Here is a 56,500-nt window from a genome sequence, read left to right as displayed (position 1 = left end):
TTGATCGCGGTCTCGTCGTCGATCGCATACGCCGGGCCGTTGATGTCGGCCGCCCACTTCTCCGCCTCGGCCTGGGTGTTGCCCGGCATGCCTTCGGGATTCACGTGCGGACAGATCGAGAAGTCGACGAACCCGAGCGTCTCGTCGCCCCCGCCAGGGGGCTTCCACCCGACGAAGTCCTCCCCGATCCGAGGGGTCATCACCATGCTTCCGGCGCTGAGCCCGACCCAGACCGTCTTGTCCAGCGCCGGCAGGAGATCCGCCAGGCCCGACTCGCGCATCCAGTGACAGAGGTACAGCGCGTCGCCGCCTGCCGCGAGCAGGACGTCCGCCTCTCGGACCCTGGGGACCCAGTGCTCCTCGTCGATGCTGGGCAGCGCAGTGAGCTCCAGCACGCCCACGGACTTCCACCCCAGGCCGGTCATCGGAAGGTGGGATCGTCCAGCGATGAATCGCCAGGCCCCCGCGCCTGGCCCGAGCTCGGGGTGTCCGTACTGCGCGGTGGGGATGCAGAGGGCGACGGAGTCCTCGATCGGCTTGCCCAGCAGGTCGACCAGCGCGTTCTGGATGCTCGGGTTCTTGACGCCCGCGGACGTGAGAAGAAGCCTCACCATGCCTCCTGCCTCGAGTGCGATGAACTATGCCTACCCGAGGGAGGAGACAATGAGGTCTGCGACGGCGGCCTGTTCGTTGGCGAACGGGTGGAACGCCTGGGCCCGAGTCACGTCCGCATGCTGGCCGTTGACCCATGGGTCGGCCGAGCACACGTCGTGGCCCTGGCTCGCCTGCCAGACGTCGATGTACTCGACGTGCTCCTGCGCGGCCGCCTCGCGCAGCGCCCACGTCAGGCGCTGGTTGACCTGGTTGCCGTAGCGGTAGTCACCGGTGGCCAGCGGCATGAGCGATGGGCACGCGCCCTGGCGCGGCAGAATCTCCGGGTAGCCCACGACGAGGACCCGGGCGTGCGGGGCGCGCTCCTTGATCGCGTCAATGACCCCGTGGATGCGCTGCTTGGTGATGGCGACAGCGGCGAGGAGGCGGTCCTGCCCATCGCTGCGCATGGCGTCCCGGCACGGTGCCCCGGTCGGGTCGCTCGGTGCCAGGGTCGGGCAGAAGCCGACGAGCGTGCCGAAGACCTGGAAGTCGTTGCCACCGATCCCCAGCGTGACCAGGTCGGTGTCGGGGGTGACCGCGTCGAGCTGTGCCGCGACGCCGGCCATCTGCGAGCCGAACATGTCCTTGGTCTGAGCTCCGCTGCAGCTCACGTCGACGAAGTCCGCGATGCTGAGGGTCCGGGCCACGACGTGGGCGTAGTTGTTCGTGGACCGGAAGCAGCCGTTGGCCGGGATGATGCTCGGCACGAGGGGAGCCGCCGTGTACGAATCACCCAGAGCGACATACCTCGTCACCGCTTGAGGTGCCGCGGTCGCGGACGCGCTCGCGGTCAGTACTGGCAGGAAGGCCGTGGCCAGGACTGCGACGAGCGCCATCCATCGAGGGAACCGGGCGCGACGGAACATTGATCCTCCACCTCGTTGTGGCAGCCCCGAGCAACCGGACCAGTCTGCATCGCGCGCTACCTCCGTGGCTGAATGCTGCCTGCGAAGTTTTCGGTGACGCTCAGCGGCCGCCCTTGGCGATGTAGTCCTGGCCCTCGTAGTGAAGTTCGAGCGTGTCGATCACGCCGTCGCGGTAGGTGAAGAACTCCGCGAAGCGCACGGTCCCGCCGGGCATCGTGGCGTCGTAGAGCACCGCGGAGCCGTGGTCGTCGTGGACCTCACGCACGATGTCGATCTGCTCGACGGTGGCGATGAACCCGGACACTCCGCGAAGGAAGCCGTCCGTCGAGTCGGGGCGATGTCCGGCGAGGGACCCGGTGAAGTCGAGGTGTTCCGAGAGCAACGGACGCAGGTCGTCCCCGTCGCCGTATGCCGTCGGTCCACTCGTGAGGATCTGGTAGTAGTTCTGCAGGACCCGGGGCGCATTTGTGGAGATGCTGCTCGACATGAGTCAGCGTGCCTTTGCGTAGGCCTTCTGTATTTCCTGGCTGATCCGGCCTCGGTCCGAGACGTCGTACCCGTTGTCTCGGGCCCACTTCCTCATCGCCCCGAGATCGGCCTTGTTCGACTTGGGTTTGGCTGCCGCGGCGCCGCTCGACCGCCGACCGCCGACCCTCCGTCCGTGCTGCACATAGACCGAGAGGCTCTGGCGGAGCTTCTTCGCGTTCTTGTCGTTGAGATCGATCTCGTACGACACGCCGTCCACAGCGAAGCGGACCGTCTCGCCACCCTGCCTGATCTCTTTGCCATCGACGTCATCGACGAGCTTGGTAATGATCTGCTGCGCCACCTTTTCTCCCATCGAGTAAACCCTGTCCCAAGAAACAATAGGCGCGCGGACGGCGAAGACGAAGACCCACACGCGATCCACGGACAATCGACCAGGTGGTGATGTGTTGCAGCGTCAGGAACGGTGCAGTCCGGACTGCACGACCCGCCTCGTGGAGGCCGGATGAGCGTCGAGCTGCGCAGCGGGACGAACCGGCCTGCGCTGCAGGTCCCCGCCGCAGTTCGGGCACTGACCACCCAGGCACACCTCGACACACCGCGCGCACCAGGTGCACTCGAAGGTGCAGATCATGGCATCGGTCGATCCGGGTGGCAGGTCGACGTCGCAGCATTCGCAGTTCGGCCGCAGCTCCAACATGCCGCCAGTGTCACAGCCTTCGCCGAGCGCCACCCGCCGATGGGAATCATCGGGGCCGCGCGGCGCGGCGAGACATGGCCCGCGCCCCACGTGCCACGATGACCGCATGACCGCGCAGCTGCATGTCCTGTCCGCTGGGTATGCCGAGGATCGGGTGGCCAGCACCGTGGTCCTGATCCTCGACGAGGGGCAAGCCGTGGTGGTCGATCCCGGGATGGTGTCGCACCGCGGCAAGATCCTCGATCCGCTGGCCACGCTGGCTGTCGACGCGGCTGACGTCGGCGATGTGGTCTTCAGCCACCACCACCCCGACCACACGTTGAACGCGGCGCTGTTCGCACGGGCCCGGTTCCACGACTTCTGGGCGATCTACCAGGACGACAGCTGGACGGACCGGCCGGCCGACGGGTTCCAGCTCTCGCCGTCGGTGCGGCTGATGGCCACACCCGGGCACACCGCCCAGGACATCACCACCCTCGTCGACACCGCAGACGGCCTCGTCGCCTGCACGCACCTGTGGTGGTCCAAGGACGGCCCCGCCGAGGACCCCAGAGCCGAGGACCAGGCCGCACTGGACCGCTCCCGAGCCGCGCTGCTCGAGCTCGGCCCGGCCCTGATCGTGCCCGGTCACGGTGAGCCGTTCCGCCCCGCCGAGCTGGACCGCGGCTGACCCGTCGGCGCGTGCCGCGAGTCAGCGGAAGCCGAAGTGCTCGAGAGCGCCCCACGTCGGCGGTCCGACGGAGTGGCCCGCCGCGCTGACACCCGGCCCCGAAACTCCTGCGCGACGCTGGAACTCGGCGATCACCTTGGCGGTCTGCGGGCCGTAGCGCCTCGGCGCGAGGTCGATGTGCGAGTACGCGGGGAAGTTCTTGTTGAGGAATCGCTGTAGCGCGGCGACCACGGGCCCGGTGTCGCCCTCACGGAGCGTTGGCCGCTCGGGCGGCGGCGCGGGCGCCGCAGCGAGGCTGTCCCGCCAGACCTGAAGGCGCTTCATCGCGTCGGTGGCGTAGGCCTCGGCCGCCGGCCCCGACCCGTTGTAGGCCCGGAAGCCGCTCCGCACCCCCTTGGCCTTGATCAGCCCCGAGAGGATCTCGAAGCCGACGAGGGCGTTGACTCGCCAGTCGTAGCAGCCGCCGCGGACGTCGGCACGGTCCTGGAAGGCCGCAAGGGTCAGCTGGGTCGGGCCCACCCCCTGACTGCCCAGCACGCCGCGGTGCTGCTTGTACTGCAGGTACGAGTCCTTGGTGACCGGGCCGCCCAGCTCGTAGAAACCTCCCGTGTCGACCGGGTCGTGGCCGTAGACGTTGCGGCCGCCGCTCGACTCCTTGTCCAACAACGTGGCCGCGGCAGCGAGCTCCAAGCCCGTGATCGCCGCGAGCTCGATGACCTCCGACGGCCTCTGTATGCCGTGCTGAGTCAGCACCGTGAGCGTTGCCATAGCGGTCATCCCCCTTGCCGCCGGTCCCCCTCGTCCCGGCGGACCGGCCCCGGTGCCGGAGCCGACAACAGCGACCTCGGCGTGTCTCCCCATTGTCGAACCCGGCCGGCCCGCGTGTCAGGGCAATGGCAAGGAGCCGCGCAATGCCTCTTCGCGCAGCCGGTCCACCTCGTCGCACAGCGCAGGCACGTCGCGAGTCATGATCAGCGGCAGCGCCCGATGGGCCCGTTCGGCCGCCGTGACCTGATGCTGGAGCCTGCGCCGGATCAGGGCCGTGTCGACCGCGCTGGCGACGCGGCCGCCGGAGCCCGGGCGAGACAGCAGCTCAGCGTCGTCGCTCATGACGCACCCTCGGAAAGCGCCGGCGGGCGTTCCTCCACGCGGCGGGACGTGCTCCGGGCCGGCTCGGGGCACCGGTGTACCGCCATCGCGGCCTCGACGCTCACCACGGGCCGCCCGCCGGAGTCGGTCGCGATCTTGCGAGCAGTGACCCGCAAGGGGATGCCCTCAGCGCAGTAGGGGCAGCCGACGACGGACACCTGGTCCTCCGCTGCAGGCTCGGGGCTCTGGAACCCAAACACGTCTCTCATGACCCTCCTGACCGATGGCCCGAGCGGGATCGACCCCGCCCGTCGGGCGCGGCCTCGTGGACCCGCCCACTCATGCGACGCAGGACGTGGCCGATCGTGACGGTGAAACCCGGGCCCGTCGCGAGCCGCCCCCGACGCGCCTGCTGTACCAGGCCGCATACGGTGGGGGGATGAGCGTGACCGACCGGGGCCCTCGGCTGACCCAGTTCGCCCATGGCGGTGGGTGTGCCTGCAAGATCCCGCCGGGCGAGCTCGAGCGGATGGTCCGCGGGCTGACCGGTGCGACCGACCCCGCCCTGCTCGTCGGCCTCGACTCCGGCGACGACGCCGCCGCGGTTCGCATCGAGGGTGGCGTGGCCGTCCTCGCGACCGCCGACTTCTTCACGCCCGTCGTCGACGACCCCTACGACTGGGGCCGCATCGCGGCGGCCAACGCGCTGTCCGACATCTACGCCATGGGGGGCCGCCCGGTCGTCGCCGTGAACCTTCTCGGCTGGCCGCGCGACGTGCTCCCGATCGAGCTCGCCGCAGAGGTCCTCCGCGGGGGCCTGGACGTCGGGCGGCTCGCCGGCTGCCCCGTGGCCGGCGGCCACAGCATCGACGACCCGGAGCCGAAGTACGGCATGGCTGTCACCGGCATAGCCGACCCAGATCGCTTGCTGCGCAACGATGCCGGCACCGCAGGTATGCCGCTCACGCTGACCAAGCCGCTCGGGGTCGGCATCCTCAACAACCGCCACAAGGCCACCGGCGAGGTCTTCCCCGAGGCTGTCGAGTCGATGACCCTGCTCAACGCGAGCGCCGGTGCGGCGGCCGTCGAGGCGGGCCTGCGTGCCGCGACGGACGTCACCGGCTTCGGGCTGCTCGGGCACCTCTACAAGCTGGCCCGCGCCTCGGGCGTCGCCGCCATGGTGGACTCGGCGGCCGTGCCGTACCTCGAGGGTGCCCGCGAGTCGCTGGCCGCGGGCTACGTCCCGGGCGGCAGCCGCCGCAACCTCGACTGGGTGCGGCCGCAGCTGCGCTCCGATGTCGACGAGGATGAGCTGGTGCTGCTCGCCGACGCCCAGACCAGCGGCGGCCTGCTCGTCGCCGGCGAGCTGCCCGGTCACCCAGTGATCGGTGAGCTTGTCGTGCACCGCGTCGGGGAGCCGGTCCTCGTCGTCCGCTGACGGCCCCCGTCGTCCGCGCGCCACAGCGGTTCGAGGTATTCGGGTCGAGGTGACAGGTCGCCTCATCCAACGATCCGGCACCTCGAACCGACAGGGCCCGCGGCTACCGCGCCGTCGTGATCGAGTCGTCCACGACACCCTCGGCTCGACGGCGCTCGAGTCGCTGTCGCTGCGGCTCGACGGTGTACTTCGGGTCGATCGCGGAGGCCATGCCCGCCTCGAACACCCCGAACCGCGTGCACACCGAACCGGCCATGAGCGCAAGGCCGCTCAACGTAGCGCCGACCCGGCTGCGACCCAGCGCGACCGCGCCGACGGCACCTGCCGTCGTGAGGATCTTGCTCGCCTTCAGCAGCCGGCCGGCCCGGCCGGTGTGCAACGGCTCGGAGAGGGTCGGGCCAAGACGCTCGGTCATGCTCTCGAACGCGACGAGCTCGGTGACCGCGCTGAGGGCGGCGAGCTTGCGCGCCGGCCCGTTCTGGCTCGTCGGGACGGTGATCATCGCCAGTCCCGCCGCGGAGGCGTTGGCCGAGCTGACGAAGACGAACGGCAGCTCACGGTAGGACTCGTGCCAGGTCGGCGTGGCCGTGTCGGCGAGCAGCACCGCGGTGTATGCCGCGAGCGGCGGCGCGAAGAGCGCCGAGCCGACCGTGGCGGGCGGGCCCGCGAGTGCCAGCGCCTTCCCCAGGCCTGAGCGGCCGTCGGTCAGCGCGGCACCCGCCTCCGACGCGAGCGCGAGACCGGAGAAGCCGCTGAATCCGGCAAGGATCCACGACCCGACCGACATCGGGGAGGTGAGCTTGACGGTGCGCATCATGTTGAGGGCCCGGCTCGGCTTGCCGAGGTCCATGGCCAAGGCGCCCCCACCCGCGGCCGCCGCCAGGACCGCGGCGACGCGCCCGGCCCGCCGCAGCGCCGGGTAGCCGAAGGCCGCGCCGCCCGCTGCAAGCAGCTGCGACCCAGCCGCGATGCCCCCGAGAAACAGGTAGGCCGCGATCTCCTTCTTCCACGGAGCGGGCTTGACGATGTGGCGGCCGTAGTAGCTGTCGAACGTCACGTCGGGCACCATCATCGACTCGTCGCGGCGACGTGCTTTTGGCGCCTCATTACTTGGCGCCTCGCTTCGCTCCGGCGCGTGCCGCGGCGCCCCTTTGGCGTTCCCTTCCTCCGCTCCGCTCGCTCGTTCCTCACTCGCTGCGCTACGTCCAGGCAACGCCGGCGCCGCATCACTTGGCGCCCCGCTTCGCTCCGGCGCGTACCGCGGCGCCCTTTGGGCGTTGCCTTCCTCCGCTCCGCTCGCTCGTTCCTCGCTCGCTCCGCTCGGTCCAGGCAACGCCGGCGCCGCGGCGTCCTGGGTTGATTGCCTTCGCCGACGGGACGGCTCTGGCGGCCGATCCGCGTCGAAGGGGTTGGTCGTCATCGGCGCCTCCTGAGGAACGAGGCCGCAGCCATCGCGAGCATGGCCAAGCCCGCGTAGCCAGCCTTGCGGAACATGTCGGGCAGATCCGCCGTGGTCACTCTGGGGTCAGGTGGCAGGCCGTAGACCTCGGGCTCGTCGAGCAGCAGGAAGACCGAGCCCGTGCCGCCGACGCCGTCGTCGGCGTTGGCGCCGTAGAGGCGGGCCTCGGGGTAGCCGAGCGCGTGCAGCTCGCCCACTCGCCGCTGGGCCTCGGTCCGCAGGTCGTCGAGGTTGCCGAACCTGATCGACGTCGTCGGGCACGCCTGGGCGCAGGCCGGCTGCTGGCCGTCGCCGATGCGGTCGTAGCAGAGCGTGCACTTCTGGGCGATGCCGACGTTCTTCACCTCGCCGTTCGAGGCCGCGTGCGACGCCGGGTTGCTGTGCGAGCCACCACCCGAGCCACCACCCGACCTCCCGGTCGAGCCGCCGATGGAGATGCCGTGCGACTGCGCGCCGCGCTCGTGCCCCTCGTCACCCCGCCGCCGTTCGATGACCCCGAACGGGCAGGCGGCGACGCAGTACCCGCAGCCGTTGCAGATGTCGTCCTGCACGACGACGGTGCCGAACTCGGTCCGGAAGAGCGAGCCGGTCGGGCACACGTCGAGGCAGGCCGCGTGCGTGCAGTGCTTGCACACGTCCGACGACATGAGCCAGCGCACGTCGGGCACGGCAGAGTCCGTCGGCCCCGGCGCGGCAGCGCCCAGCCGTGCGTCCGGCACGCCCGCCTGGCCGTCGGTCCCCGCCTCGGGGAGTGCGGTCCCCGCACCCGAGCGCATGGACGGCATACCCAGGGAGACGAGCCGTCGGCCCGACTCGCGGGCCTGCTCGATACGCTCGCTCGACTGCTCGACGAACGCGACGTGGCGCCACGTGCTCGCGCCCAGCGCGCCGGTGTTGTCATAGGACTGGCCGAGCAGGTCGAGCCCGTCCTCGGGGATGGCGTTCCACTCCTTGCAGGCGACCTCGCAGGCCTTGCAGCCGATGCAGATCGAGGTGTCGGTGAAGAATCCCTTGCGCGGCTCGACGACGTCCCAGGCCGCGTCGCTCGCCGGGTCGGTGGGGCCGGACAGCTGGTTGCGCCAAAAGCTCATGCGAGATCACCCTCTTGTTGGCTGGCGCCTCCGCGTCGCTTCGGCGCCCGATGGGCGTCTGCCTGCCGTTCCATGCGGGCTGTATGCCGAAGCTGTGCCTCCCGGGACGCCGTGACGGCCTGCGCGTCCGCGGTCACGAGCGTGTTGGACGTCTCGATGGTCACACCTGCCCGCGACTGGTACTCAGACACGAACCGCAGCAAGGCCTCGCCGGTGGGCCGGCGGCCCGGGACGATGTCGCACGAGCCTGCCTTGCTCTCCTGGATCTGCACGTTGGGGTCGAGCGCCACGCCGAGCAGGTCGTTGGCCGCATCGCCACTGACCAGGGCGTCCCGGCCGACCCCCCAGTGGTAGGGCAGCCCCACCTGGTGGATCGTGCGGCCGCCGATGAGCAGCGGCTTCAGCCGCTCGGTCACGAGGACCCGCGCCTCGATCGCGGTCCGAGCCGAGACGATCGTCGCCCACCCGCCGTTCTCGAGTCCTCGCTCCGCCGCGAGCTCGGGCGAGACCTCGCAGAAGAACTCGGGCTGAAGCTCGGAAAGGTACGGCAGCCAGCGGCTCATGCCGCCCGCGGTGTGGTGCTCCGTGAGCCGGTACGTCGTGAACACGAAGGGGTAGACGTCCGACCCGGGGTTGTCACCCGACGGGCTCCACAGGTTGTCCTTGCGCGGGAAGACCGTGCGCGCCGGGCTCGACTGCTGTGCGTAGAGCAGGTTGCGCACGGGCGACTCCTGCGGCTCGTAGTGCGTCGGCAAGGGCCCGTCGAGCATCCCCTTCGGCGCGAACAGCCAGCCCTTGCCGTCCGCCTGCATGACGAACGGGTCGTCCCCGGCGAGGCCGTCGGGCCCGCCTGTGTCCTCGTCCGGCCGGAAGGTCGGAGCCTTGTCCGGCACGAAGTCAGGCACGTCGTGGCCCGTCCACTTCCCGTGCTCCTCGTCCCACCACACGTACTTCTTGCGCTCGCTCCAGGGCTTGCCCTCCGGGTCGGCCGAGGCGCGGTTGTACAGGATGCGCCGGTTCGCCGGCCACGCCCAGCCCCACTCGAGGGCGGTCAGGTCCTGCTCGCGCCCGGGCTTGCGACGGGCCGCCTGGTTGACGCCGTCGGCGTAGACGCCGGTGTAGATCCAGCACCCGCCGTCGGTCGACCCGTCTGCCCTCATCTCGGTGTACGCCGAGAGGGGTTGGCCCGCCTTGTCCCCGCTCAGGTGACGGCCGTTGATCTCTGCCAGCACCGCCTCGGCGTCGGGGTCGCCCAGGTGGTCTGCCGGGTAGTCCCACGTGAGGTCCAGCAGGGGACGGTCGCGCTCGTCGGTCGAGCCGGCGAGCAGCTGCCGGACCCGGAGACCAAGCTGGTAGAAGAACTGGAGCTCGCTGCGGGAGTCGCCCTGGGGCTCGACCGCCTGGTGGTGCCACTGGAGCATCCGCTGCGTCTGCGTGAACGAGCCGCTCTTCTCCGTGTGGGCAGCTGCCGGCAGGAAGAACACCTCGGTCTGGACGTCCTCAGTGGCCAGCTCTCCCGTCGCGATCTCGGGGCCGTCCTTCCAGAAGGTCGCCGACTCGATCATCGTGAAGTCGCGGACCACGAGCCACTTGAGGTGCGACATGGCCTGTCGCTGCATGCGACCGTGCGCGGACCCGACGGCCGGGTTCTGGCCGAGCAGGAAGTACCCCTCCACCTCGTCGTCGAGCATCGCCATCGTCGTCTGGTACGTGCCGTGTGCGCCGGAGAGCCTCGGGAGGTAGTCGAAGCACCAGTCGTTCTCGGCGGTCGCGGCCTTGCCCCACCACGCCTTCAGCAGGCTCACGGCATACGCGTCGGCGTTGGCCCAGAAGCCCTTCTGCTGCTTGTTGGCGATCGCTCTGAGGTACTCCTCCCACGTGTCGTGCAGGCCCACGACCGGCATGGCCAGGTAGCCCGGCAGGATGTTGTAGAGGGTGGGGATGTCGGTCGAGCCCTGGATGCTCGCGTGGCCGCGCAGCGCCATGACCCCGCCACCCGGCCGGCCGACGTTGCCGAGCAGCAGCTGGATGATCGCCGATGTCCGGATAAACTGCGCGCCGAGCGTGTGCTGGGTCCAGCCCACGGCATACACGAAGCACGTCGTCCGGTCGCGGCCGCTGTTCTCCGTGACGGCCTTGGCGAGGTAGGCGAAGTCGTCGACGGAGATCCCACACACGTCGGCGACCATCTCCGGCGTGTAGCGGGAGTAGTGCCGCTTGAGGATCTGGAAGACCGTCCGCGGGTGCTGCAGGCTGTCGTCGCGCACGACCTTCGCGTGCTCCAGCGCGGGGCCGCCTGAGCCGTGCTGGTCGCCCGCGGCCCGTTCGGCACCGCTGTGGCCGTGCTCGTGCCCGGCTGCCGGCCCACCGATCGTGCCGAGCGGCGCCTCGGCGTCCTCACCACGGCTCTCGTAGGCCCACGTGTCGGGCTGGTAGCTGCCCTTCTCGGCGTCGTAGCCGGAGAAGAGGCCGTCGAGGTCCTCCGTGTCACGGAAGTCCTCGTTGATGATCGTCGCAGCGTTGGTGTACGCGACGACGTACTCCCTGAAGTAGAGGTCGTTGCTGAGGATGTAGTTGATCAGGGCGCCGAGCAGCACGACGTCGCTGCCGGCCCGGATCGGGATGTGCTTGTCGGCCGTGGCCGAGGTGCGGGTGAACCGCGGGTCGATGTGGATCACCTTGGCGCCCTTGAGGCGTGCCTCGATGACCCACTGGTAGGCGACCGGATGGCACTCGGCCATGTTCGATCCCTGGATGACGATGCAGTCCGAGTTGGACAGGTCCTGCACGTACTGTGTCGCGCCGCCGCGCCCGAACGAGGACCCCAGACTGGGGACCGTGGAGGAGTGTCAAATACGAGCCTGGTTCTCGATCTGGATCGCGCCGGCGGCGGTGAACAGCTTCTTGATGAGGTAGTTCTCCTCGTTGTCGAGCGTCGCCCCGCCCAGCGAGGCGATGCCCATGGTGCGCCGCAGCGGCCGACCGTGCTCGTCGTGGTCCTGCCAGCCGTGCCGGCGCGACTCGACGAACCGGTGGGCGATCATGTCGACGGCCTCGTCGAGGTCGATCGGCTCCCACTCCGTGCCGCCGGGCCGGCGGTACAGCGCCTTGCGCTGTCGACCCGGGTGGTTGACGAGCTGCTCGCTGGCCGAGCCCTTCGGGCAGAGCCGCCCGCGCGACACCGGCGAGTCCGGGTCTCCCTCGATCTGGACGACCTTCTCGTCCTTGACGAAGACACGCTGGCCACAGCCGACCGCGCAGTAGGGGCAGATGCTCTTGACGACCCGGTCCGCGGTGGCGGTGCGGGGCCGCACCGACCGCGTCGTGTCGGAGGTGACCGCCGGGCCGCGGGCGAGGTAGTCGCCCGAGCGGAGCTGCCGCACGACGGGCCACGAGAGGAACGTCTTCTTCGGGTCCATCACCGTCACCTTCCTTCGCGCAGGGCAATGCCGGTATGCCGTAGGCACCCGTCCATGAGTCATCTTTCCCAGGCAGGGGGGTCGCCTAACACCCTAGGCCCGCCCGGCGTGCGGACGCAGGACATGCTCTTGGCGCCGGCGCCGCGTCATGCTTTTGGCGCCTCGCTTCGCTGCGGCCAGCCGGCCGACACGATTCGGCGCGGCCCCGGGCGCGGCGGCATACTCGCCAGGTGACGACGACGAGCCTCGACGGGCGCATCCCGGCTGACCCCGACGCCGATGCGCTCTACGACGCGTTCGCCGAGTGGACAGCGGAGCAGGGGCTCACGCTCTACCCGCACCAGGAGGAGGCCCTTCTCGAGATCCTCTCGGGGAGCAACCTGATCCTGTCCACCCCCACCGGGTCGGGCAAGTCGCTCGTCGCCACCGCCGCCCACTTCACAGCCCTCGCAGAGGACCGCGTCAGCTTCTACACAGCGCCCATCAAGGCTCTGGTCTCCGAGAAGTTCTTCGCGCTGTGCGACCAGTTCGGCGCCGACAACGTCGGCATGATCACCGGCGACGCGTCGGTCAACGCGGATGCGCCGATCATCTGCTGCACGGCCGAGATCCTCGCGAACCTCGCTCTGCGAGAAGGCAGCTCGGCCGACATCGGCCTGGTCATCATGGACGAGTTCCACTTCTACTCCGAGCCGGACCGCGGCTGGGCGTGGCAGGTGCCGATCCTCGAGCTGCCACAGGCGCAGTTCGTCCTCATGTCGGCCACGCTGGGCGACGTGACGATGTTCCGCGACGACCTGACCCGGCGGACGGGTCGCGCGACGGCCGTCATCACGGGCACCGAGCGGCCCGTCCCGCTGGAGTTCTCGTATGCCGTCACGCCCCTGCACGAGACCATCGAGGAGCTGCTCGAGCACGACCGTGCGCCGGTCTACGTCGTGCACTTCACGCAGGCGGCCGCGCTCGAGCGGGCACAGAGCCTCATGGCCGTGCGGATCACGAGCCGCGAGGAGCGCGAGGCGATCGCCGAGCGGATCGGTGGCTTCCGTTTCGGCGCCGGCTTCGGCCGCACCCTCTCGCGCCTCGTCCGGCACGGGATCGGGGTGCACCACGCGGGCATGCTGCCCAAGTACCGCCGGCTCGTGGAGCAGCTCGCGCAGGACGGCCTGCTCAAGGTCATCTGCGGCACCGACACGCTCGGGGTCGGGATCAACGTGCCGATCCGCACGGTCCTGCTCACCGGGCTCACCAAGTTCGACGGGACGAAGCAGCGGCTGCTCAAGGCGCGCGAGTTCCACCAGATCGTCGGGCGGGCCGGCCGGGCGGGCTTCGACGCCCGCGGCTGGGTCGTGGCCCAGGCACCCGAGCACGTCATCGAGAACCTGCGGGCCGTCGAGAAGGCCGGCGACGACCCGAAGAAGCTCAAGCGGGTCCAGCGCAAGAAGGCGCCCGAGGGCTTCGTGGGCTGGTCCCAGGAGACGTTCGAGCGGCTCATCGCCTCGGAGCCCGAGCCGCTCCAGCCCCGGCTTCGCGTCTCGCACTCCATGCTCGTCAATCTCCTGGCACGAGAAGGGAACCCGGTCGCTCACGCCGTGCGCCTGCTGTCGGACAACCACCACGAGACGAAGGACCAGCGTCGTCTCCAGCGACATGCGCTCGTGCTCGCCAAGGAGCTGCTCACCTCGGGCGTGGTCGAGCGGCTGCCGACGGTCGAGTCGTCGGGGCGCCGGTTCGCCCTGACCATCGACCTTCAGCGCGACTTCGCGCTCAACCAGCCGCTCGCGCCGTTCGCCCTCGCCGTCATGGACACCCTCGACCCCGAGTCCGAGACCTACGCGCGCGACCTGCTGTCGATCATCGAGGCGATCCTCGAGGATCCCCGACAGGTGCTGTGGGCGCAGGAGTTCAAGGCCCGCGGCGAGGCCGTCGCGGCCATGAAGCTCGACGGAGTCGAGTACGAGGAGCGGATGGAGCGGCTCGAGGAGGTCAGCTGGCCCAAGCCGCTGGCCGACCTCCTCGAGGTCACGCTCGCGGCATACCGGAAGTCCCACCCGTGGGTCTCACCCGAGGCGCTGTCACCGAAGTCGGTCGTGCGCGAGATGTACGAGCGCGGCATGACGTTCAACGAGTTCGTCTCGTACTACGGGCTGTCGAGGTCCGAGGGCCTACTGCTGCGCTATCTCAGCGACGCCTATCGCGCCCTGCGCCGCACCGTGCCCGAGTCGCACCGCACCGAGGAGCTCGAGGACATCATCGAGTGGCTCGGCGAGCTCGTCCGCCAGACCGACTCGAGCCTCCTCGACGAGTGGGAGGAGCTGGTCAACCCGGCGTCGACCACCGCCACCACGCCCGAGGTGACGCCGCCGGCCCGGCCGCTCACTGCGAACGAGCGGGCGTTCACGGTGATGGTCCGCAACGCGATGTTCCATCGGGTCGAGCTCGCCGCCCGCGACGCCTGGGAGGCGTTGGGCGAGCTGGAGGCGCGCGTCGCGGAGCTCACCGACCCGCCTCGGCCGGTGGCCATGGATGCGGACGCGTGGAACGACGCCCTCGGCGCCTACTACGACGACCACGACTCGATCGCCACGGACCAGGCCGCCCGCTCCCCCGCGCTGCTCCAGGTCGAGAAGGTGCCGGGCGAGTGGCGGCTTCGGCAAGTTGTCGCCGACCCCGACGGCGACCACGACTGGGGCATCACCGCGGTCGTCGACCTGGCCGCGAGCGACGATGCGGGTGCGGCGGTCGTGACGGTCAGCAGTTTCGCCCGGCTCGGCGGCTGACCCAGGTCGAGCCACCCGCACGGGTCGAGGCCACGTTCGCGGCAGACAGATGGCCAACGGAAGCCCTCGGTGGGCCGCCCTAGGGTGGCCTTCATGGCGAACCACGAAGTGACCGAACGCGAGCTGGCGCGGCCCGAGGGCCTGGTCGTCAGACCCGCCGCGGGCGGCACCGGGACAGGCGTGCTCGTGCTGTCCGGATCGAGCGGGCGCGTCGAGCGCGACCGCGTGAGGGTGTTGGGCCAGGCCGGCGCAACCGCGATGACGTACCGGTGGTTCGGTGACGACGGCCAGCCCGCGGCGATCCACGAGCTCCCGCTCGAGTCTTTCGACTGGGCAGTGGATCTCCTTGCGGGACAATGCGATCGGGTCGTCCTCATGGGCGTGTCCAAGTCAGCCGAGGCCTTCCTGGCGTATGCCGCCGACGACCCCCGCGTGGACGCCGTGGTTGCGCTCGCGCCGAGTCACGTCGTGTGGGCGAACGTCGGACCGGGACCGGACGGTGAGCTCCGTCCGCAGGCCTCGTCGTGGAGCCGACACGGTGAGCCGATGTCGTTCGTCCCGTACGACGACGATGTACAGGTGTCCGGCGACCCGCCGGTCTTCGCTCCGATGTACCGCCAGAGCCTGCTCACCTTCGCCGACCGGGTCGGTGCGGCCACGATCCCCGTCGAGCGGTTCTTCGGCGACGTGCTGCTCGTTGCGGGCGGGGACGACCAGGTCTGGCCGTCGCTCGAGTCCGCCCGCGCGATCGAGGCCCGCCGACGCGCCGAGGGCCTCCCGACCACCGTCGTCACCCATCCCGACGCCGGGCACCGTGTCATCCTTCCCGGAGAGGAGCCCGCCCGCGGTGGCCGGCCGATGGCACGGGGCGGCACCGATGCCGGCGACCGTGCCCTCGGCCGCCTCGCCTGGCCCGAGATCCTTCGAGTCATCGGAACAGGGTGACGTAGGTACCTCAGGCCCGCCCGCGCGGTACGTAAGACACAGCGGGCGGCGAGGAATACGGCATACGTCCGATGTGCGGGGCCACGCCTCAGACCGAGTCTGGAGACGTCACGAAAACACCGACTCGAAGGACGAGGTCATGGTCTCCCACTACGTCTTCTCAGCCCTGGCCGCACAGCGCGAGGACGAGATCGAGCGCCAGGCCGCCCTGGCTCAGCGTCGTCGCGCACACGAGGAGCGAGACACCGCCACCGGACGGCTGCCCCGCGAGCGTCGACTCCGCTGGCGCCGGAGCCGTCACCTCCGTGTGGTCTGACCCCGCGCACCTCCGCCCGCACCGGTGACCGCAGGGGCGCCAATGGCGCCGCGGGCGGGACGGGCTTCACGGCGTGCGAGCCGGACGGCATTCCTGGGTATGTTCCCGGTTGGCTGATCGGAAGACCCTCCACCGACAGGACTACTCACCATGGACTCAACAGACGTCAGGTCCGCCGTGACCCGTGCGGGCAACAACCGGGCTCTCGAGCTGACGGCGCGTATCGGCTACGCGCTCAACGGAGTGCTCCACGTGCTCCTCGGAGTCATCGCACTGCAGATGGCGTGGCTCTCGAGCAAGGCCAGCGTCGACCAGTCCGGGGCCCTGGGCACGCTGTCCGACAACCCGGTCGGCAAGGTCGTCCTCTGGGTGGCGGTGCTCGGCTGGCTCGGCCTCGCGATCTGGCAGCTCAGCGAGGCCGTCGGTGGTGTGCGCAGCGCCGGAGACCGGGTCAAGGCCGCCGCGAAGTGCATCGTCTACCTCGCCCTGTCGTGGACGGCGTTCAGCTTCGCGACCGGCTCGGGCAAGAGCAGCAAGAGCCAGACCCGCGACTTCACAGCCACCCTCATGTCCAAGCCGGCAGGCCAGTGGCTCGTCGCGCTCGTCGGTGTCGTCATCATCGGCGTCGCGGGCTACCACGTCTACAAGGGCTGGCGGCGCACCTTCCTCAAGGACCTCGAAGAGCACCCCGGGCGCTGGATCGAACGGGCCGGGCGCTTCGGCTACATCGCCAAGGGTGTGGCACTCGGCATCGTCGGGTTCCTTTTCGTCATCGCCGCGGTGCGGCACAAGCCCAGCGAGGCGGGCGGGCTCGACACCGCGCTGCGCAACCTGCTCGGTGCACCGGGCGGTCAGCTGCTCCTGACCGTTGTGGCGCTCGGCCTCATCGCCTACGGGATCTACTCCTTCGGTCGCGCCAAGCACGCCCGCGTCTGAACCGTCAGGCGCCTCCCCGGCTGCTTTCCGAAGCAATTCAGCCCAGGATGAATCAGAACGGCCCGACCGCACTCTGTTGATGACCGCATCACAAGTGCAGGAGGGCACCAATGAACACGTACCTGAACGAGAAGATCGCTCGTCAGCGCAGCGTCGACCTGGACCGTCGGACGCGGCGTGCACAGCGACCGGTCACCGACACTCCGACCACGCCCCAGCGGGGCCTGATCCTCAGCCTCGGGATCCGCTGGATGCGGGCCCAGGTGTCCGGCACCTGATCGGTCACTAGAGACATCGGCGATCGCCGGGAGCCCGAGGGTTCCCGGCGATCGCCGCGTCCAGGGCCGGTATGCCGCCCTGCCGGGAGCTGGTGTGCCTACACCGACGTGCGCGCCGTCGGCGCCGTGTCCGCCGCACGCGTGGTCGTCACATCGCGACGCAGGTAGTTCCAGGCGAGCAGCGCGCAGACGATCCCGTTGAGCATGCCCATGAGGATGTCGCTCAGGTGGTGCATCCCGCGGTAGAGGCGTCCGTAGCCGACGAGCAGCGGGACGAGGAGACACACGACGGTGACCAGGCGTCGCAGCCAGGCGGGCCGGATCCGCTGGGCCATGAGCGCGAACGTCAGGTAGAGCGCAGTCGCCGCGCCCATGTGCCCGCTGGGGTAGCTGGATGTCGGCGGCGCGGGGTCGAGGTGGTCCACGGGCGGGCGCTGCCGCCCGACGATCGTCGTCGCGGCGACGAACACGCTCGCCTGCGCGGCGATCGCGATGGCCGGGACGACGGCATACCACCACTGTCTGGTTCGCCACCAGACGAGGGCCGCGACGACCACGCAGGTCCCGATGATGATCTCGGTGTTGCCGGTGTGCGACCACACCGCGGTGACCGAGTCCCAGGTCGCGGTCCGCAGCCGCTGCACGGCGCGGCTCAGGTCGTTCTCGCTGGGAAGGCCACCCAGCGGGCCGGTGATGACGAAGCCGAGCGCCGTGATCGCGCCGAACAGCAGGACCGCCGGCGCGAACACCCGCAGGGCCGCGTCGCGAACGGCGGACCCGAAGGTCGGGCGTGTCTGGTCGATCTCGTAGCGGTGGACGAAGCTGTGTCTCACGTGCTTCCTTTCGTCGGCTCGGGTCCCGTCCGGCCCTCCGGAGGGGGCGGGTCGTCAGGTTGGGCCGGGTTCCACCCGAGGTAGCCCAGGTACGACGCCGAGGCCAGGCCGACGCCGAAGAGGATGCCCGCCACGACGTCGGACGGGTAGTGGACCCCGAGGAAGACACGGTCGAGTGCGGTCACGAGGACGAAGACCGAGAGACACCCCACCAGCCAACGGCGACCAACGGGGCTCAGCAGCGGCCACAGCAGCAGCACCATCACCGTTGACACTGCGGCGGCGTTCGCGGCGTGGCCGGACGGGAAGCTGTACCCGGGCGCGTGCGACACCGGGTCGCTGACCACGGGGCGGGCCCGCTGCACGATCTCCTTGAGCACGAGCTGGAGGTTCCAGGCGATCATCATCGTGATGAACGCCCACAGGGCGCGGGTCGCGAGGCCGTAGCGACGCCACACGACCAGGCAGACGACCGATGCGACGATGTAGAGCCACTTGGGCTGGGTCGCCTCCTGCCAGGCGATCAGGAAGGTGCGCAGCCAGGGGTTGTCGCGGGTGATGTCGGTGGCCGCGACGATGGCCCGCTCGTCGAGCTCGATGACGGGCAGGAACTTCTCCCGGACGATGAACGCCAGCGCGGTGATCGGCACGGCGAACGCCAGCCCGTAGCCCACCGCCTTGAGCAGCCGTCGGCCACGGCCGAGGCGGCTGCTCCCGCTCCTCGGTGCCGCGCCCCGGACTCGTCTCAGGTCAGCCAACGCGCACCACCAGCGCCTCCGGCTCGACCCTCACGTCCAGACGCGAGCGGGGTCCGATGGCCTCGCCGTCGATCTCGGCCTCGACCGGGTGCCGTGCCTCGACGGTCAGGCGAGGGCCGCGCAGCCGGTCGAGGCGGCCGTGGCCCGCGCGATGCCTGGTTGCGATGTCGGCGATGACCGAGACCCAGCCGAAAGGCCCCTTCGGGGCGATCACGACCGCGTCGAGTATGCCGTCGTCCACGCGGGCGTCCGGCATGAGCTCGATGCCGCCCTGGAGCGTGCCGCAGTTGCCGACCACGACCGTCCGCGCGTGGCGCGTGATCTTCTGGTCGGTCGCCGTGCCGACGTGGACCGGGAATCCGCGTCCTACAAGGCGTTTCGCACCTGCCAGGACATACGCGACCCAGCCGACGGCGGCCTTGACGGTCTCGTTCGTCTCCGCCATGACCTCACCGTCGAGGCCGAGGCCGGTCATGACGAGGAAGACGAGCTCGGAGTCCTCGGCCGTGCCGGCCGAGGTGCTCTCGGGGGTCGCCGGGCTGTCCTCGGACACCCAGTCCTCGGAGCGGGCCACGCCGCCCTGCGCCTGGGCGGTCCCGCCTGCTGCCCTGACGAACCCGACGTCGATCCGCCGGTCCGACCCGGTCAGCAGCGCCTCGACGGCCGCGTCCAGCCTGTCGATCGGCAGGCCCAGGTTGCGGGCGAGAAGGTTCCCGGTGCCGCCGGGCAGCAGGCCGAGAGCCACGTCCGATCCGACGAGTGCGGCAGCGACGGCACGCACCGTGCCGTCCCCGCCGAGCGAGGCGACGACCTGCGCCCCGGCCTCGACCGCCTCACGAGACTGCCGCTCCCCCGGCTCTTCCTCGGTCGTCTCGATCCAGCACGGCGCGTCCCAGCCGTGCCGGGCCGCCGCCTCCGCGACCAGCCGCTTCGCGGCGTCGAGATCGTCCACTTTGACCGGGTTGTAGACGACGGTCAGGCGACGACGCGCCGTGGTGGCGGCCGGGTCGGGGCCAGGGTCTTGCATGCATCGGATCCTAGGTACTGAGGGGACAGGTCAGCGGGCCACGCGAGCAGCCTTCAGTCGTCATACCCACCGCGACGCTTCCCGTGTCACCCCAGCGGTTCGGGGTAACCTCCGGACCGTGCCCACCATCCGTCGGCGCCTCCTGGTCGCCCTCATCGTTGCGATCGCCGCCGGGCTCGTCCCGATCGGCAGGGCTGGCAGCCTGCTCGTGCACTCGCTGATCGGGTTCATCGTGGGCGGTCTCTCGTTCGCCATCCCGCTGCTCGTCCATCTCCTCAGCCACGACGCGCCCGCGACGCGGGACAAGGTCGCGGGCCGGGACGGCGACGCCGCGTGGTACGACGTGGTCGTGATCGTCGTCGGGCTCGCCAGCCTGTTCGGCGTCGCGGTGCTGCTCATCGCGACGAGGGCCAAGGGCACCGAGCTCGTCTTCGACGCGCTTGTCGGCATCCTCGCGGTCGGCGTCGGCTGGCTGTGCGTGCACACCGTCTACACGCTGCGCTACACGCGGCTCTACTACGCGAGCCCGGCTCCGCCGATCGACTTCAACCAGTCGGAGGACCCGCAGTTCTCCGACTTCGCCTACTTCTCGTTCAACCTCGGCATGGCCTACCAGGTGTCCGACACCAACCTGCGCTCCTCCGCCGTGCGTCGAGTCGTGCTCGGCCACACCCTGCTGGCCTACCTCTACGGCACGATCATCATCGCCTCGACGATCAACCTCGTGGTCGGCATCGGCGGGTCGCTCTGAGGCCGAGCGCCGGCCGCACGGGGCGGCGCCGCGCATGAGACGGGCGCGACGCATGAGACGGAGCGCTCACTCGACGAGGTGGGGCGGGCCTCCGTGCGCCTACTCGGCGACCGCGAGGCGGGCCTCCTCGTCGCGCACCCACATCGCGATGAGCCCACCGAAGTGCGCCATGAACTTGTCCCGCTCGTGGGCGGGGTACGTCGTGACCACGGTCGTGCGCAGCAGCTTGTCGAACGCGTCCGACTGGACCCACTCGAGCACCGCACGGTCCAGGTGCGACAGGTGCCGGTCGCAGAAGGCCCAGTAGTCCTTGGTCTCGAAGTACTCGTCCGCGATCGCGAGGTAGGCGTCGAGCTTCTCACCGTCGGTGAGGTCCTCGCGATCGGCGACATCGAAGTAGCGCCGCATCTCGAGGTCGACCCGGCCCTGCCGCCCGGTGACGAGGCAGTACGCCGACCACCGCACCAGCGCCTTGATGGCCCACGGGAAGTAGTAGTGCAGCGAGGTCACGGCGACGTCGGGGCACGCGTTCGCGTAGTCGATCGGGTAGACGTCATCGCCCTTGACGAGCATCTCCGCCGAGTTGAACTCCCAGCCGAACATCGCGTTGACGATGCGGCTGATCGCGGCCGCCTGGCGGCCCGCGGAGGGGTTGAGGAAGTCGTAGCTCACGGCATACCGGTTGTGCATCGGCTGCTCGGGACGGAAGTCCATGACCATCGTCTCGGGGCCGATCGACAGCGCCCGCGCGAAGTGGTCGTACTCGACGGTCGACTGCAGGTGCATGAGCATCTCGCCGGACTCGTCGTACGCCTTGACGAGGTCGGACTCGTCGTTGATGCGGGAGACGCCACGCCAGCCACCACCGTCGAACGGCTTCATGTACATCGGGTAGCCGAGCTTGTTCGCGATCTGCTTGAGGTCGAACGGGCGGTTGTACTTCGCCGACGTGTAGGCCCACCGGACATTGTCGACGGGGTTCTTGTACGGCACCAGCCACGTCTCGGGGACCTTGAGACCGAGCCGCATGAGGGCGCAGTACGCGCTGTGCTTCTCCATCGACTGGAAGGTGAACGGGCTGTTGAGCAGGTAGGTGTCGTTCATCAGCGCGGCCTTCTTCAGCCACTCGCGCGGGTGGTAGTACCAGTACGCGAGGCGGTCGATGACCAGGCCGGTCCGGACGGGTTGTCGCAGGTCGAACGGCTCGATGGTCAGGCGCTCACTGCTCAGCTCGTGGGTGACTCCGTCGTCGGTCGTGATCGGGCCGACCAGCCTGAGCAGCTCCTCGAACGCTGTCGGCCAGTCCTCCTCGGCTCCCAGCAGCAGACCGATGAGGTGGTTGCGGGTCTCAGCCATGTGCCTCTCCTGCTCGATCGTTCGGGTGGTCCGATCCTTGCAGGAGTGTCAACAGCAGGGGGTCGAACGCGGCTTGCCAGCTCGGCCAGTCGTGGCGCCCACCCGGGATCTCGGCGAACGTCACCTCGCAGCCCTGCCGGCCGAGCGCCGCGGCAAGCTGCCGGTTGTTAGCCAGGTTGCCCTCCTCGCTCCCGCACGTCATGACGATCCGCGCCCCCGTGCGCCTGCGACGCGCGCGTCGCACCGAGGCCACGAAGGCCGTGACCCGCTCCCAGAACTCGAAGTCCTCCTCGTCGTCGAGCCCCTTGCGGAAGAAGGACCCGGACTGCAGGAAGAGGCCGCCGAAGGTGCCGGGCCGCAGCCACTCGGCCTGGAAGGCCGCGAGCGCACCCAGGCTCGCTCCGACGACGGCCGGCCTCCCCACCGTCCCGTATGCCGCCTGTACCCGTGGGAGCACGTGCCCGGTGAGCGCTTCGGCGTAGTCCGGGTTGGCGGCATACCGCAAGTTCCGCGGGCCCGGCTCGAGCAGGACCACGCGGTGGGCTGGGACTCGGCCAGCGGCATACCACTCGCGAACGACCTTGAGCAGGTGGCCTTTTCGTGAGTAGTCAGGACCGTCGTGAACGAGCAGGAGCGGTAGCGGGTCGGCACGACGTGTGCCCGCCGGCGACACGACGGCGAGCTCGATGTCGCCGACCGGTGTGCCGGTGACGGTCAGCCGGGTGCGACCCACGTGTGGCGCAAGCTCGGCGCCGGCCTCAGGCCTTGGCCTTCTTCACCTTCGGCGGCAACGTCGCGACGTAGTCACGCGCCCGGTCGAACCACGCTGTCTTGTCGGCATCGCTGAGGTCTCCGGGCAGCGAGAGGTAGCCACCCATCGGGCGCTCCTCCGGACCGAAGGGGCCGCTCCCCGGCAGGGCGCGCAGCTCGTCGAGTCCAGAGCCGTCGAGCTTCACGCCGACGTTCTCGCCGAAGAGGCCGGCGAACATGTTCCCGTTGACGAACGCGCCGAGGCTGCCGAACATCGGCTTGACCTCGACCCCTGGAGCGTCGGTGACGAGCGTCCGGAAGTGCGCTTTGGCCTCGTCGCTGTGCTTGGGCATCTTCATGGTGCCCATCACACACCAGTCAGACGCCGTGAACCATTACATGGGCTCGCTCCGCTCGCCGTGTCCGGCGCGCCCTGACGTCACGCCTTCCCTGTTGTCTGGGCTCGCTCCGCTAGCGTGGCTGGATGGAACGGGTGACCGGGATCGGTGGCTTCTTCTTCCCTGCCGAGGACCCTGAGGCGTTGAGGACCTGGTATGCCGAGCAGCTGGGCGTCGATCCTCCGCCGGCCGCGGAGGGTGAGGAGCCCTGGATGCAGGCCGCGGGACCCACGGCGTTCGCGCCGGCCGACGTCGGCGCCGAGCACCTCAGCGGTCGAGCGTGGGCGATCAACTTCAGGGTGCGCGACCTCGATGCCATGGTCGAACAGCTCCGCAGGAACGGTGTCGAGGTCCGGGTCCACGAGGAGGAGTACTCCTACGGGCGTTTCGCCGAGCTCGCCGACCCCGAGGGCAACCCGATCCAGCTGTGGCAGCCCTCCGACGACGAGCCCGGCTGACGCACCTCAGGCCGCGACCGCCCGGCGCGCGGCCGCCGGGGAGCCCGGCGTGGGGGCGAACCGCCAGACCAGCCCCTGCTGCACGAACGTCCACAGGTTGTTGAACAGCCAGTAGAAGAGCAGCCCCGCGGGCACGAACCCGGCTGCCGCGAGGATGCTCACGGCACCGACCCACGGCATGAGCCGCTGCACTGACCCCATGACCTCGGGCAGGTCGGTCGGGTCGGTCATCGGCAGGACGAACCATCGCTGGGTGGCGAGGCTGAGGGTCGCTGCGGCCACTGCGACCGCGACCATCACCAGCGCGGCCGGAATGCTCTGGCTGAGGACCGGTCCGAGATGGCTGGTCAGGTGCAGACCGACCACGGACGCCGCGGAGGCTGATGCGACGAGCCCGACGTCGAGCGCCCCGACCGAGTGCCCGGCGGTCAGGTCGGACACGACGCGGTAGACCGCGTAGAAGATCGGCACCTGGAGCAGGACGGGCGCCAGGCTCCAGCTCGAGACGCCGTGCTCGGCGTGGATCCGCTTCTGCTCCTCACGCATGGCGGTCAGCTGTGCGAGATCGCGGCTGCCGGCATACCTCGCGCGCAGCTCGCGCAGCTGCGGCGCGGCGTGCGCCCGCGCGTGGGATGCCCTCACGCCGTGGATCGTGATGGGGAGCAGGAGGGTTCGGACGACGACAACCAGCAGCAGCAGGGCGATGAGCCATGCGCCCGCGGATCCGGGTGCGAGGCCGATGGCACCGGCGGCGTCGTGCGCTGCCGCCAGCACGAACGAGACGGCTGTGGTGAACGGGGACATGAGGTCAGGCATGGGTGAGCTCCTCGGCTCGGCCGGCCACAGGGGCCGGCGGGGTGGACGGGTGGGCGCAGGCCCGTCATGCCGCGAGGGCGGCGAGACGGGTCAGCTCCGACCCGGAGCCCGAGGACGCTGGGGGCAGGTGGGTGCCCCGAGGGCGCACCAGTATGCCGTGGGCGCATCCACCTCGCCCGCCCGCGCGCCTGGCATGACGACGGCCGGGGTGGCCCGCACCGCGATGCGGCGTGCTGTCGCCAGCAGAGCGGCGAGGGCACCGAGCGTCGCGGCAACGATGAGCGTCTGGCCCACGCTCGGGCCCGAGACCGCCGCGCCGACCAGGGCCAGCAGGAAGGCGAGACTCGCGAGCATCGAGACGATCGACATGGTGGACCCGGCCCGCGCTGCTGCAGCCCCGGCCGCTTCGTCACGCCGAACGGTCACCTGTGCCCCCTCCCGGACGCCTCGATGGATGAGACCGACTGCGGTCGCGTCGGGTTCCCTTCTGTTCGAGAGTACGTCAGCCGACGCCGGGAGCCCACACGCCCGCCGTCTAGAGTGCCCGGATGACCGACCGCGACCTCGTGCCCGGCTGTTACCCCTGCGACCGTCAGGCGTCCGGCTCGCTCCCACCGCGCGAGGACGTCGTGCGGACCGACCACTGGCGCGTCGCGGTTGCGTTCAACAGCACCCTGCCGGGCTGGCTCGTCGTGCTGCCGACTCGACACGTGACGTCCTTGACGGAGCTGTCGCCGGATGCGGCGGACGAGCTCGGCGGGCTGGTGCGACGCCTCGGCCTGGCCCTCGAGGCGGTCACCGGCTGCGTCAAGACGTACCTCATGCAGTTCTCGGAGGCAGAGGGGTTCTCCCACCTCCACATCCACGTGGTCCCCAGGATGAGAGACCAGCCCGAGCTCGCCCGCGGGCCAAGGGTGTTCGCCTATCTCGTCGACGAAGCGGCGCAGTGGCCGCCGGAGTCCGAGCGCGACGCGGTCGCCTTGTCGGTGCGCGCCGCCCTGACCTGAGCGGGCCACGTGGCGTCCGCCTCCTCGGCCCAGCCCGGCCCGGCCCAGCCCAGCCCGGCCCGGCCGGCCCAGTACAGCTAGCCGCTCGAGGCCACGACCGCCGTTCTCGTCTCCGAGGCATGGACGACGAGGAGGAAGATCGCGGCGACGAGAGCCGTGATCCCGCATATGGCCCAGACCGTCATGTAGCCGGAGAGTGACGCGTGGGCCGTGGCCTCAGCGTCGACGGACCCGGCCGATGCGAGCGCGATCGCGAAGACACTCGACGCGAAGGCGCCGCCGATGGTCTTGGTCGTGTTCGTCATGCCAGTGGTCAGGCCGGTGTGGGTCGGGGGTGCCTGGGCGGCCGCCGCGGTCGGCAGGCCGGCCACCAGTGCACCGGAGCCGAGCCCGGCGATCACCATATTCGTCATGGTCTGGGCCAGGGTGTCGTGGAACGGCAGGAAGAGCAGGTATCCGAGAGCCACGAGAAGGGCGGCCACGACCATCGCGATCCGGGTGCCGACGCGGCGCCCGAGGACGTGCAGGAGCATCGCCCCGACGGCGAGCGACAGCACGTAGCCGCCGATGATGATCGACACGCGTCCGGCGGAGGCGCCGAGGCCGTAGCCCGTCACGGCAGGGTCGGTCCGGGCGAAGGTCGACAAGGGGATCTGGGCGCCGAGCACCGAGACCCCGAAGAGGAACGCAGTGGCCTGGACCGGCCACTGCCCGCGGGCGCCGAGGATCCTCAGGTCGACGAGTGGCTCGGGATGGGCGAGCTCGGCTCGCGCGAAAGGCACGAGGGCGCCGAACCCGAGGACGACCACGAGCCACGGCCACGGGCTGCCCGGCCCCATCACCCGGAGCATGACAAGGCCGCCCATGACGAGCCCGAGTGCCAGGGTGATGAGCCAGAAGCCACGCCAGTCGATGCGGCCCTGGGCGAGCGCCGGCGACTCCTCGACGCCGAACCAGATCGCGAAGAACGCCAGGGTGACCACGACTGCGGGAATCGCGAGCAGCGCTGTCATGCCGAGGGACTCGGCGAGGGCACCGCTGGTCAGCGCACCCGCGATGACACCGAGCTCGAGCCCGGCGACGAGCAGTCCCGCGGCTCCCCGGACTCGCGGCTCGTTGCCCGCTGTGCGGCGGTGGATGATCGCCACCTCCATCGGCAGCCAGACCACGTAGAACCCCTGGATCGCCCAGGCGACGAGGAAGAGGCCGAACGTGGGGGCGAACGCCACGCCCCACGACGCCAGCGCCGTCACGACGGTCGACAGAAGCAGCACCTTCCGGTGCCCGATGAGGTCGCCGAGCCGCGCGAGGAGCGGCACGACGAGCGCCGAGACGATGAGCTGCGCCGCCTCGAACCAGTTGACGTCGGCATCCTTGATCGACAGGTGTCGGGCGATGTCGGTGAAGATCGGGGTGTAGTAGCCCTGGAGCACGCCGCTCGCGAGCTCGACGCAGATGAGGAAGCCGACGACCTTGGTGATCGGGCTGCGCGCGAGGGCTTTCGCGGCGTCGGCAACGGCGGTGTTGTCGGTCATGTGGTCCTCACTCGTATCTGCTTGGGCCTCAGAGCCGCTCGATGAGGCGGCGGTACCACGCGACCCCGTCGCGCAGGTCGTCGACGCCGATGCGCTCGTCGACCCCGTGGATCGCCGCGCGCTGCGCGTCGGTCATTCGGAACGGCGTGAACCGGTAGACCCGCGGCCAGACCTTGTGGAAATGGCGGGAGTCGGTGGCCGCCATCATCACGTAGGGCACGGGGACGGTCCCCGGGAAGACGTCTGCCAGGGCGGAGGCGAGCACCGTGTATGCCGCATCACGCGTCGGCGACACGGGGCTCGGCTCGTCGCCGTTGACCAGCGTCACCTCGACGCGAGGGTCCTTGATGGTCTTGCGAACTCGCTGCACAGCGCCATCAACGGTCTCCCCCACCATGACGCGCATGTTCACGTGAGCGCGCGCTGTGTCGGCGATGACGTTGGCCCCCTGGGAGCCCTCCAGCATCGTCACCGCCATGGTGGTGCGTGTCATCGCCTCCGTCTCGTGACCGAGGCGGACGAAGACGCGTGTCAGGACCGGGCGAAGGCGGCGGGCGTTGGAGAACACCGGCGCGAACGGCATACGGGAGTGGGGGCCGAGCCGCTCGATCATGTCGATGGTGGGGTCGGGCAGCCGAGCCGGGAACGGGCGCTTCTCGAGCCGCATGACCGCGCGGGCGATGCGCGCCGTGGCCCCCATCCGCTTGGGAGCGGATGCGTGGCCGCCGTCGCCCCGGGCGGTGAGCTGGACGTCGACGCAGCCCTTCTCGGAGACGCCGATGACCGCGATCGGATCGTCGACGCCCGGCAGCGCGCCCTGCACGATGGCCCCGCCCTCGTCCATCACGAACCACGGCTCGACGCCCCGCTCGCGAAGCAGCCGGACAGCCTCCTTGGCGGCGCCTCCGGACACCTCCTCGTTGCAGCCGAACGACAACCACACGTCACGTGCCGGTGTGAAGCCGGCCTGGATGAGGGACTCGACCGCCTCGCACGTCGCGACGAGAGAACCCTTGCAGTCCAAGGCTCCTCGCCCCCAGATGTGGCCGTCTGCGACCTCGGCGGCGAACGGTGGATGGGTCCACATCGACTCGTCGCCCACCGGGACGACATCGAGATGGGCCATGAGGACGACCGGTCGCTCTGGCGAGCGCCCCGCCCAGCGCACGAGCAGTGCGTCGCCTGCGATCCGCTCGACCTCGCACGTCTCGTGCAGTCGCGGGAACTGGCGTCTCAGCTCGTCGAGGAGTGCCGTGAACGCTGTGCGGTCCTCCTGCGCGGGGTCCCAGCTCGACACGGTCGGGATGCGGATGCAGGCGCGCAACGCCTCGACGACGTGGTCGTCGGCGACGGGCACCTGCGCGGCGTCGGCCTGGCTCTGCATGGACGGAGCGTATGCCGTCACGCTCCCGACCCGCGATCCCCGGTGCCGCAGCGCCCCTCTTTGCTCTCAGGCAGCTCAGGCAGCTCAGGCAGTTCAGGCAGCTCAGTCGCGGTGGCGTGTGACGCGAAGCACGGCAAGGAGGACGAGCGCGGCCTCGATCAGCAGTGATGCGATTCCGAGGCCCTCGGTCCAGTTGCCGATCTCGGCCCCTTCCTCACCGGGCAGGCCGATCGAGCGACTCAGCGTGTAGCCGAGGATCGTGGCCGCTGCCAGGGCACCCGCAGCGATCCAGACCCGCACGTCATCGGTGCGGATGAGAGCCTCGGCCAACACGAGGGCGGCCACGATGAGGCCTATGAAGAGGGCCCCGATGTAGGGGACCTCCTCGAGCTTGTCGGGCAGATCCAGCAGGTGGATCAGTGCCATCCCCAGCAGGCACATCGTCGCGACGCCGCGGCGGACTGTCGACTCGGACAGGTCCCGAGCAGCCAGGCGGGTGCGCACATCAGGTTCTCCAAGGCTCTCCATGGCAGCCTCCCCCAACTTTGTAACCTCCCATGATGCTAGGAGCGGTCATCTGCCGAGGTCGCCAGATGACGAGACCGTCACTTGGCCGTGCATTTCGGTCATGTTTCCGGATGCGCGATCGAAGTCCCGCCATCGACCGGAGTACCTCGAACGGACTACGGCCGCCGATCCCCGGCGCGCCTTGCGTGGTGAGATGGACATCTACGAGGAGGTGCGGTGACGGACTACGGGCACGAGGTGCAGTTCGGGATCTTCGCCAGCCCCGAGGCCGGCCACGTGCGCGACACCCTCGAGCTCGCACAGCTGGCCGACGTCGAGGGCCTCGACCTGTTCACCGTCCAAGATCACCCGTACAACGCTCGCCACCTGGACACGCCGACGCTGCTGACGGCCGTCGCGGCCCGCACCTCCACGATCAGGGTCGCCGCGAACGTCGCCAACCTGCCCCTGCGCTCGCCCGTCGGGATCGCCAAACAGGTCGCCACGCTCGACATCATCAGCGGTGGCCGCGCCGAGCTCGGCCTCGGCGCGGGGGCCTTCTGGGACCCGATCGTGGCCGCCGGCGGACCGCGCCGAAGCCCCAAGGAGGCCGTGGACAGCCTCGTCGAGGCGATCCGGGTCGTGCGTGGCGTGTGGGGCGCCGACCCGGCCGACCCTGGTGCGCGATCCTTCACCTTCGAGGGCGAGCACTACTCGGTCAAGGGACTGCACGTCGGCCCGCGCCCGGTGCACGATGTCGAGATCTGGCTCGGCGCGATCCGTCCCCGCATGCTCCGAGTCACCGGACGCCTGGCCGATGGCTGGCTGCCGAGCATGGGCTACGTGCGACCGGAGATGCTCGGCGACCTCAACGCGGTGATCGACGATGCCGCCAACCGGGCCGGCCGCGGGCCACAGGCGGTGCGACGGATGTACAACGTCTTCGGCCAGTTCGGAACCGGCAGCGAGCTCCTCGAGGGCACCCCGGCCGACTGGGCCGAGCAGCTCGCCGCGCTGACGTTGGACCACGGCATGAGCACGTACATCCTGACCACCGACGACCCGGACACCTTGCGACGCTTCGCCGAGGAGGTCGCGCCCGCGACGCGCGAGCTCGTCGACGCCGAGCGGGCCCGCCGCGCCAGTGAGACAGCCCCCTCCGAGCGGCCCGAGTCGACCGCCACCGGAGGACCCGTCGCTGCCCGTGGCGCCGGCGCTCCGGCCTTCCCGCTCGCGGTCCGGCCGACGCCGGACGACGGCACTCGCCTCAGTCCGGATCTCCCCTGGCGCGAGGACGACCGACCCGTGGCGCCCACCCCCGGCGACGCGGCATACACCGTCGCCGAGCAGGCAGTGCCTCAGCATCTCGTCGACATCCACGACCACCTCCGCACCGAGCTCGACCAGCTCCGAGACGTCGTCGACCAGGTCCGGCGCGGCGCCTTGAACACCGGCGCCGCCCGTTCGGTGATCAACACGATGGCGATGCGCCAGAACAACTGGACGCTCGGCGCCTACTGCGAGTCGTACTGCCGCGTCGTCACGGGCCACCACACGCTCGAGGACCGCAGCATCTTCGTGCACCTGCGCCGCGCCGAGCCCGAGCTGGCTCCGGTGCTCGACCGGCTCCTGCAGGAGCACCATGTCATCGCGGACGTCCTCGAGCAGGTCGACGAGGCCCTCGTCTCGCTCGTCGGGGTCGATGCCTACGGCCACACTGGCGTCGAGGCCTTCGACGAGATCCAGCGCGCGCTCGACCTGCTGACCGACACGCTGCTGTCGCATCTGGCCTACGAGGAGCGCGAGCTGCTCCACCCGCTTGCGCGCCACGGCTTCGGCTGAGCCCACCGAACCCGCCGGCCGGGGCCGGCGGCGGCGCTGCGCGGAAGGGACTCCACGACGGCACCGCAGAACTGGGGCAGGTCGTCGGGCTTGCGGCTCGCCCTCGGCTCATCGGGCTGCGCACGTCGTGGCCGCACTAGAGTCGGGCCATGGCGAGGGACCCTGTCGTCGCACTGGTGCCGGGCATCTGGCGCATCCCGCTCGTGCGTGACCTCGTCAACGGCTTCATCCTGCGCGACGCGGATGGCCAGGTGACGCTCGTCGACATGGGCATCAAGCCGTCCGGGCCGAAGGTCATCGCTGCCCTGGCCGCGATCGGGTCCGGACCGTCCGACGTCACCCGGCTGCTGCTGACGCACGCGCACCCGGACCACGCCGGCGGCGCCGCTCACGTCGCGGCAGCAACGGGCCGCGCCTTCGCGGTGCACGAGGCGGACGCGGCATACGCCCGGGCGGGGAAGTCACCACCGCGCGACCGGTCGTTCCTGCTCGGGAGGCTGTTCGACCGGTCATCTCGGCCCGGCACCGACTTCCCGCCGGTGCATGTGGAGCGCGAGCTCCATGACGGTGAGGTGCTGCCGGTCGCCGGGGGCCTGCGCGTCGTGCACACGCCGGGGCACTCACCCGGCCATGTGTCCTTGCTGCACGAGGAGACCGGGCTGCTCATCACCGGAGACGCCATGTTCAACGTGCTCGGCCTGCGCTGGCCGATCAAGGCCTTCTGCACCGATTTCGCGATGACGAAGCGGACGGCGCACGTGCTGGGCGAGCTCGACTACACCCTTGCGGCGTTCACGCACGGGAGGGAGCTGCGCGACCGACCCCGCGAGGCGATCCGCACCTTCCTCAAGAGGCAAGGGTCACGAGGAGACAGCTGAGCCGACCTGGCGGCGCTTGGTGATGTCGGCGCACTCGAGGCAGATCTCGTCGGGGATGACCCCGACCCGCATCAGCCCCGAGAACAGGAGGCACCCGACACAGATGCCCAAGATCGACTCGAGGGCCGGGAAGACCACCATGATCGCGCCGATGGCAACGACCAGCCCCAGCGCGACCGCCGAGCCCGTGACCAGGCTGACGACCCACAGGGCGGTCGCAGCCAGCGTCAGGACGGCCCCGATCGTCGCCGCGAACCGCTTCGGCGGACCGGGCGTCGGCCGCTTCGGCGCAGAGACGGCGGGTCGGATCCACCGCTGGACGAGCTGCGCGATCGGGCTGAACTTCGGACCGAGGGCTGCACGCAGGCTGAAGTCGACCGCGAGCACGGCATAGAGCCACCACTGCTGGGTCGCCAGGGCGATGACGCCGATGACGAGGACGACCGCGGCGATGAGCCGCACCGTGACGTCGTCGACGACCGCCGGGAAGCGCGAAGAACTCATGCTGACATTATTGACTGCATAAGGAGTGCTTATGCAAGGGCGATTCAGCTGGTGGACGCCGCCAGAGCCTCGCCCGCGACGGCCCGGCGGGTCAGGACCCGGTGGGTGCCGAGCACGAACGCCAGGTCGAGGACGGTCTTGGCACCCATGAGGAGCACCACGGCGCCGACTTCGTGCGCGGTGCGGCCGTCAGGCCCCCCGAGGAAGAAGAAGCCGAGCAGGACCGTCAGGTGCAGCGCGAGAAGCCGCGGATACGGCGCGGCCATCACCCAGCCGGCCCCGACCACAGCGCGCTCGCCGCGGCCGAACCAGTTCAGGCCGAGTGAGAGCGTGTGGCTGAGCAGCAGCGCCGCCACCGAGGCGACCCAGTCGAGCGGGCTTCCGTGCAGTCCCGCCATTGCGGCCAGGATGGCGGTGAAGACGCCGTGGACGAGGGTGAAGATCCCGTAGTGCAGCGCGAAGAACACCGCGAGCGCCGGATCGCCCGTGACCCACGACGTCCCGGCGAGCCGCCGGGTCAGGCCCCCCAGGTCGACGCTGAGGCCTCGAGCCTCTGTCGCCGACCCCTTGGTCGTCGTGAGGATCCGGACCGTCGTGGTGAACCAGATGACGACGTTCTCGAACCAGTAGATGACGAGGACGTCGCCCATGCCGAGGCGGCCCTCCATGGCCGCCCAGATGGGCATGAGGTTCGCCCCGACCAGCATGACGGCGCTCAGCAGCCGCGCAGCCGGGGTGGGCAGGCGCCGTCCCACGTGGGCCATCAGCTCGACCCCGAGGACCCTAAGGAGCACAGTCACGGGCGCCCATGCTGCCATGGACGCCCGCCCGTTTCCTCCCGAGTTATCCGTCGCGTGTCGCCGCGACGGAGACCCCGAGGACGTATGCCGTCACTCCGCCGCTGCGGCCTGCCCGCGCTCGCGCAGCACGCGCAGAGCCACCACCGCGACCACGATGAAGAGGGCCGCTCCGACCCCGGCCACGACGTTGAGGCTCGTCGTGAACGCGCCCTGCGCCGCGGAGACGAGCTCCCGCGCGGCCGCTGAAGGAAGCGCTCCGGCGGCGTGCACCGCACCCGCGAGGGAGTCGAGCGCGACCGAGCCGGCGCTGGAAGCGTGCTCGGCGGCGTACGGTGCCAGCTGCTCGCGGTAGACGAACGTGGCCAGGGAGCCGAGGCCCGCGACGCCGACGGCGATGCCGAACTCGCCCGAGGTCTCCGAGAGGGAGGCGACCGACCCGGCACGCTCCGGCGGCGACGACTGCATCATGACGGACATCGTCAGCGTCGAGGGCAGCATGATGCCGAACGACGTCAGACACATCCCGAAGATCAGCAGGCCGAACCCGGCCGTCGGGCCGACTGTCATGTAGAAGCCGAGTCCCACCGCACAGAGGCCCAGCCCGGCCGCCATGGTCCGGCCCGTGCCGAGCCGACGGGCGATCGTGGCCGAGGACGACGAGCCGAGGAGCAGGGCGACGTTCGCCGGCAGCATCCACAGGCCCGCCCCGAGCGGGTCCAGACCCGCGACGAGCTGGAGCCACTGCGTGCTGAGGAACGAGACGCCGGCCATGACGACGCCGCCGACGAGCATGACCGCCAGGGCCGTCGAGAAGGCCCGGCTGCGGAAGAGCGACAGGTCGATCAGTGGGTTGTCGATCCTGCGCTGACGACGGACGAACAGGACGCCCATCACGACACCTGCTGCGGCGATGGCGAGCGCAAGAGTGGTGTTGCCGCCACGGGCGATCTCCTTGAACCCGTAGATGACCGGCAGGATCGTCACGAGCGACAGCACCGAGCTCGCCAGGTCCACCCGCGCTCCCGGCTGGCGCTCCGACTCCGGCAGCACGCGGCGACCGACCACGACCAGGACGACCATGAACGGCACCCCGAGCAGGAAGGCCGAGCCCCACCAGAAGTGCTGCAGCAGCATGCCGCCGACGAGCGGGCCGACCGCCATGCCGCCCATGAAGCAGCTGAACCAGATGCCGATAGCCGTGGTCATCGACTTCTCGTCGCTGAAGATCGTGCGGATCAGCCCCATCGTCGACGGCATCAGGGTGGCGCCGGCGATGCCGAGCACGGCGCGCCACAGGATGAGCTGCTCGGGCGAGGACGCGTATGCCGCAGCAACCGATGCGATGCCGAACGCGACCGCGCCGGCGAGCAGGAGCCGCTTGCGGCCGATGCGGTCGCCCAGCGCCCCCATCGTCACGAGGAAGCCGGCCAGGACGAACGAGTAGATGTCGAGCATCCACAGCTGCTGCGTGGTCGAGGCTCCGAGGTCGGCTGACAGCTCGGGGAGCGCGAGGTAGAGGACGCTGACGTCGAGCGAGAGCAGGAGCGCGGTCAGAGCCAGCACGCCGAGGGCGACCCACTGGCGACGCCTCGTCGTCGGCGCCGCGGCTGTGGTGGTCGCCGGGGTCCCACGCTCGGCAGAGCTGGCGGTGCCAGTGGTGTCGACGGTGGCCTCGGTGGCCGCTCGCTCGGTCGTGGAGCTCATCGGTGTGTCCTTCCGGTCTGTCTGGCTTCGAGCCCTGGTCCGGGCCTTTCACCACCACGTCGACCGGTCCGGCGGGCTTTCGACACGGGCTGCGAGATTTCTTGTCGTCGTCGAGGGGCGGGCACGGACCCGGGTCGGGGGGTGGGCCCGAGGCAGGGTGCCGAGGCTTGGTGGGGCGACGGGGTGAGCTCCCTGACGGGCCGTCGCGCTGTCGGCGGGGCGGCATACCCTGTGTGGCATGTCGAGAGGCGCAGGTGTGCACATCGGAGCCCATGTCGAGCAGGAGGACCCCATCGCGGAGGCCGCAGCACGCGGGGCGACGCTGTCGCAGTTCTTCCTCGGCGACCCGCAGAGCTACAAGGGTCCGGTCGTGCGCTTCGAAGGCGGCGCGGGTGCCCTCAAGGCGGCAGCCGAGGCGGCCGGCATCGACCTCTACGTGCACGCGCCCTACCCGATCAATGTCGCCTCGCTCAACAACCGCATCCGCATCCCCGGCCGCAAGCTGCTCCAGCAGCACCTGACCATGGCGGGCGAGATCGGCGCCAAAGGGGTCATCGTCCACGGCGGGCATCTCGGCGTCGACGAGGACGCGGCCGTCGGCTTCGACAACTGGCGCAAGTGCATCGACGGCCTCGACATGCCCGTGCCGCTGCTCATCGAGAACACCGCCGGTGGCGACAACGCGATGGCTCGCCGTCTCGAGGCCATCGCCCGGCTGTGGGACGCGATCGGTCAGGCCAAGGGTGGCGACCGCGTCGGCTTCTGTCTCGACACCTGCCACGCGCACGCCGGCGGCAACGACCTCGGGACGGTCGTGGACGAGGTGCGAGCCATCACCGGCCGGATCGACCTCGTGCACGCCAACGACTCCCGCGACGAGTTCGACTCCGGCGCCGACCGGCACACCAACTTCGGGTCCGGCCACATCGACGGCGAGGCGCTGGCGGGCGTGATCCGCGCGGCCGGAGCCCCGGTCGTGTGCGAGACGCCCGGTGGGGTCGAGGGGCAGGCAGCGGATATCGCCTGGCTCCGCTCTCGCGTCGACTGAGCACAGTCGCAGACCCGAGTCTGGAGCAGCAGGGTGCGCCCACCCTGTCGATCATTTGCACTCTGAGCCATGAGGGTGCAAGAATGCACTCTTGTGAGCCAGAGTGCAACCGCCAGGAAGCTGTCGACGCGACGCCGGATCAACGTCGCGGCGCAAGAGCTCGCGATCGAGCGCGGCTACGACGGGTTCACCCTCGACGAGCTCGCCGAGGTCGTGGGCGTGTCGCGGCGCACCCTTTTCAACCACGTCGCAGGCAAGGAAGAGGCCGTCCTCGGCGTGCGGCCCGAGTTCAACGCCGAGGTCGTGGACCGCTTCCGTGCGGGGGGCCCGACCGGTGATCTTGTCGACGACCTGCTTGTCGTGATCGTCGACGTGCTCGACCGCGACGACCCGGATCGCGCTGATGCCCAAAGGTTCCACCGGGTCTTCGAGCGCAACCCCGAGCTCATGCACCGCGCTCTCAAGGAGCTCGAGCAGATCTGCGCCGAGGCGGTGGCGATGGCGTCGGACCGACCGGGTGAGACCGACCCGCAGCGCACGCGCGTCGTCGTCACCCTGCTCGTCGCCCTCGTCGCCCACGCCATGAACGAGTTCGTCCTCGCCGAGGACGACACCACCGTCGTCGAGCACCTGCGTGCCGCGGTCTCGACGGCACGCGCCCTGCTCACCTGACGGCACCAGCCCCCCGCTCACCAGACGACACATCGCCCTGCTCACCTGACGGCACGCGCCCTGCTCACCTGACGGCATAAACCCGATCTTCCGGACGGCATACGTCCTGCGTCCTGACGGCGGGCGGCCCGCCAACCACCCGCTCTCGTCCCGCCACAGCGTCGTGGCCACGACCGCCCACCACACCCCCAGAAAAGAGTCATCGTGGCCACACGTCTCTATCGCCTCGGCCGCCTCGCCTACCGGCGCTGGCCGATCTTCCTCGTCGTCTGGCTCGTCGCACTCGTCGGCATCGCCGGCGTCTCCAAGGCCATCAGCAAGCCGATGGTCGACGAGTTCAGCATCCCTGGCATCCCTTCGGAGCAGGCCCAGACGCTGCAGCAGGAGCTCTTCCCCGGAGCGCGCAGCGCCTATGACGGCGCGACCGGCACGCTGGTGATCGCGGCCCCTGCGGGCCACACCCTCGCCGAGCCGACGTACCGCAAGGCCGTCGACGTGCTCCTCGCGGACATGCGGGACACACCTCAGCTCGCGCCCGGCACCACCTTGGTCAACCCCGTCGACGCCGCCCAGGCGCAGCGTACCCAGATCGTCGAGGCCGCCGTCAGGGCCGGCCAGCCGAAGGCCGTCGCCGAGGCCAACGCGGCCGCGCTGTCACCGCTCAGCGCGGACCAGCGCGTCGGCACGGTCAGCTGGAGCTTCGACGTCGCGTCCCCGACCGACGTCAAGAAGTCGAGCCAGGACGCCGTACTCGGCGCGATGGACGACGCTCGTGACACGGGCCTCACCGTCGAGGTGAACGGCAGCGGGATGCAGTCGTTCGAGATGCCCGGCGGGTCAAGCGAGCTCATCGGCATCGCGATCGCAGCCCTCGTCCTCGTTCTGACGTTCGGGTCCCTCGTGGCGGCTGGCCTCCCGATCCTCACGGCCCTCGTCGGTGTCGGCATCGGCGCCCTCGGTGTCACCGGCGCGACGGCGTTCGTCAACCTCGGCAGCACCACGCCCATCCTGGCGACGATGCTCGGCCTTGCCGTCGGCATCGACTACGCGCTGTTCATCCTCTCCCGTTATCGCGCGGAGCTCCACCACACCGACGACCGGGAAGAGGCCGCAGGGCTCGCCGTGGGCCGTGCCGGCTCGGCCGTCGTCTTCGCCGGACTCACCGTCATCATCGCGTTGTCCGCGCTGACTGTCGTGGGCATCCCGATGCTCTCCGCGATGGGAATCGCTGCCGCCGCAACGGTCTTCGTGGCTGTGCTCGTCGCCCTGACGCTTCTGCCCGCCATCCTCGGCATGCTCAAGGGGAAGGCATTCGCCGGCCGGGTGCGCCGTGACCGGATCGTCGACGACGGGGACGGCGCGCGTCCCAACGGTGGTTCGAGGTGGGCACGCTGGGTCGGCCGGCACCCGATCGTCATCGGCATGCTCGGCGTGATCCTGCTCGGCTCCCTCACGATCCCGGTGGCGGATCTGCACCTCGCCCTGCCGACCGACTCGACCGCGTCGACGGAGACCTCGGCCCGTCGCGCGGCCGACCTGCTCGACGACGCGTTCGGCCCCGGACGCAGCGCACCGCTGCTTCTTGTGGTCGACGCGCGAGAGGCAGGCGACCCGGCGGCAGCGGGCAAGGCGATCGGCCAGGTCACCGCGTGGGCCGGGTCCCAGAAGGATGTCGCCAACGCACAGGTCATCGCGATGAACCCTGATGGCAACGGCGCCCAGATCCTCATCACCCCGAGGAGCGGGTCCGACGACGTCGCCACCGAGCAGCTGCTCACCGACCTTCGCGACGGCCAGGCGGCCCAGGAGGAGGCCACCGGGACGACGCTCGGCGTCACTGGACTGACCGCCATCCAGACCGATGTGTCCGAGCGGCTGTCCGGAGCGCTCGTGCCCTACCTCGCGATCGTCGTCGGTCTCGCGTTCGTGCTCCTGGTCATGGTCTTCCGCTCGATCCTCGTGCCGCTCACGGCGACCCTCGGCTTCCTGCTGTCGGTCCTGGCGACCCTCGGTGCGACAGTGCTGGTCTTCCAGAACGGGTTGTTCGGTCTCTTCGAGCCGGCGCCGATTATGAGCTTCATGCCGATCCTCGTCATCGGGATCGTCTTCGGCCTCGCGATGGACTACCAGGTGTTCCTCGTGACCCGGATGCGGGAAGCGTATGTCCACGGCGAGTCGGCCAAGGACGCGATCGTCGACGGCTTCCGGTGGAGCGCTCGTGTCGTCACGGCCGCCGCAGCGATCATGATCTCGGTCTTCGCCGCGTTCATCCTGCAGGACCAGGCGCTCATCCAGTCCATGGGCTTCGCTCTCGCGATCGCGGTCCTCTTCGACGCCTTCGTGGTGCGGATGACCCTGATCCCGGCGGTGATGAACCTGCTGGGCGACAAGGCCTGGTGGCTGCCGAGGTGGCTCGACCGGATCCTGCCGAACGTCGACGTCGAAGGCGAGTCGCTGACGCGACACGTGTCCGGCCCCGCGTCTGCCGCGCCCGATCGGGAGCTTGCCGGCACCCACTGACCCGAACAGCGCCGCCCGTCCACGTCGACCACCTGGACCACCCTGTCGACCACGACCATGGCCACCACCGGCAAGGCGACGTCGAGCTAGCGCACCACGTCGCCGAACCCGTTTGCCGCACTCCGAGCAGTCGCCCACCGCGACGGTCATGACCGTCAAGGCGTGCGACTGCTCGGGCTGTTGCGGACTGGGTCGCCGGCCTATTCGAGCAGCCGGTGTGACCGAGGTTGGCCTGCGCCCGTGCGGGACGGATGCGCCCCGCGAGGCGGCGGGTCGGGGTCGATCTCGGCGGGGACGCGGGCCGGCGCCGCCGGTGGCGGATGCCAGCTGACCAGCTCTGGTGTGACCTCGGCGGTGAGCCCGAGCTCGTGGACTCTGGTGTGGTGTCGACTGCACAGCAGTGCCCCGTTGAGCAGGTCCGTGGGCCCGCCCTCTGCCCAGTGAACGACATGGTGCGCCTCGCACCACTGTGCCGGCACGGTGCAGCCCGGGTACGAGCAGCCGCCGTCGCGGACCGCGAGAGCCAACCGCTGAGCCGGGGTGAAGTACCGCTGGGTGAACCCGAGGTCCAGGACCTGGGACGGGCCGCCGAGCACCATCGGCACGACCCCGGCCTCGCACGCCAGCCGGCGCACCGCGCCCACGGACAGCACCTCGTCGTTGTCCGCGACGCCGGCGCCGTGCACGAGCCCGACCAGGGCCGCGTAGGACATCGTGATGACGACCTTGGCCCGCGGGGTCCGGGTCACGCCCATCGGGGCGGCCACCGCCCGAGCGACCAGCTCGAGCAGCGCGTCCGCGCGTCGAGTCGCCGGCAGCCGCGGGTCGGCCACCGGCACGGCGCAGACCTCACACCCCGGCCGCACCCAGGACCCACCCACATGCCCATCCACATGCCCGCCCACGGACCCACCCGTGGACCCATCCGTGGACCCATCGACACGACCGACGGAGTGGTCGCCCTCGAACGGCTGGTCACCGTGCCCTCTCAGGGCGAAGGCCGCACCGCCGCCGACATCGCCCGAACCGCCCGCACCGCCCGCACCGCCCTCGATGGGGCCATGAGCCGAGCCAGCGCCAGAGGCCAGCACACCGGTGCGCTCGCCCGGATGGCGATCCACCCCCGCGTGATCTAGCTGATCTGGGCCGGGTGACGGCTCGGGGATCAGGTGTCCGCACACCGGGTGCCGATACGGCGCCGGACGCTCTGCCCAGTCCAGGTCTGGCCGCGGCCGGGCCAGCGGGTCGATCGCGGCGTCCAGCACCGCCGCGCCCTCGGGATCCAGCCGGAGCCGGTACTCGACCAGCCCCGCCGAGCGACCCACCCGCGACAACGACCGACCCGCCCGCATCCGCGCCTCCTGGGCCGCCACCTGCTCCGGTGGCCGCAGCGACACCCGAGCCTGCCGGACCAGCCGCCGCAGCTCACGCACCCCCAGCACCCCGGCCTGCTCGACCATCGCATGGACCACCCCGTCGAGATGAGCCCGCTCGGCAAAGGACACCGCATCCTCGTGGAACCGCACGATCACCGCCGCCCGCTCCACCGTGGTCACCCCCGAACGCACCATCTCGGCCAGCGCCCGCCACCGCGGCTCGCTCATCACCGCACCCACCGCCGTCAGCTCCGCCGCCCCGGCACCCTCCAGGGCCGGGGCCTGGGCCGCGAGCCAGTCGTTGCGCGACAGGCCCTCCCGCAGACCCAGACCGCGCGAGGACACCTCGCCCGCCAGCACCGCCGTCAGGCTGTGCGCCAGATCCCGCACCCGCTGCGCCTGCGCGACCGCATCGCCCACCCCGGCCTCGGGCAGGCACCACGTCGGGAACGACCGGGCGATCAGCCGCAGCTCCTCGGCCATCGAGGCCAGCCGCGCGGCCAGCCCCGGCAGACCCGCCAGAGCCTCCAGCTCCACACCCGCCCGCGAGTCAGACGAGGCCAGCAACGCCACCCGGGCCACCGGGTCCATCACCACCGATGTCGCCGCCACCGCGGCCCCGCCCACCAGCCCGGCCCCGCCCACCAGCCCGGCCCCGCCCACCAGCCCGGCCCCGCCCACCAGCCCGGCCCCGCCCACCAGCCCGGCCCCGCCCACCAGCCCGGCCCCGCCCACCAGCCCGGCCCCGCCCACCAACCCGGCCCCTGCCGGCTCACCAGGCTGCCGCACCGGCGCGGTGACCCCGTGGCGCGGGCCCCGTCGGCGCTTCGGATGGCGGGCTGTCTGGCTCATGACCCAAACATACGTTCGACCACCGACAGCCACCCGCCACTACCCACAGCAAACCGATGCAAACACCTGGGTTGTCCACAGGCTCGAAGGGTCCGCCGGAGCTAGCTGCCCTTCTTGGCCGTGCCCCGTGCATGTCCGTCCGACCCGAGCCGGTCGACGAACGCCTCGATGCCGTCGAGCAGTCGCTCCAGCCCGAACTCGAAGATCATCTCGCTCTCGGCCTCCAGGTATGACCCCTCGAGCTCGGTGCCGTCGAACGTGCCCTGGCTGGCAAGCGCCGTCAAGAAAGGGAACCGCTCGGCATAGTCGGGCGCGACCTCGTTGAACATCCGGGACCGCGACATCCACCATTCGTTCTCGTCGACGCCTGTCACCTCGGTCGCACGGGTCGTCTCGGCCATGGCGCGAGCGTTGCCATGGACGAAGCTCGCGACGGACCACACGCTCGCCATGAGGTCGGGACCGGTCAGCCCGAGCCCGGAAAGGAGCTTCGCGGAGGTCTCCTGGTTGCGGGTCTCGTTGGGGCCCATGCCGGCCCGCGCGCCGGAGATGTCAAGGGTCCACGGGTGGCGCAGGAAGAACGCACGGTTGTCGTGGGCCCACTGCCGCAGTGCGGGCCGCCAGCCGTCGGAGAGGTCGTAGTCGGTCGGCAGCTCGCCCGCCACGTGGTCCCACATGAGGTCGATCAGCTCGGCCTTGCCCGGAATGTACGTGTAGAGCGCCATGGGAGTGCGGCCGAGCCGGTCACCGACCGCGCGCATGGAGACGGCGTCGATCCCGCCTTCGTCGGCGAGGGCGATGGCGGCGGCGACGATCTCCTGGACGCTCAGCGCGGCCTTCGGCCCACGCCGCGTCGCGGGGGGCTGCGGTTTCGCACCCCAGAGCAGGCGCATGGACTCCTCGGGGTCGCCCTGGCCGACGTAGATGACCATGAGGGTTGCCAACTCCTTACGCCGTAATCTAATCTCTTCGAGGATCTCTTTACGGCGTAAAAGATACAGGGAGGTATGCCGTGCCGGACCGAGGACTCGCCAGTCCCACCCAGCCCACCACCACCGCAACACCCACCACCGCAACACCCACCTCAGGCACCGCCCCCGCCAACACACCGGCGATCGTGGCACGAGGCCTGGTCAAGACGTATGCCGCCCACCGGGCTCTCGACGGGTTCGACCTCACGGTCCCGCGTGGGGTGGTGTGGGGCCTGCTCGGCCCCAACGGCGCCGGCAAGACGACAGCGGTGCGCACCCTCGCCACGCTGCTCGCCGTCGAGCAGGGCGAGGCATCGGTCGCGGGGGTCGACGTGCGCACCCGGCCGCAGGAGGTGCGTCGCCACATCGGGCTCTCCGGGCAGACGCCGGCCCTCGACGAGATCCTCGGCGGCAGGCAGAACCTCGTGCTGTTCGCGCGGCTCAACCGGTTCGGCGCGAAGCAAGCCCGCGTCCGCGCCGACGAACTGCTCGCCCAGTTCGAGCTCGTCGACGCCGCTGACAAGCCGGTCAAGCAGTACTCCGGTGGCATGCGCCGGCGCCTCGACCTGGCCGTGACGCTGCTGCTGCGTCCTGAGGTGCTCTTCCTCGACGAGCCGACCACCGGTCTGGATCCACGCAACCGCGGCGAGGTGTGGACCTCGATCTGCCAGCTCGTGGCCGACGGCACGACGGTGCTGCTGACGACGCAGTACCTCGACGAGGCGGACCAGCTCGCCTCGGGAGTCTCGGTCATGGACCGCGGCCGGGTGATCGCCGAGGGCCGGCCGGACGACCTCAAGCGCGACATCGGCGGCGACCGCCTCGAGGTCACGGTCGTCGACCGCGCCGACCTGGACCGGGCTCGCGCCGCGGTCGCCCGATGGGCCGCAGGTGATCCGGCGGTCGATCTCGAGTCGGGCACTGTCAGCGCGGCGGTGGCCGACCGGGTGACCGCGATCTCGTCGGTGCTCGAGGAGCTCGGCCGAGGTGGGGTGCGCATCGCCGACATCGGGCTGCGCCGCCCGACGCTCGACGACGTGTTCCTGCGTCTGACCGGCCATGTCGCCGAGACCGCTGAGCCGACCTCGGTCGAGCACGACGCCCCCTTCGAAGACCATGCCGACGACGATGCCGACGATGGTGTCGACGACGGCGTCGACGACGGCGTCGGGGCCCGCGAGGACCGCAGTCACCCCGAGAGCGGGGGCGGCCATGGAAGCCCGGGCCACCGGCATACGAAGGTCGGCGCCGAGGACGCGGAGGTCGCCCGATGAGCGCCGCCACGACGACCCTCCCGGTGGGAGGCGACAGCCTCGCCGGCCGGGTCCGCTGGGCGGTCCGCGACGGGCTCCTCATTGCGGGCCGCGACGTGGCCCACTGGATCCGGGAGCCGCAGCTGATCCTGTGGACGCTTCTGTTCCCGATCGTGTTCGTGCTGCTGTTCGCCTACGTGCTCGGCAGCTCGATGCAGGTGGCCGGCGGGGGCAGCTACCAGGAGTTCCTCATGCCCGGGATGTTCGTCCAGACGATGGCCTTCGGGCTGGGCGAGACGGTCGCGGCCGTGCAGTCGGACAACGCGAAGGGCGTCATGGACCGCTTCCGCTCGATGCCGATCGCGCCGTCCGCGGTGGTGCTCGGGCGCGTGCTCGCGAACATGCTCTACTCCGTTGTCAGCCTCGTGATCATGATCGGCTGCGGGCTGCTCGTCGGCTGGCGCTGGCACACCGGCATCTCGGGCCTCGCGCTCGGCGTGGCGCTGCTGCTCCTGCTGCGGCTGGCCATGATGTGGCTCGGGATCGTCCTCGGCCTCAAGGCCAAGAGTGCTGAGATGGCCAACGGCCTGTTCGGCCTGCTCTACCCGCTGACGATGCTGTCGAACGCCTTCGCCTCTCCGGAGCTCATGCCGGGGTGGCTGGGCACGATCGCGATGCTGAACCCGCTCTCGTGGACGACGACCGCGGTGCGCGAGGCGTTCGGCAACCCAGGTGTGCCCACGACCGGCTGGCTGTCGGACCACGCTGTCATGCTTGCCGTCATGTGGCCGCTCATCGTCACCGCCGTGACCTTGCCGTATGCCGTCCGCGCGTTCCAGAGGCTCAGCCGATGACCGCGGGCGCGACCACGCCCGCCGAGGCACACCGTCACGACGTCATCCGGGTCCGGGGGGCGCGGGTCAACAACCTCAAGGGGATCGACGTCGACATCCCGAAGAAGAGCCTGTCCGTCTTCACCGGCGTCTCGGGGTCGGGCAAGAGCTCCCTGGTCTTCGGCACCATCGCGGCCGAGAGCCAGCGACTCATCAACGAGACGTACTCCGCGTTCCTCCAGTCGTTCATGGGGAGCCCGGCACGCCCGGACGTCGATGCGCTGGAGAACCTCAGCGCCGCGATCGTCGTGGACCAGGAGCGGATGGGGGCCAGCTCGCGTTCGACGGTCGGCACGGCGACCGACGTCAACGCTTTCCTTCGCCTCGTCTGGTCTCGCCTGTCGACGCCCCACGTCGGGCCGTCCTTTCACTTCAGCTTCAACGTCCCCGACGGCATGTGTCCCGAGTGCGAGGGCATCGGCAAGGTCTCGGCGATCGACGAGTCCCAGCTCGTCGACAAGGACCTCAGCCTCAACGAAGGCGCCATCACGGTGCCCAACTTCACCCCGAACACCTGGTACTGGCGGGCCTATGCCGAGAGCGGCCGGCTCGACCCTGACAAGAAGGTCCGCGACTTCACCCCTGAGGAGTGGGAGTGGTTCATGCACACTCCCGCGACGAAGGTGAAGCTCGGCGGCATCAACACCACCTACGAGGGACTGGTGGTCAAGGTCAAGCGGGTCTTCCTCGACAAGGAGACCGAGAGCGGGCAGAAGCACATCAAGGCGTTCGTCGAGCGGGTCGCGACGTTCTCGGCCTGCCCCGCCTGCGACGGCACGAGGCTCAACGAGGCTGCGCGCACGGCGACGGTGGCCGGTCGCACGCTCCCACAGGCGTGTGCGATGCAGATCAGCGACCTTGCCGCGGTCATCGAGGACCTGCGCGACGACCCGGTCGCTGCGCCCGCGCGCCCGGCGGTCGTGTCGCTCGTCGACCTGCTCGGCTCGCTCGTCGAGGTCGGGCTCGGCTACCTCTCGCTCGACCGCGAGTCGGGCACGCTCTCCGGAGGCGAGGCCCAGCGGGTCAAGATGGTCCGCCACCTCGGCTCGGCCCTGTCCGACATCACCTATGTCTTCGACGAGCCGACCATCGGGCTCCACCCTCACGACATCGCGAAGATGACGGACCTGCTGGTCCGCTTGCGCGACAAGGGAAACACCGTCCTCGTCGTCGAGCACAAGCCGTCCGTCATCGAGCGGGCGGACCATGTCGTCGACCTCGGCCCGGGCGCCGGCTCGAGCGGCGGGGAGGTGACGTATGCCGGTGACGTCGCTGGCCTGCGCGCCTCCGACACGCTCACCGGCCGCCACCTCGACGCCCGTCCCGGCCCACGCGACGCCACGCGCACCCCCACCGGGCGCCTCGAGATCCGCCATGCCACGACCCACAACCTCAAGGACGTCTCCGTCGACCTCCCGCTCGGCGTGCTCACCGTGATCACGGGTGTCGCCGGTTCCGGCAAGTCGTCGCTCATCCACGGCTCGCTGGCCGACGGGTCGATGGCTGCGGCAGGCGAGGTGCGCGTCGTCGACCAGTCGGCGATCCGTGGGTCGATGCGCAGCAACCCCGCGACCTACACCGGCCTGCTCGACCCGGTGCGCACCGCCTTCGCCAAGGCGAACGGCGTCAAGCCTGCGCTCTTCTCCGCCAACTCGGAGGGCGCCTGCCCCAACTGCAAGGGCCTCGGCGTCGTCTACACCGACCTCGCGATGATGGCGGGCGTCGCGAGCCGCTGCGAGGAGTGCGAGGGCAAGCGCTTCACCCCGGAGGTGCTCGCCTACCGGCTCGACGGGAAGAACATCGCCGAGGTGCTAGACCTGTCCATCGGGGAAGCGCGTGAGTTCTTCACCAAAGGCACTCCGCGCAAGATCCTCGACCGCCTCGTCGACGTCGGCTTGGGCTACATCCGGCTCGGGCAGCCGCTGTCCACCCTGTCCGGGGGCGAGCGCCAGCGGATCAAGCTGGCGATCCAGATGGCGGAGGGTGCCGGCACCTACGTGCTCGACGAGCCGACGACGGGCCTGCACATGGCCGACATCGAGAATCTCCTCCGAATGCTCGATCGCCTTGTCGAGCAAGGCAACTCCGTCATCGTGATCGAGCACAACCTCGCGGTGATGGCGCACGCGGACTGGATCGTCGACATCGGTCCGGGTGCGGGGCACGACGGCGGCGAGATCGTCTTCGAAGGGCCTCCTGCAGAGCTCGCGCGGTCACGAACGCTGACCGGCCAGCACCTCGGCGCCTACCTCGGGGTCGGTGAGCCGGTCGGCATGTCCCAGTCGTAGACACCAGCCATGCGGTCGGCGAGCAGCACAGCGACGCGGAGCTGCTCGGCGGTCGGCCGCACCACGCGGGTCGACGTGACGACCCGGAAGTGACCGATGACCTGCCCTGCCCAGCGCACTGGGACCGTGGTGTACGAGTCCGTCGGCAGACCGATCCGCTGCACTGGCACCATCCGACCAGCGGCCTGGACGGTCCCGTCCGCGCCGACGATCGCGTCGTGCGCCTGAGGCTGGCCGGTCATCCACTCGGTCCGATCGGCCCCGAGGGCGTGCGTGATCGCCGTGGCGATCGCGCGGGCGTGGGTGTCGGCACTCGTGTCGGGCCCGAGCTCGAGCAGGTCGGCGAGCCCGTGCAGGTAGCCTTCGCGGCGGAGCGCGGCCGCCTGCTGCCGCCGGCCCCAGAGCGCGATCTCCGTGACGGCAAGACCGACGATGACCAGCACGACCGCGAGCTCGACGTCCTCGCTGTTGCTGATCGTCAGAGAGTGGTACGGAAGTGTGAAGAAGAAGTCGAAGCTGGCCGCCGCCGACAGTGCGGCAACGACTCCGGTGATGCGGTCGCCGGTCGCGGAGGCGGCCACGACCGCGAGCACCAGCACCATGGCCGCGGTGCTGGAGTCCATGCTCGCGCGGAAGATCCCCAACACGGCCCCGACCACGACGGGCAGGAGCAGGGCGAGCCAACGGATGAGCCAACGGTGGCTCATCGTCCAGTCAGACGTCATGCCTCCACGGAACCATCGGTGCCTGGGAGCAGGCACCGTGCCCGCTGGGATCCTGACGCCATCTTGACGACATCCTGATGAACACGGAGTGGAGCGCCGATGACCGACCGCATGCATGACGACGAGGTCACGATCACCGATGAGCTCGTACACGGGTTGCTGGCGGCGCAGCTGCCGCACCTGGCTGGTCGGCCGCTGCACCGCGTTCGGTCGACGGGCACGGTCAACGCCATCGTGCGGCTCGGCGACGACCTCTACGTCCGGCTGCCTCGGGTCGCCTCCTGGGCGAGCGACCTCGACAAGGAGCTCGAGTGGCTGCCCCGACTCGGGCCGGGGCTGCCCCTCGAGGTCCCCGAGCCGGTGGCCGTCGGTGAGCCGACCGACGAGCTCCCGTTCAGGTGGGCGGTCTTTCGCTGGATCCACGGGTCTCCGTATGCCGTTGACGACGTGGACGAGGCCTCGGCGGCCGCCGACCTGGCTGGGTTCGTGCAGCGCCTGAGAGCCGTGCCTGTACCCGAGGGCGCCCCCCGGGGCGGTCGCCGCCCCCTCGCGCAGCTGGATATCGACACCCGGGATGCCTTGCAGCGCAGTCGTGGACACATCGACGTCGAGGCCGCCCTGGCGGCCTGGGACCGCGCGCTGGACGCGCCCACATTCGAGGGCGACGGCCGCGTATGGCTGCACGGCGACCTCCTGCCCCCGAACGTCCTGGTCCGCGACGCCCGCCCGGTCGCCGTGCTCGACTTCGGCAGCGTCGGGGTCGGAGACCCTGCGGCGGACACGATCGCGGCCTGGACCATGTTCGGCGGGCGCGGGAGAACGGCATACCGGGACGCCCTCGGGGTCGACGACGGCACGTGGGAGCGAGCCCGCGGCTACGCCCTGACGCAGGCGGCCATGATCATCCCCTACTACGAGCGCACGAACCCGGCCTTCACGGCGATGGCTCGGACGACCGTCGCCAACGTCGTCGCCGACGTGGCGGGCAGTGTCGCGACCAGCCGGTAGCGTCGCGCCATGACGAGCACCTCGACCTTCACGACGTCCGACTTCGACGTGACCGACTACGCCCCCGACGTCATCACCGCGCTGCCGACGGGCCACCTGCGCATGCGCAAGACGTATGCCGGTGCGGTCGCCGGGCGCAGCGTCACCCAGTTCACCTCCGCCTTCGACCAGGCCACCGGGGTCGGCACGTACGTCGCGATGGAGTCGTTCGAGGGCACCGTGGACGGGCGCGTAGGGGCCTTCAACTTCGTGCACGCCGCGTCGACCAGCGGCTCCGACCGGACCAACGAGTTCGGCTTCATCGTGCCCGGCAGCGGCACGGGCGAGCTAGCCGGGATCGAAGGCAGCGTGCGGCTGCACATCGATGACGACGGCACCCACCACATGGACTTCGACCACAACCTCTGACCCGCGCCGGGGCGCCCACCAGGTGGTCGTGATGCTGCCGTCCACAATGTGGGCAGTGCGTCGTCGGCCGACGTGCGCGGGTCGGCAGACGGCACACGGCCCGCCGACTGCTCGTGGCAGTCGGCGGGCCGGCCCGTCCTTTCGGATGCTCAGCAGGTCACGTCAGCGCACCGTGACCGTGAGGGACCCGAGGACGTCGGAGCGGGAGTCGGACGCCAGGACACGCACCGAGTAGGTGCCCGCCGCCGCCCACGTGTGGCTCCCGCTGATCGTGGCGCTGCCATCGGATCCGGTCGCCGAGACAGTCGCGTCCTCGGTCACCGTCCCGTCGCCCCACTGGACCCGGGCGCGATAGCCCTGGTCGCCCGAGGCGGGCACGCCGCCCGACACCGTGCCGAGGTCGACGTTCGTCGAGGTCTTGGCCGTCGTCGTGGTGTCGGCACCCGGCTGGACCCTCAGCGCGGCGCCGTTGTCGGCGATCGCGAAGATGTGGATCCGTCCGGCGCTACCGGGGTCGCCGGTCTGCGTCGGCAGGGTGATGCCCGTGACCGTCTTGCCCGCGGGGATCGTCAGCGGCGCCGTGGCGAAGAGCTTCGCGTGGCAGCTGTCCGTGCCGGTCCCGTTGAGGCGGTAGCCCATCTCCAGCGCGACGATGTTGCCGAACTGGGCCGAGCCGCACCAGTCGCCGAACTGGATCGGGTAGCTGACGCTCGTGCCGTCGCTGAACCGGACGGTACCGACGGTGTCCTGGTTCTTCTGCGTCGCGGTGCCGATGATCGACAGCCTCGTCGCGCCAGGTGCCAGGGTGACAGCGAGCGTCTGGCCCATGCCGGTGGCGTTGTCCTTCTGACCCGCCGGGATGGCCGGGATCGAGAAGCCCAGGTCGGTGCCAGGCACCGCGACGAGCTTTCCGGGGACGCCGCCCGCCGCAGTCATCGCCTCCCGCGAGAGACCCGCCCGGTCGCCGTCACACGGGACCGTGTCGCCGACGTGTCCGATGCAGACGGAGTCGAACCCAGCGGCATACGACGGGATCGTCGCCGTGTGGACCGTGACTCCGCCGACGTCGCTCGATGACCCGTTGGCCGTCGTGACCGTGACGCGCGGCTGGTAGTAGCCCGGCGTCTCCCACGTGTGGCCGCCCTTGATCGTGTACGAGCCGAGGTCGCCGGTCTCGATGGTGCCCTCGGATGTCGTGCCGTCGCCCCACGCGATCGTCGCCGTGGCCACGACCGGCTTGCCGCCGACGCCGCCGGAGAACTCGCCGACGGTGCCCGACCAAGCGGTGTCCTCGGTCACCTCGAACGGAGCGGCGGCCGACACCTTGATCTGGGTGTTCTGCGCCTTCGAGCCGTCAGTGAGGAACTCGACCTCCGACAGGTTCGGTGCCACCGCACCAACGGTCGCCGTGACGACGAGACGGTACGACGTGTACGTCTCCGGCAGGGCGATCTTGAAGGGTCGCGTCTGGCTGCGCCACGGGAAGGTCTGGTCCGAACGGGTGTCGAGCACCGTCCACGTCGCACCACCGTCGCGCGAGCCCTCGAGCCGCCAAGCCGACGGGTCGCCCGCCTTGGGGCCGGAGGTGATCGTGTACCACGTCGCCCGTTGGCCCACGCCCGAGAGGGCGAAGGTCACCGTCGGGGTCGCCGACGAGAACGCCGTCGACGTGCGCGACGTGTTGTCGAACATCGCCTTCGGGTCAGCGCCCGACGCGAGGTCGGTCGCCGTCGCGGTGCCACGGCCAGGGCCGGTGGCGTCCATGAGCGGCTTCGGGGCCTCAGTGCCCTTGGTGAGTGCAGGCGGGGCATCCTGGATGCGCGCACCGAAGTCGGACGGGTTCGCACCCATCGCGAAGTCGATGGTGGTCGCACCCTTGATCTGCGACTGGTCGATCGAGACCGACTTCTGCTTCAGCCCGTTGACCGTCACGCCCTGCACGTAGATGTTGCGCTCCGAGTTGCTCGGGGCGTTGACGACGAGGTCGCCCTGCGTGCGATGGACGGTCGCCTGCGCGAACTTCGGCGAGCCGATGGCCCACTGCGACGACCCGACCTGGAGCGGGTAGAGGCCGAGCGAGGACAGCACGTACCACGCCGACATCTCGCCGTTGTCCTCGTCACCCGGGTAGCCCTGGCCGGTCTCGGTGCCGACGTAGAGGCGCCGCATGATCTCGCGGACCTTCTCGGCCGTCTTCCACTGCTGGCCGGTCCAGTCGTACATGTAGGCGATGTGGTGCGAGACCTGGTTGCTCTGGCCGAGCATGCCCATCCGGACGTCACGCGCCTCGAGCATCTCGTGGATCGTGCCGCCGTAGCCGCCGGGCTTGGTCGCCGTCTCCGGGGTGGAGAAGAACGTGTCCAGCTTCTTGGCCAGGGCGTCACGACCGCCGTAGAGGTTCGCCAGACCCGTGCCGTCCTGCGGCGCGTGGAAGGCGAAGTTCCAGCCGTTGGTCTCGGTGTAGTCGCCGCCCCACGCCTCCGGGTCGAAGGTCGACGGGTAGCTTCCGTCGGCACTGCGGCCCTGGAAGAAGCCCACCTTCGGGTTGAAGACGTTGACGTAGTGCGTCGACCGCTCCAGGAAGTACTGCGACTCCTCGGCGAGCTGCGCGCGGCGGGCGGCCGGGGTGGCCGGGTCCGTGGCCAGTGCGGCCGCCATGTTGCCGATGCCGAAGTCGTTGATCAGCCCTTCCAGCCCCCACGAGACGCTCTCGCCGGTGCTGGTGCTCGTGTAGCCGAGGAAGATCGAGGTATCCAGGCCCTTGCGCCCGACGGCGCTGGACGTGGGCAGCACGGTCGCGTTCTTCACGGCCGCGTCATAGGTGCCCAGCGGGTCGGGCAGCTTGACTCCCTTGACATAGGCGTCCGCGAACGCGACGTCCGAGCTGGTGCCCGTCATGAGGTCCGCGTAGCCGGGCGAGCTCCACCGGGCGACCCAGCCGCCGTCACGGTACTGCTGGACGAAGCCGTCGGCGATCTCCGCCGCCACCTCAGGGTAGAGCAGGCTGTATGCCGGCCAGACCGTGCGGTACGTGTCCCAGAACCCGTTGTTGACGTAGATCTTGCCGTCCTTGATCGCGGCGTTGGTCGTCGTCGTGGTCGCGCTGCCGGTCTTCGAGGCGACCGGGCTCGCGTACTGGTAGTGCGGAGCCTGCGCCGTTCCGGTGTTCTCGAACTGGCTGTTCGGGTACAGGTTGAGCCGGTACAGGTTCGAGTAGAGCGTCGTCCGCTGCGTGTCCGCGTTCGTGTCGCTCGACGCCTTGACGTCGACGACGCCGAGGCGCGCGTTCCACGCGGCCTTGGCCGCTGCGTGCACGGCGTCGAAGTCGCGCGAGGCGAGCTCTAGCGCGTGGTTGCGCTGAGCCTGGTCGAGCGAGATGAACGACGTCGCGAGCTTGAGCTCGACCTGGTGGTTCGTGCTGGTGTCGAACGTCGCGTAGCGCGTCCCGGTGCGGCCGCCCGACGCGGTGCCCGTCGCGGTCGAAGGTCGGTCGAACGTGCCGTAGACGAACATCCGGCTCCGACCAGCAGACAGGCCCGATCCGTTGTCGACCCACCCCGTGAGGGTGTCCCCTGCCTGGTTGACCGTGAACGAGCCGTTGTTGTCGACGGTGTCGACGACGAGGTGGCTCTTCGCCGCGGACTCCGGGAAGGTGAAGCGGTAGACGCCGCCGTGGTCGGCGGGTGTCATCTCCGCGTCGATGCCGCCGGCCAGCGACACCTTGTAGTAGTCGGGCCGGGCGACCTCGGTCTTGTGGTCGAAGGCCAGTGCCCGGTTCGTTGCGTTGCCGGTCGGGGTGCCGGTCGCCACGGAGGGCATCACCGACAGCTGGTTCCGGTCACCCATCCACGGGCTCGGCTCGTGAGAGATGGCGAGCCCTTGCAGCAGAGGCAGGTTCGCTGCGTTGTTCTGCGCCTGGTAGTAGTACTCCCACGACTGGGAGGTCGCGTTCGTGACCGGGGTGAAGAACGTGAAGCCGTTCGGCAGCGCGCTGATCGGCAGGTTGTTGCCACGTGAGAACGACCCGGACGCGTTGGTGCCACGCCGGGTGTCGACGAAGTTGGTCAGGTCGGACTCGTCGACGGCTGCCGGGTCGGCCGCGACCGAGAGGTCGTCGATCCAGCCCCCGAAGCGGGTGTCCGCCTTCGCTGCAGTGTTGTCGTAGCCGACGAGGATGCGGTCGATCGTCTTGCCGGCCGCAACCCGCCCGACCTCCAGGGTCACCGCGTTCCACTGGTTGGCGTAGAGGATCTTGCCCTTGCCCTGACCACTCGGGGACGCCGAAACGCCATGTGCGTCAAGGGCGCTCAGGTCGGACAGGTAGGTGCCGTCGGTGAACCGAAGGTCGATGGCGGCATTCGTCGACGGGTAGGTGAGGTCGCCCGCGACCATGTCGGGGAAGATCTTGTAGCTCAGCTCCGTGGTGGACGTCACCGGCACGTCGACGTCGAAGAGCCGGTTCCACGCGTACCCTCGGCCGTCTGCCGTGTGTCCGCCCGAGTAGCGCAAAGCCTTGAGGCCGGTCCAGCCGACGAGCGGCTTGATGTTGAACCCCGAGATCGGGCCGGAGCCGACGCTCGTGATCATCGGAGTCGCCGGGCCGGTGCCGGTCGTGCCGTCAGAGATGTCCCAGTCGGCGAGCTGGACGATGCTGCCCGAGTGCACCGCCGTGACGTTGAGCCGGTAGTAGACGAACGTGTCCGGGGTGGCCACGTCGAAGCTGCGCTTCGCGAAGCGACCGGAGAAGTCGATGTTCGCCTGCGTGTCGAGGTCGGTCCACGACGAGCCGTCCTGCGAGCCCTGCAGGGTGAAGTTCTTGGGGTCACGCTCGGGAGAGTCGTTGGCCGAGGTGAGCGAGTAGCGCACCACCTTGGCCGGCGCACCGAGCTGGTAGCGCACCCAGCCCGTCGAGGCGAATGCGAGCCACTTCGAGTCCGGGTTCGCGTCCGCGAGGTTGGCCGCAACCTCGCCCGGCGCGTTCTCCGCGCTTGCGGAGACCGATACAACGGAGCCGAGGAGGCTGCCGTTCGTGCTCGACTTGCCGGTCACGTTCTGTTGGCGCGGGCCGTCCTGGCCGGTCTCGACCGTCGAGAGCTCGGGCTGTGGCTGCCCGGCTTCGAACGAGGTCGAGAAGTCCCCCGCTCCGGCCGTTTCGGTGGTGGCACCCGCGGTCGACGCCGAGGCGTCAGCGGCGGACGCAGGGGGCGATGCGGCAACCGCCCCCATCGTCGAGGTGACCAGGAGCGCCATCGCGACGGCGCCTCTCTGGATCCCTGATGTCAAACCCATCGGTGTCCTCCGTGCTCGTCGTTGAGCCGTGCTGTGTGGTGTCTGTGGGCGGTTTCCCTGACCTGGCCGAGACTCGCCGGAAGCGGCAAATGTCGTCAACGTCGCCTAACGAACTTGTCCGGACAGGACACCCAATCGGACAAGACTCGATCGCAGAGGCATCGATCCGCCCATTCGGCTTGCAGTCGCCGCAGCGCGTCTGCTCACATGTCCCCCATGACAGCGTTGTCTGACCATCGGACAGGAGCTCGTCCGACCATGGCGGACGTGGCTGCCGAGGCGCATGTCTCGGTCAAGACGGTGTCTCGCGTTGTCAACCACGAGCCCGGCGTCCGTCCGGACACGGCCGAGCGCGTCCGAGCAGTGATCGAGCGGCTCGGGTTCCGCCGCCATGACGGCGCCCGGATCATCCGCCAGGGCCGCACCTTCACCATCGGCCTGGTCGTCGAGGATCTCGCGAACCCCTTCTACTCACAGATCGGCGCCGCGGTCGAGCGCGAGGCACGGATCCGCCAGCACCAGCTCATCACCGCGTCCGCCGAGGGCTCGCCGTCGCGCGAACGAGCGGTCCTCGAGGCGCTCATCGCACGGCGTGTCGACGGGATCGTCGTCGTGCCTGCCGGCGAGACCCCGTCGGCCGACCCTGCCGTCGAGGCCAGCGGCACCCCCATCGTCTACATGGACCGACCGGTGCGCGGAGCCGACAACGACACCATCCTCAGCGACAACCAGGGTGGTGTCCGGAGCGCCGTGGAGCACCTCGTCGCGCACGGCCACCGCCACATCGCCTTCCTCGGCGACGACCCCGGCTTCTGGACCGCTCGCCAGCGTCGCGAGTCGTTCATCGCGACCCACCGCGCGCTCGGCCTACCGGGCTCACCCCGGGTGTCGATGGGGCCGCACTCGACGGCATCCGTCCGTGAGCTGCTCGCCCAGTGGAGCCACGAGTCCGACCCGACCACCGCCATCATCACGGGCAACAACCGCGTCACCCTCGCGGCCCTGCTCGCGATGCGCGAGCTCCGGGTCAGCATCGCCATGGTCGGCTACGACGACTTCGAGCTCGCCGAGCTCATCGACCCACCGGTCACGGTTGTCCACCAGGACCCAGCTGCCATGGGACAGAAGGCAGCTCAGCAGCTCTTCGCCCGCCTGCTCGGCGACGAGTCGCCGCCGCAGACCGTCGTCATGCCCACACGCCTCATCGTCAGGGCGTCCGGAATCCGTCGTGGAGGACCCACTCGATGACCCCTAGTCATGTCGCCGACGACTCCGTCATGCCCACGCGGCTGTCGGTCAACACACCGCGGCGCTTCTACCGCGGTGGGGAGCGCATCCTCGCCTTCCGCGGACTGCCGCTGCCGGACGACTTCGACGGCTACCGCCCGGAGGACTGGCTCGCGTCGGCGACCCACCTGTTCGCCGAGGGCGGCGGCGGGGTGACCCGCCTGACGAGCGGCACGGACCTGCCCGACGCCCTCGCTGCGGACCCGGACGGCTGGCTGGGCGCGGCGCACGTTGTGGCATACGGCGTGGCCCCCGGCCTGCTGACCAAGCTGCTCGACAGCGGCGAACGGCTCCCAGTGCACTCGCACCCTGACCGGGCGTTCGCGGCCCGCCACCTCGACTGCGACAACGGCAAGACCGAGGCCTGGATCGTGCTCGACGCCGAGCGCGGTGCGAGTGTCTGGCTCGGCTTCCGCGAGGAGCTGCCTGCAGACGAGCTCGCCGAGCTGGTCGAGGCCCAGGATGAGCGCCTGCTCGCCGCCCTGAACCGCGTCGAGGTCTCCCGCGGCGACGCCATCCTGGTACCCGCCGGCCAGCCGCATGCGATCGGTGAAGGTGTCCTGATCCTCGAGCTGCAGGAACCGACAGACCTGTCCGTCATGCTCGAGCACGCCCGCTTCGGGCTCGAGGAGGCGCATGCATTCCTCGGTCTCGACCGACCCCTGGCGCTGCAGAGCGTCGACCGCGGGCCGCTCACGAGCGAGAGGATCGGCGCGCTGCGGCGCCGCTGGACCGACGTCACCGGCGTCGGGCCTGCGCTGCCTGTCGAGGCACGAGATTTCTTCCGGGCGCAGGTCGTCCGGCCCACCAGCCCGGACCCCGGCAACGGGGCCCCCGAGCCGGTGACCGTCGAGGCGGCATTCGCCGTCACGGTTGTCGTCGATGGTCGCGGCACGCTCGCGACCATAGGTGACGCCGGCGACGGCGTAACGCTGGACATCGAAAGGGGCGACGTCCTGCTTGTCCCCCACGGTGCGGGAGGGGTCCGCATCGAGGGAGACGTCACAGTCATCCGGTGTATGCCGCCGGCTGGCAATCCCGTGGGTTGATTCTGCGGGTTTTCGTTTATTGGGAGCTGCCGGGGCCGTGGTGGTGTCGGTGTGTCGGGTTCTGCGCCGGGTGTGGTGTGGGGTTCGGTCTTTTCTAGGAGGATTCATGCGTAGCAGGTCTGTCAGGTCTGTGGTGTCGTTGGCGTTGGTGGGGGTTGTTGGCGTCGCACTGGCTGCTTGTGGGTCGTCGTCGGACAACACGCCGGCGGCGGGTGGGGCCACGACGCCGTTGTCGACCAAGGCTGGTGGTGCTGGTGGTGATGTGGGGGTGTTCACGTGGTGGGCGGCCGGGTCGGAGAAGAAGGGCCTGGACGCGTTGCAGGGGTTGTTCAAGCAGAAGTACCCGAATGACAACTTTGTGAACCTGGCGGTCGCGGGTGGGGCCGGCAGCAACGCGAAGGCGAAGCTCGCATCGGATCTGGCGAA

At 70.1% G+C, this 56,500-nt stretch carries 50 protein-coding genes and 1 pseudogene (1 of these 51 cut by a window edge); 22 read left to right on the top strand and 29 right to left on the bottom strand.

Translation table 11 applies throughout. The annotated features are described in order from the left end of the window. The 5 genes from ACYVLP_RS16105 to ACYVLP_RS16085 all read right to left on the bottom strand — a co-directional run. On the bottom strand, positions 1 to 611 hold the 5' portion of the coding sequence (locus tag ACYVLP_RS16105) for a Type 1 glutamine amidotransferase-like domain-containing protein (protein WP_460628409.1). It extends 61 nt beyond the left edge of the window; the window shows 611 of its 672 coding nt (coding positions 1-611); it begins with the start codon at positions 609 to 611; its stop codon lies off the left edge, out of view. A 33-nt stretch (positions 612 to 644) separates the two neighbouring features. Next, positions 645 to 1,490 (bottom strand): SGNH/GDSL hydrolase family protein, encoded by an 846-nt coding sequence (locus tag ACYVLP_RS16100; RefSeq protein ID WP_460628358.1) that lies wholly within the window; start codon positions 1,488 to 1,490, stop codon positions 645 to 647. A 130-nt stretch (positions 1,491 to 1,620) separates the two neighbouring features. Next, entirely contained in the window at positions 1,621 to 2,007 is a 387-nt protein-coding gene (locus tag ACYVLP_RS16095) for a hypothetical protein (RefSeq protein ID WP_460628357.1), read from the bottom strand. Positions 2,008 to 2,010: 3 nt separating this feature from the next. Continuing rightward, positions 2,011 to 2,421 carry a histone-like nucleoid-structuring protein Lsr2 gene (locus ACYVLP_RS16090; RefSeq protein ID WP_460628356.1) on the bottom strand — a complete coding sequence of 137 codons (411 nt, stop codon included), beginning with the start codon at positions 2,419 to 2,421 and terminating at the stop codon, positions 2,011 to 2,013. 42 nt (positions 2,422 to 2,463) lie between these two features. Next, positions 2,464 to 2,706, bottom strand: coding sequence for a DUF1272 domain-containing protein (locus tag ACYVLP_RS16085; protein ID WP_460628355.1), 243 nt, complete (start codon positions 2,704 to 2,706; stop codon positions 2,464 to 2,466). 106 nt (positions 2,707 to 2,812) lie between these two features. Here ACYVLP_RS16085 and ACYVLP_RS16080 point away from each other — a divergent pair, with 106 nt between their 5' ends. After that, the gene (locus ACYVLP_RS16080; protein ID WP_460628354.1) at positions 2,813 to 3,376 is read left to right on the top strand and encodes an MBL fold metallo-hydrolase; all 564 of its coding nucleotides are present in this window, start codon (positions 2,813 to 2,815) and stop codon (positions 3,374 to 3,376) included. Between the two features lie 21 nt (positions 3,377 to 3,397). On the opposite strand, the gene ACYVLP_RS16075 is transcribed toward ACYVLP_RS16080, so the two are convergent. From ACYVLP_RS16075 to ACYVLP_RS16065, 3 genes are all read right to left on the bottom strand, one after another. After that, complete coding sequence (locus ACYVLP_RS16075) at positions 3,398 to 4,144, bottom strand: peptidoglycan-binding domain-containing protein (RefSeq protein ID WP_460628353.1); 747 nt, start codon at positions 4,142 to 4,144, stop codon at positions 3,398 to 3,400. Positions 4,145 to 4,261: 117 nt separating this feature from the next. After that, positions 4,262 to 4,486 (bottom strand): hypothetical protein, encoded by a 225-nt coding sequence (locus ACYVLP_RS16070; RefSeq protein WP_460628352.1) that lies wholly within the window; start codon positions 4,484 to 4,486, stop codon positions 4,262 to 4,264. Beyond that, positions 4,483 to 4,734 carry a hypothetical protein gene (locus ACYVLP_RS16065; RefSeq protein WP_460628351.1) on the bottom strand — a complete coding sequence of 84 codons (252 nt, stop codon included), beginning with the start codon at positions 4,732 to 4,734 and terminating at the stop codon, positions 4,483 to 4,485. Before ACYVLP_RS16065 ends, ACYVLP_RS16070 begins: the two co-directional genes overlap by 4 nt. 170 nt (positions 4,735 to 4,904) lie before the next feature. On the opposite strand from ACYVLP_RS16065, the gene selD reads away from it, so the two are divergent. Then, on the top strand, positions 4,905 to 5,903 hold the full coding sequence (gene selD / locus ACYVLP_RS16060; RefSeq protein ID WP_460628350.1) for a selenide, water dikinase SelD: 999 nt from the start codon (positions 4,905 to 4,907) through the stop codon (positions 5,901 to 5,903). 103 nt (positions 5,904 to 6,006) lie between these two features. Here the strand turns inward: selD and nrfD are convergent, their stop codons facing one another. From nrfD to fdh, 3 genes and pseudogenes are all read right to left on the bottom strand, one after another. Continuing rightward, positions 6,007 to 6,960 carry an NrfD/PsrC family molybdoenzyme membrane anchor subunit gene (gene nrfD, locus ACYVLP_RS16055; RefSeq protein WP_460628349.1) on the bottom strand — a complete coding sequence of 318 codons (954 nt, stop codon included), beginning with the start codon at positions 6,958 to 6,960 and terminating at the stop codon, positions 6,007 to 6,009. A gap of 359 nt (positions 6,961 to 7,319) precedes the next feature. Further along, positions 7,320 to 8,453 carry a 4Fe-4S dicluster domain-containing protein gene (locus ACYVLP_RS16050; protein WP_460628348.1) on the bottom strand — a complete coding sequence of 378 codons (1,134 nt, stop codon included), beginning with the start codon at positions 8,451 to 8,453 and terminating at the stop codon, positions 7,320 to 7,322. A 119-nt stretch (positions 8,454 to 8,572) separates the two neighbouring features. Further along, positions 8,573 to 11,872, bottom strand: a pseudogene (gene fdh, locus ACYVLP_RS16045) (formate dehydrogenase); the annotation flags it as partial. Between the two features lie 230 nt (positions 11,873 to 12,102). Here fdh and ACYVLP_RS16040 point away from each other — a divergent pair. From ACYVLP_RS16040 to ACYVLP_RS16020, 5 genes are all read left to right on the top strand, one after another. Next, a complete protein-coding gene (locus ACYVLP_RS16040; protein WP_460628347.1) occupies positions 12,103 to 14,652 on the top strand; it encodes a DEAD/DEAH box helicase in 2,550 nt (849 codons plus the stop codon). Between the two features lie 93 nt (positions 14,653 to 14,745). Next, positions 14,746 to 15,597 carry an acyl-CoA thioester hydrolase/BAAT C-terminal domain-containing protein gene (locus tag ACYVLP_RS16035; RefSeq protein ID WP_460628346.1) on the top strand — a complete coding sequence of 284 codons (852 nt, stop codon included), beginning with the start codon at positions 14,746 to 14,748 and terminating at the stop codon, positions 15,595 to 15,597. A gap of 139 nt (positions 15,598 to 15,736) precedes the next feature. Continuing rightward, positions 15,737 to 15,913: a hypothetical protein gene (locus ACYVLP_RS16030; protein WP_460628345.1), complete on the top strand. Its 177-nt coding sequence runs from the start codon at positions 15,737 to 15,739 to the stop codon at positions 15,911 to 15,913. A gap of 150 nt (positions 15,914 to 16,063) precedes the next feature. Beyond that, positions 16,064 to 16,849 carry a DUF1206 domain-containing protein gene (locus tag ACYVLP_RS16025; RefSeq protein ID WP_460628344.1) on the top strand — a complete coding sequence of 262 codons (786 nt, stop codon included), beginning with the start codon at positions 16,064 to 16,066 and terminating at the stop codon, positions 16,847 to 16,849. A 110-nt stretch (positions 16,850 to 16,959) separates the two neighbouring features. Then, complete coding sequence (locus ACYVLP_RS16020) at positions 16,960 to 17,127, top strand: hypothetical protein (RefSeq protein WP_460628343.1); 168 nt, start codon at positions 16,960 to 16,962, stop codon at positions 17,125 to 17,127. Positions 17,128 to 17,225: 98 nt separating this feature from the next. Here the strand turns inward: ACYVLP_RS16020 and ACYVLP_RS16015 are convergent, their stop codons facing one another. From ACYVLP_RS16015 to ACYVLP_RS16005, 3 genes are read right to left on the bottom strand one after another with little or no spacing between them, the layout of a single operon-like run. Then, entirely contained in the window at positions 17,226 to 17,960 is a 735-nt protein-coding gene (locus tag ACYVLP_RS16015) for a phosphatase PAP2 family protein (RefSeq protein WP_460628342.1), read from the bottom strand. Next, positions 17,957 to 18,718, bottom strand: coding sequence for a phosphatase PAP2 family protein (locus ACYVLP_RS16010; RefSeq protein ID WP_460628341.1), 762 nt, complete (start codon positions 18,716 to 18,718; stop codon positions 17,957 to 17,959). The genes ACYVLP_RS16015 and ACYVLP_RS16010 overlap by 4 nt, the downstream gene beginning before the upstream one ends. Then, positions 18,711 to 19,745: a diacylglycerol/lipid kinase family protein gene (locus ACYVLP_RS16005; protein ID WP_460628340.1), complete on the bottom strand. Its 1,035-nt coding sequence runs from the start codon at positions 19,743 to 19,745 to the stop codon at positions 18,711 to 18,713. Before ACYVLP_RS16005 ends, ACYVLP_RS16010 begins: the two co-directional genes overlap by 8 nt. A 118-nt stretch (positions 19,746 to 19,863) precedes the next feature. Here ACYVLP_RS16005 and ACYVLP_RS16000 point away from each other — a divergent pair, with 118 nt between their 5' ends. Further along, positions 19,864 to 20,496, top strand: a complete 633-nt coding sequence (locus ACYVLP_RS16000; protein WP_460628339.1) for a DUF1345 domain-containing protein — start codon at positions 19,864 to 19,866, stop codon at positions 20,494 to 20,496. Between the two features lie 99 nt (positions 20,497 to 20,595). On the opposite strand, the gene ACYVLP_RS15995 is transcribed toward ACYVLP_RS16000, so the two are convergent. Genes ACYVLP_RS15995 through ACYVLP_RS15985 form a run of 3 tightly spaced genes read right to left on the bottom strand, consistent with a single transcriptional unit; the run spans position 20,596 to position 22,961 of the window. Continuing rightward, on the bottom strand, positions 20,596 to 21,852 hold the full coding sequence (locus tag ACYVLP_RS15995) for an ATP-grasp domain-containing protein (RefSeq protein WP_460628338.1): 1,257 nt from the start codon (positions 21,850 to 21,852) through the stop codon (positions 20,596 to 20,598). Then, entirely contained in the window at positions 21,845 to 22,585 is a 741-nt protein-coding gene (locus tag ACYVLP_RS15990; protein ID WP_460628337.1) for an alpha/beta hydrolase, read from the bottom strand. The genes ACYVLP_RS15995 and ACYVLP_RS15990 overlap by 8 nt, the downstream gene beginning before the upstream one ends. Positions 22,586 to 22,610: 25 nt before the next feature. Beyond that, entirely contained in the window at positions 22,611 to 22,961 is a 351-nt protein-coding gene (locus tag ACYVLP_RS15985; protein ID WP_460628336.1) for a TfoX/Sxy family protein, read from the bottom strand. Positions 22,962 to 23,086: 125 nt separating this feature from the next. Between ACYVLP_RS15985 and ACYVLP_RS15980 the strand changes: the two genes are divergently transcribed. Continuing rightward, positions 23,087 to 23,458, top strand: coding sequence for a VOC family protein (locus ACYVLP_RS15980; RefSeq protein WP_460628335.1), 372 nt, complete (start codon positions 23,087 to 23,089; stop codon positions 23,456 to 23,458). 6 nt (positions 23,459 to 23,464) lie between these two features. On the opposite strand, the gene yidC is transcribed toward ACYVLP_RS15980, so the two are convergent. Further along, a complete protein-coding gene (gene yidC, locus ACYVLP_RS15975) occupies positions 23,465 to 24,274 on the bottom strand; it encodes a membrane protein insertase YidC (RefSeq protein WP_460628334.1) in 810 nt (269 codons plus the stop codon). A 90-nt stretch (positions 24,275 to 24,364) separates the two neighbouring features. Continuing rightward, positions 24,365 to 24,700, bottom strand: a complete 336-nt coding sequence (locus ACYVLP_RS15970) for a hypothetical protein (protein ID WP_460628333.1) — start codon at positions 24,698 to 24,700, stop codon at positions 24,365 to 24,367. Between the two features lie 122 nt (positions 24,701 to 24,822). On the opposite strand from ACYVLP_RS15970, the gene ACYVLP_RS15965 reads away from it, so the two are divergent. After that, positions 24,823 to 25,281 (top strand): HIT family protein, encoded by a 459-nt coding sequence (locus tag ACYVLP_RS15965; RefSeq protein ID WP_460628332.1) that lies wholly within the window; start codon positions 24,823 to 24,825, stop codon positions 25,279 to 25,281. Positions 25,282 to 25,358: 77 nt separating this feature from the next. On the opposite strand, the gene ACYVLP_RS15960 is transcribed toward ACYVLP_RS15965, so the two are convergent. The 3 genes from ACYVLP_RS15960 to ACYVLP_RS15950 all read right to left on the bottom strand — a co-directional run bounded on the left by ACYVLP_RS15960 (position 25,359) and on the right by ACYVLP_RS15950 (position 28,728). Continuing rightward, a complete protein-coding gene (locus ACYVLP_RS15960) occupies positions 25,359 to 26,816 on the bottom strand; it encodes an MFS transporter (protein ID WP_460628331.1) in 1,458 nt (485 codons plus the stop codon). Between the two features lie 28 nt (positions 26,817 to 26,844). Next, positions 26,845 to 28,200 carry a M20/M25/M40 family metallo-hydrolase gene (locus ACYVLP_RS15955; protein ID WP_460628330.1) on the bottom strand — a complete coding sequence of 452 codons (1,356 nt, stop codon included), beginning with the start codon at positions 28,198 to 28,200 and terminating at the stop codon, positions 26,845 to 26,847. A gap of 102 nt (positions 28,201 to 28,302) precedes the next feature. Next, positions 28,303 to 28,728: a hypothetical protein gene (locus ACYVLP_RS15950; RefSeq protein WP_460628329.1), complete on the bottom strand. Its 426-nt coding sequence runs from the start codon at positions 28,726 to 28,728 to the stop codon at positions 28,303 to 28,305. Between the two features lie 216 nt (positions 28,729 to 28,944). Here ACYVLP_RS15950 and ACYVLP_RS15945 point away from each other — a divergent pair, with 216 nt between their 5' ends. Then, positions 28,945 to 30,549, top strand: a complete 1,605-nt coding sequence (locus tag ACYVLP_RS15945) for an LLM class flavin-dependent oxidoreductase (protein WP_460628328.1) — start codon at positions 28,945 to 28,947, stop codon at positions 30,547 to 30,549. Between the two features lie 149 nt (positions 30,550 to 30,698). After that, a complete protein-coding gene (locus ACYVLP_RS15940; protein ID WP_460628327.1) occupies positions 30,699 to 31,427 on the top strand; it encodes an MBL fold metallo-hydrolase in 729 nt (242 codons plus the stop codon). On the opposite strand, the gene ACYVLP_RS15935 is transcribed toward ACYVLP_RS15940, so the two are convergent. From ACYVLP_RS15935 to ACYVLP_RS15925, 3 genes are all read right to left on the bottom strand, one after another. Next, positions 31,410 to 31,931: a DUF4395 domain-containing protein gene (locus tag ACYVLP_RS15935; protein WP_460628326.1), complete on the bottom strand. Its 522-nt coding sequence runs from the start codon at positions 31,929 to 31,931 to the stop codon at positions 31,410 to 31,412. The genes ACYVLP_RS15940 and ACYVLP_RS15935 overlap by 18 nt on opposite strands. Positions 31,932 to 31,975: 44 nt before the next feature. After that, positions 31,976 to 32,731 (bottom strand): DUF6498-containing protein, encoded by a 756-nt coding sequence (locus ACYVLP_RS15930; RefSeq protein WP_460628325.1) that lies wholly within the window; start codon positions 32,729 to 32,731, stop codon positions 31,976 to 31,978. Positions 32,732 to 32,821: 90 nt separating this feature from the next. Then, positions 32,822 to 34,435 (bottom strand): MFS transporter, encoded by a 1,614-nt coding sequence (locus tag ACYVLP_RS15925; RefSeq protein ID WP_460628324.1) that lies wholly within the window; start codon positions 34,433 to 34,435, stop codon positions 32,822 to 32,824. A gap of 238 nt (positions 34,436 to 34,673) precedes the next feature. On the opposite strand from ACYVLP_RS15925, the gene ACYVLP_RS15920 reads away from it, so the two are divergent. The 3 genes from ACYVLP_RS15920 (at position 34,674) to ACYVLP_RS15910 (ending at position 38,675) form a co-directional block, all read left to right on the top strand. Then, complete coding sequence (locus ACYVLP_RS15920) at positions 34,674 to 35,483, top strand: deoxyribonuclease IV (RefSeq protein ID WP_460628323.1); 810 nt, start codon at positions 34,674 to 34,676, stop codon at positions 35,481 to 35,483. Positions 35,484 to 35,576: 93 nt separating this feature from the next. Then, positions 35,577 to 36,155 (top strand): TetR/AcrR family transcriptional regulator, encoded by a 579-nt coding sequence (locus tag ACYVLP_RS15915; RefSeq protein WP_460628322.1) that lies wholly within the window; start codon positions 35,577 to 35,579, stop codon positions 36,153 to 36,155. A gap of 204 nt (positions 36,156 to 36,359) precedes the next feature. Then, complete coding sequence (locus ACYVLP_RS15910; RefSeq protein WP_460628321.1) at positions 36,360 to 38,675, top strand: MMPL family transporter; 2,316 nt, start codon at positions 36,360 to 36,362, stop codon at positions 38,673 to 38,675. Between the two features lie 200 nt (positions 38,676 to 38,875). Here the strand turns inward: ACYVLP_RS15910 and ACYVLP_RS15905 are convergent, their stop codons facing one another. Together ACYVLP_RS15905 and ACYVLP_RS15900 are read right to left on the bottom strand one after the other, a co-directional pair. Beyond that, entirely contained in the window at positions 38,876 to 40,903 is a 2,028-nt protein-coding gene (locus tag ACYVLP_RS15905; protein ID WP_460628320.1) for an HNH endonuclease signature motif containing protein, read from the bottom strand. A gap of 101 nt (positions 40,904 to 41,004) precedes the next feature. Then, on the bottom strand, positions 41,005 to 41,835 hold the full coding sequence (locus ACYVLP_RS15900) for a TetR/AcrR family transcriptional regulator (protein WP_460628319.1): 831 nt from the start codon (positions 41,833 to 41,835) through the stop codon (positions 41,005 to 41,007). An 80-nt stretch (positions 41,836 to 41,915) separates the two neighbouring features. On the opposite strand from ACYVLP_RS15900, the gene ACYVLP_RS15895 reads away from it, so the two are divergent. Genes ACYVLP_RS15895 through ACYVLP_RS15885 form a run of 3 tightly spaced genes read left to right on the top strand, consistent with a single transcriptional unit; the run spans position 41,916 to position 46,308 of the window. Further along, a complete protein-coding gene (locus tag ACYVLP_RS15895; RefSeq protein WP_460628318.1) occupies positions 41,916 to 43,148 on the top strand; it encodes an ATP-binding cassette domain-containing protein in 1,233 nt (410 codons plus the stop codon). Next, complete coding sequence (locus ACYVLP_RS15890; RefSeq protein ID WP_460628317.1) at positions 43,145 to 43,981, top strand: ABC transporter permease; 837 nt, start codon at positions 43,145 to 43,147, stop codon at positions 43,979 to 43,981. The genes ACYVLP_RS15895 and ACYVLP_RS15890 overlap by 4 nt, the downstream gene beginning before the upstream one ends. Beyond that, positions 43,978 to 46,308 carry an ATP-binding cassette domain-containing protein gene (locus tag ACYVLP_RS15885; protein WP_460628316.1) on the top strand — a complete coding sequence of 777 codons (2,331 nt, stop codon included), beginning with the start codon at positions 43,978 to 43,980 and terminating at the stop codon, positions 46,306 to 46,308. The genes ACYVLP_RS15890 and ACYVLP_RS15885 overlap by 4 nt, the downstream gene beginning before the upstream one ends. On the opposite strand, the gene ACYVLP_RS15880 is transcribed toward ACYVLP_RS15885, so the two are convergent. Further along, positions 46,266 to 47,033, bottom strand: coding sequence for a DUF4118 domain-containing protein (locus ACYVLP_RS15880; RefSeq protein WP_460628315.1), 768 nt, complete (start codon positions 47,031 to 47,033; stop codon positions 46,266 to 46,268). The two genes, ACYVLP_RS15885 and ACYVLP_RS15880, sit on opposite strands and share 43 nt — an antisense overlap. Positions 47,034 to 47,132: 99 nt before the next feature. Between ACYVLP_RS15880 and ACYVLP_RS15875 the strand changes: the two genes are divergently transcribed. Together ACYVLP_RS15875 and ACYVLP_RS15870 are read left to right on the top strand one after the other, a co-directional pair. Further along, positions 47,133 to 48,041 carry an aminoglycoside phosphotransferase family protein gene (locus ACYVLP_RS15875; protein ID WP_460628314.1) on the top strand — a complete coding sequence of 303 codons (909 nt, stop codon included), beginning with the start codon at positions 47,133 to 47,135 and terminating at the stop codon, positions 48,039 to 48,041. A 9-nt stretch (positions 48,042 to 48,050) separates the two neighbouring features. After that, a complete protein-coding gene (locus tag ACYVLP_RS15870; RefSeq protein ID WP_460628313.1) occupies positions 48,051 to 48,449 on the top strand; it encodes a DUF3224 domain-containing protein in 399 nt (132 codons plus the stop codon). Positions 48,450 to 48,611: 162 nt separating this feature from the next. Here the strand turns inward: ACYVLP_RS15870 and ACYVLP_RS15865 are convergent, their stop codons facing one another. Beyond that, positions 48,612 to 53,738, bottom strand: a complete 5,127-nt coding sequence (locus ACYVLP_RS15865; protein WP_460628312.1) for a GH92 family glycosyl hydrolase — start codon at positions 53,736 to 53,738, stop codon at positions 48,612 to 48,614. Between the two features lie 258 nt (positions 53,739 to 53,996). Here ACYVLP_RS15865 and ACYVLP_RS15860 point away from each other — a divergent pair, with 258 nt between their 5' ends. Both ACYVLP_RS15860 and ACYVLP_RS15855 read left to right on the top strand, forming a co-directional pair. Further along, complete coding sequence (locus ACYVLP_RS15860; RefSeq protein WP_460628311.1) at positions 53,997 to 54,986, top strand: LacI family DNA-binding transcriptional regulator; 990 nt, start codon at positions 53,997 to 53,999, stop codon at positions 54,984 to 54,986. Then, on the top strand, positions 54,983 to 56,074 hold the full coding sequence (locus tag ACYVLP_RS15855; protein ID WP_460628310.1) for a class I mannose-6-phosphate isomerase: 1,092 nt from the start codon (positions 54,983 to 54,985) through the stop codon (positions 56,072 to 56,074). Before ACYVLP_RS15860 ends, ACYVLP_RS15855 begins: the two co-directional genes overlap by 4 nt. The last annotated feature ends 426 nt before the right edge of the window (positions 56,075 to 56,500 follow it).

The organism is Intrasporangium mesophilum (assembly GCF_054783095.1).
The sequence above is the reverse complement of the archived record's forward strand: the minus strand, read 5'-3'. Positions and strand labels throughout refer to the sequence as shown.

Bases quoted from the DNA above. Each gene is read 5' to 3' on its own strand.
- ACYVLP_RS16100 (WP_460628358.1), bottom strand. From the start codon at position 1,490: ATGGCGCTCGTCGCAGTCCTGGCCACGGCCTTCCTGCCAGTACTGACC.
- ACYVLP_RS16095 (WP_460628357.1), bottom strand. From the start codon at position 2,007: ATGTCGAGCAGCATCTCCACAAATGCGCCCCGGGTCCTGCAGAACTAC.
- ACYVLP_RS16085 (WP_460628355.1), bottom strand. From the start codon at position 2,706: ATGTTGGAGCTGCGGCCGAACTGCGAATGCTGCGACGTCGACCTGCCA.
- ACYVLP_RS16080 (WP_460628354.1), top strand. From the start codon at position 2,813: ATGACCGCGCAGCTGCATGTCCTGTCCGCTGGGTATGCCGAGGATCGG.
- ACYVLP_RS16075 (WP_460628353.1), bottom strand. From the start codon at position 4,144: ATGGCAACGCTCACGGTGCTGACTCAGCACGGCATACAGAGGCCGTCG.
- ACYVLP_RS16070 (WP_460628352.1), bottom strand. From the start codon at position 4,486: ATGAGCGACGACGCTGAGCTGCTGTCTCGCCCGGGCTCCGGCGGCCGC.
- ACYVLP_RS16065 (WP_460628351.1), bottom strand. From the start codon at position 4,734: ATGAGAGACGTGTTTGGGTTCCAGAGCCCCGAGCCTGCAGCGGAGGAC.
- selD (WP_460628350.1), top strand. From the start codon at position 4,905: ATGAGCGTGACCGACCGGGGCCCTCGGCTGACCCAGTTCGCCCATGGC.
- ACYVLP_RS16050 (WP_460628348.1), bottom strand. From the start codon at position 8,453: ATGAGCTTTTGGCGCAACCAGCTGTCCGGCCCCACCGACCCGGCGAGC.
- ACYVLP_RS16035 (WP_460628346.1), top strand. From the start codon at position 14,746: ATGGCGAACCACGAAGTGACCGAACGCGAGCTGGCGCGGCCCGAGGGC.
- ACYVLP_RS16030 (WP_460628345.1), top strand. From the start codon at position 15,737: ATGGTCTCCCACTACGTCTTCTCAGCCCTGGCCGCACAGCGCGAGGAC.
- ACYVLP_RS16025 (WP_460628344.1), top strand. From the start codon at position 16,064: ATGGACTCAACAGACGTCAGGTCCGCCGTGACCCGTGCGGGCAACAAC.
- ACYVLP_RS16020 (WP_460628343.1), top strand. From the start codon at position 16,960: ATGAACACGTACCTGAACGAGAAGATCGCTCGTCAGCGCAGCGTCGAC.
- ACYVLP_RS16005 (WP_460628340.1), bottom strand. From the start codon at position 19,745: ATGCAAGACCCTGGCCCCGACCCGGCCGCCACCACGGCGCGTCGTCGC.
- ACYVLP_RS15995 (WP_460628338.1), bottom strand. From the start codon at position 21,852: ATGGCTGAGACCCGCAACCACCTCATCGGTCTGCTGCTGGGAGCCGAG.
- ACYVLP_RS15985 (WP_460628336.1), bottom strand. From the start codon at position 22,961: ATGAAGATGCCCAAGCACAGCGACGAGGCCAAAGCGCACTTCCGGACG.
- ACYVLP_RS15980 (WP_460628335.1), top strand. From the start codon at position 23,087: ATGGAACGGGTGACCGGGATCGGTGGCTTCTTCTTCCCTGCCGAGGAC.
- yidC (WP_460628334.1), bottom strand. From the start codon at position 24,274: ATGCCTGACCTCATGTCCCCGTTCACCACAGCCGTCTCGTTCGTGCTG.
- ACYVLP_RS15965 (WP_460628332.1), top strand. From the start codon at position 24,823: ATGACCGACCGCGACCTCGTGCCCGGCTGTTACCCCTGCGACCGTCAG.
- ACYVLP_RS15960 (WP_460628331.1), bottom strand. From the start codon at position 26,816: ATGACCGACAACACCGCCGTTGCCGACGCCGCGAAAGCCCTCGCGCGC.
- ACYVLP_RS15955 (WP_460628330.1), bottom strand. From the start codon at position 28,200: ATGCAGAGCCAGGCCGACGCCGCGCAGGTGCCCGTCGCCGACGACCAC.
- ACYVLP_RS15950 (WP_460628329.1), bottom strand. From the start codon at position 28,728: ATGGAGAGCCTTGGAGAACCTGATGTGCGCACCCGCCTGGCTGCTCGG.
- ACYVLP_RS15940 (WP_460628327.1), top strand. From the start codon at position 30,699: ATGGCGAGGGACCCTGTCGTCGCACTGGTGCCGGGCATCTGGCGCATC.
- ACYVLP_RS15935 (WP_460628326.1), bottom strand. From the start codon at position 31,931: ATGAGTTCTTCGCGCTTCCCGGCGGTCGTCGACGACGTCACGGTGCGG.
- ACYVLP_RS15925 (WP_460628324.1), bottom strand. From the start codon at position 34,435: ATGAGCTCCACGACCGAGCGAGCGGCCACCGAGGCCACCGTCGACACC.
- ACYVLP_RS15920 (WP_460628323.1), top strand. From the start codon at position 34,674: ATGTCGAGAGGCGCAGGTGTGCACATCGGAGCCCATGTCGAGCAGGAG.
- ACYVLP_RS15905 (WP_460628320.1), bottom strand. From the start codon at position 40,903: ATGAGCCAGACAGCCCGCCATCCGAAGCGCCGACGGGGCCCGCGCCAC.
- ACYVLP_RS15900 (WP_460628319.1), bottom strand. From the start codon at position 41,835: ATGGTCATCTACGTCGGCCAGGGCGACCCCGAGGAGTCCATGCGCCTG.
- ACYVLP_RS15890 (WP_460628317.1), top strand. From the start codon at position 43,145: ATGAGCGCCGCCACGACGACCCTCCCGGTGGGAGGCGACAGCCTCGCC.
- ACYVLP_RS15885 (WP_460628316.1), top strand. From the start codon at position 43,978: ATGACCGCGGGCGCGACCACGCCCGCCGAGGCACACCGTCACGACGTC.
- ACYVLP_RS15880 (WP_460628315.1), bottom strand. From the start codon at position 47,033: ATGACGTCTGACTGGACGATGAGCCACCGTTGGCTCATCCGTTGGCTC.
- ACYVLP_RS15875 (WP_460628314.1), top strand. From the start codon at position 47,133: ATGACCGACCGCATGCATGACGACGAGGTCACGATCACCGATGAGCTC.
- ACYVLP_RS15870 (WP_460628313.1), top strand. From the start codon at position 48,051: ATGACGAGCACCTCGACCTTCACGACGTCCGACTTCGACGTGACCGAC.
- ACYVLP_RS15865 (WP_460628312.1), bottom strand. From the start codon at position 53,738: ATGGGTTTGACATCAGGGATCCAGAGAGGCGCCGTCGCGATGGCGCTC.
- ACYVLP_RS15860 (WP_460628311.1), top strand. From the start codon at position 53,997: ATGGCGGACGTGGCTGCCGAGGCGCATGTCTCGGTCAAGACGGTGTCT.
- ACYVLP_RS15855 (WP_460628310.1), top strand. From the start codon at position 54,983: ATGACCCCTAGTCATGTCGCCGACGACTCCGTCATGCCCACGCGGCTG.